The organism is Pseudomonas sp. KK4 (assembly GCF_001984065.1).
Lineage (GTDB): Bacteria > Pseudomonadota > Gammaproteobacteria > Pseudomonadales > Pseudomonadaceae > Aquipseudomonas.
This window is the reverse complement of record NZ_LYVP01000026.1, coordinates 1-57,671: the sequence shown is the minus strand read 5'-3', so window position 1 is coordinate 57,671 and position 57,671 is coordinate 1. Positions and strand designations below refer to the sequence as shown.

Annotated in this window: 44 protein-coding genes (1 of these 44 running past the window's edge); 20 read left to right on the top strand and 24 right to left on the bottom strand. The window is 63.2% G+C overall.

Going from position 1 to position 57,671, the window contains the following annotated elements; genetic code table 11:
* The 5 genes from B0W55_RS11950 to B0W55_RS11930 form a co-directional block, all read right to left on the bottom strand.
* Positions 1-1,351, bottom strand: part of the annotated coding region (locus tag B0W55_RS11950; RefSeq protein ID WP_139340900.1) for a non-ribosomal peptide synthetase (this coding region is incomplete at its 3' end). 7,090 nt of the annotated region lie to the left of the window's left edge; 1,351 of its 8,441 annotated nt are in view.
* A 46-nt stretch (positions 1,352-1,397) separates the two neighbouring features.
* Positions 1,398-4,454: an amino acid adenylation domain-containing protein gene (locus B0W55_RS11945; protein WP_077046199.1), complete on the bottom strand. Its 3,057-nt coding sequence runs from the start codon at positions 4,452-4,454 to the stop codon at positions 1,398-1,400.
* Positions 4,455-4,550: 96 nt separating this feature from the next.
* Positions 4,551-5,597: a TauD/TfdA family dioxygenase gene (locus tag B0W55_RS11940; protein ID WP_077046198.1), complete on the bottom strand. Its 1,047-nt coding sequence runs from the start codon at positions 5,595-5,597 to the stop codon at positions 4,551-4,553.
* Positions 5,598-5,614: 17 nt separating this feature from the next.
* Positions 5,615-9,049, bottom strand: a complete 3,435-nt coding sequence (locus B0W55_RS11935; RefSeq protein ID WP_077046197.1) for a condensation domain-containing protein — start codon at positions 9,047-9,049, stop codon at positions 5,615-5,617.
* Between the two features lie 7 nt (positions 9,050-9,056).
* The gene (locus B0W55_RS11930) at positions 9,057-10,034 is read right to left on the bottom strand and encodes a TauD/TfdA family dioxygenase (RefSeq protein WP_077046196.1); all 978 of its coding nucleotides are present in this window, start codon (positions 10,032-10,034) and stop codon (positions 9,057-9,059) included.
* 254 nt (positions 10,035-10,288) lie between these two features.
* On the opposite strand from B0W55_RS11930, the gene B0W55_RS11925 reads away from it, so the two are divergent.
* From B0W55_RS11925 to B0W55_RS29920, 5 genes are all read left to right on the top strand, one after another.
* Positions 10,289-12,349: a TonB-dependent receptor gene (locus B0W55_RS11925; RefSeq protein WP_077046195.1), complete on the top strand. Its 2,061-nt coding sequence runs from the start codon at positions 10,289-10,291 to the stop codon at positions 12,347-12,349.
* Between the two features lie 130 nt (positions 12,350-12,479).
* A complete protein-coding gene (locus tag B0W55_RS11920; RefSeq protein WP_083743178.1) occupies positions 12,480-13,901 on the top strand; it encodes a diaminobutyrate--2-oxoglutarate transaminase in 1,422 nt (473 codons plus the stop codon).
* Positions 13,902-14,127: 226 nt separating this feature from the next.
* Positions 14,128-15,261 (top strand): efflux RND transporter periplasmic adaptor subunit, encoded by a 1,134-nt coding sequence (locus B0W55_RS11915; RefSeq protein ID WP_139340899.1) that lies wholly within the window; start codon positions 14,128-14,130, stop codon positions 15,259-15,261.
* Positions 15,262-15,287: 26 nt separating this feature from the next.
* A complete protein-coding gene (locus B0W55_RS11910) occupies positions 15,288-18,449 on the top strand; it encodes a multidrug efflux RND transporter permease subunit (protein ID WP_077046193.1) in 3,162 nt (1,053 codons plus the stop codon).
* A gap of 91 nt (positions 18,450-18,540) precedes the next feature.
* Positions 18,541-18,771, top strand: a complete 231-nt coding sequence (locus B0W55_RS29920; protein ID WP_077046192.1) for a hypothetical protein — start codon at positions 18,541-18,543, stop codon at positions 18,769-18,771.
* A gap of 90 nt (positions 18,772-18,861) precedes the next feature.
* Here B0W55_RS29920 and B0W55_RS11895 read toward each other — a convergent pair whose 3' ends face one another.
* The 4 genes from B0W55_RS11895 to B0W55_RS11880 form a co-directional block, all read right to left on the bottom strand.
* Entirely contained in the window at positions 18,862-19,476 is a 615-nt protein-coding gene (locus B0W55_RS11895; protein ID WP_077046190.1) for a dihydrofolate reductase family protein, read from the bottom strand.
* A 100-nt stretch (positions 19,477-19,576) separates the two neighbouring features.
* The gene (locus B0W55_RS11890) at positions 19,577-20,281 is read right to left on the bottom strand and encodes a bifunctional 2-polyprenyl-6-hydroxyphenol methylase/3-demethylubiquinol 3-O-methyltransferase UbiG (RefSeq protein ID WP_077046189.1); all 705 of its coding nucleotides are present in this window, start codon (positions 20,279-20,281) and stop codon (positions 19,577-19,579) included.
* Positions 20,282-20,363: 82 nt separating this feature from the next.
* Positions 20,364-22,103, bottom strand: coding sequence for a dipeptidase (locus tag B0W55_RS11885; RefSeq protein WP_077046188.1), 1,740 nt, complete (start codon positions 22,101-22,103; stop codon positions 20,364-20,366).
* Positions 22,104-22,452: 349 nt separating this feature from the next.
* Positions 22,453-23,664, bottom strand: coding sequence for an MFS transporter (locus tag B0W55_RS11880; protein WP_077046187.1), 1,212 nt, complete (start codon positions 23,662-23,664; stop codon positions 22,453-22,455).
* A 127-nt stretch (positions 23,665-23,791) separates the two neighbouring features.
* On the opposite strand from B0W55_RS11880, the gene B0W55_RS11875 reads away from it, so the two are divergent.
* On the top strand, positions 23,792-24,553 hold the full coding sequence (locus B0W55_RS11875; RefSeq protein ID WP_371807266.1) for a helix-turn-helix domain-containing protein: 762 nt from the start codon (positions 23,792-23,794) through the stop codon (positions 24,551-24,553).
* A 143-nt stretch (positions 24,554-24,696) separates the two neighbouring features.
* On the opposite strand, the gene B0W55_RS11870 is transcribed toward B0W55_RS11875, so the two are convergent.
* Both B0W55_RS11870 and B0W55_RS11865 read right to left on the bottom strand, forming a co-directional pair.
* Positions 24,697-25,464, bottom strand: coding sequence for a metallophosphoesterase (locus B0W55_RS11870; protein WP_077046186.1), 768 nt, complete (start codon positions 25,462-25,464; stop codon positions 24,697-24,699).
* A 3-nt stretch (positions 25,465-25,467) separates the two neighbouring features.
* Positions 25,468-26,973, bottom strand: a complete 1,506-nt coding sequence (locus B0W55_RS11865) for a PLP-dependent aminotransferase family protein (protein WP_077046185.1) — start codon at positions 26,971-26,973, stop codon at positions 25,468-25,470.
* Positions 26,974-27,087: 114 nt separating this feature from the next.
* Here B0W55_RS11865 and B0W55_RS11860 point away from each other — a divergent pair, with 114 nt between their 5' ends.
* From B0W55_RS11860 to B0W55_RS11850, 3 genes are all read left to right on the top strand, one after another.
* The gene (locus B0W55_RS11860; protein WP_083743177.1) at positions 27,088-28,146 is read left to right on the top strand and encodes a hypothetical protein; all 1,059 of its coding nucleotides are present in this window, start codon (positions 27,088-27,090) and stop codon (positions 28,144-28,146) included.
* 232 nt (positions 28,147-28,378) lie between these two features.
* Entirely contained in the window at positions 28,379-28,873 is a 495-nt protein-coding gene (locus tag B0W55_RS11855) for a hydroxyquinol 1,2-dioxygenase (protein WP_077046184.1), read from the top strand.
* Between the two features lie 44 nt (positions 28,874-28,917).
* Positions 28,918-29,937: a hydroxyquinol 1,2-dioxygenase gene (locus B0W55_RS11850; RefSeq protein WP_077046183.1), complete on the top strand. Its 1,020-nt coding sequence runs from the start codon at positions 28,918-28,920 to the stop codon at positions 29,935-29,937.
* Positions 29,938-30,469: 532 nt separating this feature from the next.
* Here the strand turns inward: B0W55_RS11850 and wrbA are convergent.
* Positions 30,470-31,093 (bottom strand): NAD(P)H:quinone oxidoreductase, encoded by a 624-nt coding sequence (gene wrbA, locus B0W55_RS11845; protein ID WP_077046182.1) that lies wholly within the window; start codon positions 31,091-31,093, stop codon positions 30,470-30,472.
* 364 nt (positions 31,094-31,457) lie between these two features.
* On the opposite strand from wrbA, the gene B0W55_RS11840 reads away from it, so the two are divergent.
* From B0W55_RS11840 to B0W55_RS11815, 6 genes are all read left to right on the top strand, one after another.
* A complete protein-coding gene (locus tag B0W55_RS11840) occupies positions 31,458-32,669 on the top strand; it encodes an NAD(P)/FAD-dependent oxidoreductase (RefSeq protein ID WP_077046181.1) in 1,212 nt (403 codons plus the stop codon).
* 220 nt (positions 32,670-32,889) lie between these two features.
* Positions 32,890-34,527 (top strand): DUF1302 domain-containing protein, encoded by a 1,638-nt coding sequence (locus B0W55_RS11835; protein WP_077046180.1) that lies wholly within the window; start codon positions 32,890-32,892, stop codon positions 34,525-34,527.
* Positions 34,528-34,576: 49 nt separating this feature from the next.
* Entirely contained in the window at positions 34,577-35,923 is a 1,347-nt protein-coding gene (locus B0W55_RS11830) for a DUF1329 domain-containing protein (RefSeq protein WP_077046179.1), read from the top strand.
* 61 nt (positions 35,924-35,984) lie between these two features.
* The gene (locus B0W55_RS11825) at positions 35,985-37,100 is read left to right on the top strand and encodes a YCF48-related protein (RefSeq protein WP_077046201.1); all 1,116 of its coding nucleotides are present in this window, start codon (positions 35,985-35,987) and stop codon (positions 37,098-37,100) included.
* Complete coding sequence (locus B0W55_RS11820) at positions 37,097-39,487, top strand: RND family transporter (RefSeq protein ID WP_077046178.1); 2,391 nt, start codon at positions 37,097-37,099, stop codon at positions 39,485-39,487. The genes B0W55_RS11825 and B0W55_RS11820 overlap by 4 nt, the downstream gene beginning before the upstream one ends.
* 45 nt (positions 39,488-39,532) lie before the next feature.
* Entirely contained in the window at positions 39,533-40,858 is a 1,326-nt protein-coding gene (locus B0W55_RS11815) for an NAD(P)/FAD-dependent oxidoreductase (protein WP_077046177.1), read from the top strand.
* Positions 40,859-40,892: 34 nt separating this feature from the next.
* On the opposite strand, the gene B0W55_RS11810 is transcribed toward B0W55_RS11815, so the two are convergent.
* The 4 genes from B0W55_RS11810 to B0W55_RS11795 form a co-directional block, all read right to left on the bottom strand.
* Positions 40,893-41,825: a LysR family transcriptional regulator gene (locus tag B0W55_RS11810; protein WP_077046176.1), complete on the bottom strand. Its 933-nt coding sequence runs from the start codon at positions 41,823-41,825 to the stop codon at positions 40,893-40,895.
* A gap of 339 nt (positions 41,826-42,164) precedes the next feature.
* Positions 42,165-43,307: an FMN-dependent L-lactate dehydrogenase LldD gene (gene lldD / locus B0W55_RS11805; RefSeq protein WP_077046175.1), complete on the bottom strand. Its 1,143-nt coding sequence runs from the start codon at positions 43,305-43,307 to the stop codon at positions 42,165-42,167.
* 248 nt (positions 43,308-43,555) lie between these two features.
* Positions 43,556-43,990 (bottom strand): CBS domain-containing protein, encoded by a 435-nt coding sequence (locus B0W55_RS11800; RefSeq protein ID WP_077046174.1) that lies wholly within the window; start codon positions 43,988-43,990, stop codon positions 43,556-43,558.
* Between the two features lie 347 nt (positions 43,991-44,337).
* Positions 44,338-45,249, bottom strand: coding sequence for an AraC family transcriptional regulator (locus tag B0W55_RS11795; protein WP_077046173.1), 912 nt, complete (start codon positions 45,247-45,249; stop codon positions 44,338-44,340).
* A gap of 103 nt (positions 45,250-45,352) precedes the next feature.
* On the opposite strand from B0W55_RS11795, the gene B0W55_RS11790 reads away from it, so the two are divergent.
* The 5 genes from B0W55_RS11790 to B0W55_RS11770 are packed head-to-tail and all read left to right on the top strand — an operon-like array spanning position 45,353 to position 49,804.
* Entirely contained in the window at positions 45,353-45,910 is a 558-nt protein-coding gene (locus tag B0W55_RS11790) for a carboxymuconolactone decarboxylase family protein (RefSeq protein ID WP_077046172.1), read from the top strand.
* A gap of 55 nt (positions 45,911-45,965) precedes the next feature.
* Positions 45,966-47,036: an acyl-CoA dehydrogenase family protein gene (locus B0W55_RS11785; protein ID WP_077046171.1), complete on the top strand. Its 1,071-nt coding sequence runs from the start codon at positions 45,966-45,968 to the stop codon at positions 47,034-47,036.
* Positions 47,033-47,875 carry an ABC transporter ATP-binding protein gene (locus B0W55_RS11780; RefSeq protein WP_077046170.1) on the top strand — a complete coding sequence of 281 codons (843 nt, stop codon included), beginning with the start codon at positions 47,033-47,035 and terminating at the stop codon, positions 47,873-47,875. The genes B0W55_RS11785 and B0W55_RS11780 overlap by 4 nt, the downstream gene beginning before the upstream one ends.
* Positions 47,841-49,040, top strand: coding sequence for an ABC transporter substrate-binding protein (locus B0W55_RS11775; protein WP_077046169.1), 1,200 nt, complete (start codon positions 47,841-47,843; stop codon positions 49,038-49,040). The genes B0W55_RS11780 and B0W55_RS11775 overlap by 35 nt, the downstream gene beginning before the upstream one ends.
* 20 nt (positions 49,041-49,060) lie before the next feature.
* Positions 49,061-49,804, top strand: a complete 744-nt coding sequence (locus B0W55_RS11770) for an ABC transporter permease (protein WP_175645501.1) — start codon at positions 49,061-49,063, stop codon at positions 49,802-49,804.
* 221 nt (positions 49,805-50,025) lie between these two features.
* Here the strand turns inward: B0W55_RS11770 and B0W55_RS11765 are convergent, their stop codons facing one another.
* The 8 genes from B0W55_RS11765 to B0W55_RS11730 all read right to left on the bottom strand — a co-directional run bounded on the left by B0W55_RS11765 (position 50,026) and on the right by B0W55_RS11730 (position 57,310).
* Positions 50,026-51,612: an arylsulfatase gene (locus B0W55_RS11765; RefSeq protein ID WP_077046168.1), complete on the bottom strand. Its 1,587-nt coding sequence runs from the start codon at positions 51,610-51,612 to the stop codon at positions 50,026-50,028.
* A gap of 205 nt (positions 51,613-51,817) precedes the next feature.
* Positions 51,818-52,450, bottom strand: a complete 633-nt coding sequence (locus B0W55_RS11760; RefSeq protein WP_077046167.1) for an SDR family NAD(P)-dependent oxidoreductase — start codon at positions 52,448-52,450, stop codon at positions 51,818-51,820.
* Positions 52,447-53,091: a TetR/AcrR family transcriptional regulator gene (locus B0W55_RS11755; RefSeq protein ID WP_077046166.1), complete on the bottom strand. Its 645-nt coding sequence runs from the start codon at positions 53,089-53,091 to the stop codon at positions 52,447-52,449. The genes B0W55_RS11760 and B0W55_RS11755 overlap by 4 nt, the downstream gene beginning before the upstream one ends.
* A gap of 153 nt (positions 53,092-53,244) precedes the next feature.
* The gene (locus B0W55_RS11750) at positions 53,245-54,069 is read right to left on the bottom strand and encodes an SDR family NAD(P)-dependent oxidoreductase (protein ID WP_077046165.1); all 825 of its coding nucleotides are present in this window, start codon (positions 54,067-54,069) and stop codon (positions 53,245-53,247) included.
* A 30-nt stretch (positions 54,070-54,099) separates the two neighbouring features.
* A complete protein-coding gene (locus tag B0W55_RS11745; protein WP_077046164.1) occupies positions 54,100-54,516 on the bottom strand; it encodes a MaoC family dehydratase in 417 nt (138 codons plus the stop codon).
* A gap of 14 nt (positions 54,517-54,530) precedes the next feature.
* Positions 54,531-54,968: a MaoC family dehydratase N-terminal domain-containing protein gene (locus B0W55_RS11740; RefSeq protein ID WP_077046163.1), complete on the bottom strand. Its 438-nt coding sequence runs from the start codon at positions 54,966-54,968 to the stop codon at positions 54,531-54,533.
* 28 nt (positions 54,969-54,996) lie between these two features.
* The gene (locus B0W55_RS11735; protein WP_077046162.1) at positions 54,997-56,181 is read right to left on the bottom strand and encodes a lipid-transfer protein; all 1,185 of its coding nucleotides are present in this window, start codon (positions 56,179-56,181) and stop codon (positions 54,997-54,999) included.
* A 28-nt stretch (positions 56,182-56,209) separates the two neighbouring features.
* A complete protein-coding gene (locus tag B0W55_RS11730; RefSeq protein ID WP_256576275.1) occupies positions 56,210-57,310 on the bottom strand; it encodes an acyl-CoA dehydrogenase family protein in 1,101 nt (366 codons plus the stop codon).
* Positions 57,311-57,671 lie beyond the last annotated feature (361 nt).

Genomic DNA, 57,671 nt, shown 5'->3' with positions numbered 1-57,671 from the left:
CAGCCAGCAGTTCGAAGCTGCCCAGGGTGGCGTCCGGGGTGGCGAGCATGCCGCGCACCAGGCTGGCCAGATGACCGAGCAGGCGCTCGATGGTCGGTGCGTCGAATCGCTCGCGGTCGTAGGACACGCGAATGCCCAGTTGCTCGCCGGGCAGGATCACCACGGTCAGGCCGTAGTGGGTGTGCACGCTGTGGTCCATGCCATCGAGGCTGAACTGGAAACCGCCCTCGAGAATCTGCTCGTCGATCGGCGCGTTCTCGAACACCAGGATGCTGTCGAACAGGGTTTCGCCCCGGGGGAAATCGCTCCAGCCCTGGATGTCGGTGAGCGGCGTGTGCTCGTAGTCGCGCATGTCGACGTTCAGCCCTTGCAGCGCGCTCAGCCATTGGCCCAGTGACGCTTCGGGGTCCACCGACACCCGCAACGGCAGGGTGTTGATGAACAGGCCGATCATCTCGGCCACGCCGGTCAGCTCCGCCGGGCGGCCGGCCACGGTCACACCGAACAGCACATCGCGCTGGCCGCTGTAGCGCGACAGCAGCAAGGACCAGACGCCCTGGAAGAAGGTATTGGGGGTGATGCGCCGGGCCCGGCAGAACGCCGCCAGTGCCTGGGTTTGCGACTCGGTGAGGTGAATCAGACGGTCGTCCACCAGCACCGCGTCGGTGTAGCGATTGCGGGTCACGCCGTTGTCCACGGTCAGCGGCGTCGGCGCGTTGAGCCCTTGCAACTGACCGCGCCAGAACTGCTCGGCCTTGGTCGCGTCCTGGCGTTGCAGCCACTGGACGTAGTCGCGGAACGGCCGTGGACTCTTCAGCTCTGGGGTGCGGTCGTTGCACAGCGCTTCGTAGACCTTGAGGAAGTCCACCGTCACCAGGGAGATGCACCAGGCGTCCATCAGGATGTGGTGGAAGCTGCGGATGAACTCGTAGGACTCATCGCCCAGGCGCACCAGGCGGAAGCGAATCAGCGGCGGCTTGGACAGGTTGAACCCGACCTTTTGCTCGTCCGTCAGCAGGGTGCGGATTCGTGCTTCCTGCTCATGGGGCGCAAGGCCGCGCAGGTCGATCGTATCCAGCGGCACCTTGACCTCGCGGTGGATCACCTGCACCGGTTGCTTCTGGGTTTTCCACTGGAAACTGGCGCGCAGGGAAGGGTGCAGCGCCACCACCTGGCGCCAGGATTCGAGGAACGCCACTTCGTCGATGGCGCCACCGATGCGGTAGCGATCCTGCATCAGGTACACGCCGGAATCTTCGTGCAGCAGGGAGTGGAACAGCATCCCTTGTTGCAGCGGTGACAGCGGGTAGATGTCTTCGATCGGATTGCTGGTGTTGTTTTCGGTGGTCATTAAAACGTCCTGCAAAAAAGGGGTGATGGCACGCAAAAAAAGCCGATCAGAATTCGTTTTCGTCGAGCTCGGCCATCAAGGCCTGCATCTCGTCGGCGGACAGGCCCGAGGCGCTGAATTCGCAGCTTTTGGGCTCTGCACCGTCAGCCGCCAGGGGCTGGGCGACTTCGGCCATGGCGGCGATGGTCTGGCGTTCGAACACCTGCTTGGCCGATAGGGCGATGCCTTGCTCATGGGCCTGGGCCACCACTTGCAGGCTGAGGATCGAGTCGCCGCCGACGGCGAAGAAATTCTCGGTGACGCTCACACTCGGCAGCTTCAGGACCTTGGCGACGATGGCGTGCAGGGTGGTTTCCATGGCATTGCGCGGGGCGACGAAGGCGCTTTCGTCGAGCTGGTCCGGGTCGGGCAACTGGCGCAGATTGAGCTTGCCATTGGGGGTGCGTGGGAAGGTCGCCAGGGTCAGCACTCGGGCCGGCACCATGTACGACGGCAGACGTTCGCCGAGGAAGCGCTTGATCGCTTCGGAGTCCGGCGCATAGCCGTGGGCCGCCAGCACGTAGGCCAGCAGGCGTTTGCCGGCGGCGTGTTCCTGGACGATCACCGCGGCTTCGCGCACGTCGCTGTGGCTGCACAGTTGCCGCTCGATTTCACCCAGCTCGATGCGGTAGCCGCGCAGCTTGACCTGATGGTCCTTGCGCCCGAGGAACGCCAGGCGCCCGTCCGCCAGCCAGCAGGCCAGGTCGCCGGTGCGGTAGGCGCGGGTGCCGTCGGCCAGAGTGACGAAGGCCTTGGCGGTTTCTTCGGGTTTGTTGCGGTAACCCCGGGCCAGGGTCGGGCCGGCGAGGACGATTTCCCCCGGTTCGCCGACACCGCAGGCGACGTCGTGGTCGTTGAGCACCCGCAGGTCCATGCCGGCAATCGGTCGACCGATGCTCAGCTCGCGGCTCGGGTCCAGCACTTCATAGGTGGCCCAGACTGTGGCCTCGGTGGGACCGTATTCATTGACCAATTGCGCGTTCGGCAGGGCCTGGCTGTGCTGGGTGATCAGCGAAGGCGGGCAGGCCTCGCCGGCGACGATCCAGCACGCAAGGCTCTGGCTGTCGGCATTGCGCTGCAACTGGTCGAGCAAGGCCTGATACAGCGACGGCAGCGACAGGCCATGGCTGACCTGGTGCCGGGCGATCAGTTGCGCAAGGCGTGGCATGTCCAGTTCTTCGCCGGTGGCCGGCAATACCAGGCGTGCGCCTTGGGCCAGGGTCCAGAAGATCCCGGCCACCGAGCTGTCGAAGGCGAACGACGACAGCAGCAGGTAAGCCCGCACCGGTGTGCCGTAGGCGGCCATGCGCACCTGGGTCGAAACGCTCAGGGCGCCATGGGTGATTTCCACGGCTTTCGGTGCGCCGGTGGAGCCGGAGGTGTAGATCAGGTAGGCCAGGTCGTTCGCATCGGGCAGGGGCAGCGGCGGCAGGGTGCTGATGTCGGGCACGCTCAGGTCGTCGAGGACGAAGCGTTGCAGGCTGTCGGGCACGCTGTCGGCCAGCTCACTGCTGACCACAATGTGGGCGATGGCGCTGTCGGCGAGCATGTAGGCGCGGCGATCCGCCGGGTAGGTCGGGTCGACCGGCACGTAGACACCGCCGGCCTTCAACACCGCGAGCATGGCGACAATCGCCGCGTTGCCACGGCCGAACAGAATGCCCACCGGCATGCCCGGGCCGATACCGGCGTCGCGCAGTCGATGGGCCAGCCCCGTGGCGCAGGCGTCGAGGGCGGCGTAGCTGAGGTCGCCGTCCTTGTCGCTCAGGGCGATGGCATTGGGCTGTTGCCGGACCTGACGGGCAATCAGCTCTACCAGGGTCACCGGTTCAATGGCGGGTGAAGTCGGTGCGGCGTCGATGGTCTGGATTTGCAGCGGGCCGCTCAGGGGCCGTTGTGCCCAGGCCTGTTGCGGTTCGGCCAGGGCGCCTTGCAGCAGTTGCAGCCATTGCTCGCCAAGGCAGGCGGCGGCGTTGGCGCTCAGCAGGTGGGCGTCGTAGAGCACGTGGGCCTGAACCCTGTCCGGGGTCTGCTGCACGTTGAGACAGGCTTTGACCGGGTTGAGCACGGCGCTGGCGTGGCGTTCGTGCTCATGGCCCTGGCGCCAGGCGAAGGCATAACCGCCGTTGAGATTGTGGGTGTAGTAGTCCTGCCAGCCCGCGCTGAGCTCGATGCTGGCGGCAATGGCTTTGCTTTGCTCCAGCAGCGTCGATTGTGGGTCCAGGTCAAGTCGCAGGGGCAGGCACTGCTCGAACAGGCCCAGGGCGTTTTCCAGTTCCGGGCCACGACTTTCGTGGATCCAGGTCAGGGCAATCTGCTGTTGACCGGCGAGGCGGCTGAGCACCGCGGCCCAGGCGCTGAGCATCAGGTTGGAGGTCAGGGACGGGTGCCGGGCGAGGGCCTGCGGGATGACCAGGTCCACTCGCTGCGGGACAAAGCCCTTGCCCGTGATGGATTCCAGCGACAGCTGCAACGCCGGTTGTTCGCTGTCGGCCAGGGGCTTCCAGAAATTCACCCCCGGATGGTCCGGCTCGTCTTCGGTCAGGCTCCAGCGCCACTCGGCGTAGTCGGCGTATTGCAGCGCCTCGGTCAGGGCCGGGCTGGCGTCTTGCAGTAGGGCTGCCGCCAGCAGTTTCAGGCTGGCCAGGTCGAAATGGCTGCTGGCGCCGGCCAGGTCGAGCACCGATTGTTGGTCCGACAGGCGTACCCAGGTCACCGCCAGCGGCAGCGTCCAGTCGCGGGGCTGGGTCGTGAGGCGGTCCAGCGCCGCGTCCTGCTCGTCACGGCTCAGTGAACGCCAGTCCTGCAACGACACGGACAGCTCAACGCGGTCGTGGATCACCTGCACCGGAAAGCGCAGCCCCGGCACGGGTGTCAGCCGAGTGCGCAGGATTTCACTGTCGGCGATCAGGGCGCGCAGGCGCTGGTTCAGGACGTCGAGGCCAAGGGGCAAGGACGACGACCACTGCAAACGGCAGCTCAAGGGATGTTCGGCGACGCCGTTGATGTGCTGATAAACCGACGCCTGTTGCGGCGAAATACGAAAACCTTGGAGTCCGCTCATGTTCAACTCGACTGCAAATAGGGGTTAAACCTGGGGTGGCAGAGGCCCGCGAAGCCGCTGGCGGCCGCGTTCATCTGCGTGCACCCGTGGAAAGGATCAGACGGCGACGTCGCTCGACAGCAGGGCTTGCGCCATGCCGGTGAGGATCGCGCGCTTGCCGGTGAAGGGGTCGCGACCGTGTACTGCGAGCATGTTGTCGATAAACAGCACATCGCCCTGTTGCCAACTGAAGCGCACCAGCGAATCGAGATAAGCGGCGCGCAGCGATTCCAGCACCTGGGGCTCGATCGGCTCGCCGTCGCCATAGAAGGTGTTGGTCGGCAGGTCGAACTCGCTGAAGTTGCTTTGCAGCGAGTCGCGGATGGCCGGCGGCAGGGTGCTGATGTGGAAGAAGGTCGCGTGGTTGAACCACACCTCTTCGCCGGTGCTCGGGTGGCGCACCACGGCCGGGCCGCGCTGGCGGGTGCGCAGGCGGTCGTTGTCTTTCCATTGCACTTCGATACCGACGCTGGCGCAGTAGGCCTCGACTTCGCTGCGATCCTCGGACTGGAACACGCTCTGCCAGGGCAGGCCGAAACCGTCGCCGTAATTGCGCACGTACAGCACGCCCTTTTCGCGAAAGCGCGCTTCGATCTGCGGGCTGATGGCGGCCTTCACGCTGCGGGTCGAGCCGATCGGGGTTTCGCCGCCGGTTTGCGACGGCAGATGGCAGTAGAAGAACAGGCGCAACGGGAAGCGCGGCGAGTAGGAATGTTCGTTGTGCGGGAAAATCATCTGGTCGGCCGGGTAGTCGGTCGAGGTGTAGATGTTGCCGCCGACCCGGGTGCGCGGCGAGGCGCGGAACATGTACTCCAGCGCGCCGGGGGAGAGGGCGGCGATGACCTGATCGAACTGTTCCACCGACTGCACGGCAAAGCCGCGAAACAGCAGGGCGCCGTAGTGCAGCAGTTTGCGCTCGAGGCTCTCCCGCTCGCTGGCGGCCCAGGCCGCCAGGTCGACACCGCTGACCGCAGGCTCGATCACCAGCGGCAGGGCGTGGTCAGGGTGCAGCAGGCGCTCGCTGACCAGTTGCTGTTCCGTGACGTTCATGGCTTTGCGACGCACGCCGCCAAGGGCGCGGGACGGTGGGGGCTCGATAGGCATAGAGGCATCCAACTCGGTTAAAGGGGCAGTGAGCGACGTTTGGTTTGCAGCATCTGGCTGCGACCGGCGAGGGCCTGGCTGTGCTGGCGTTCGCGCTGGAACGCCTGGTCCCAGGCGTCGATGCGTTCGGCCAGGGCCGGCAGCGATTGCCCAAGCAGCTCGCGGCTCTCGTCCAGCAGGCGCGTCCACAGGTGTTGCAGGCGCAGGGCGCGGGCCTGATCGAAGTGTTCGCCACGGAATTTCAGGGTGGCCTCGATGCCCTGGCTGCCATGCACCAGGTCCAGCACCAGATGGAAATCGCCGGGGTCTTGTGCCACGTCCAGCGAGGTCATTTGCGCGCCGGCGATTGCGGTCGGGTTGACCCGCGACGGCTGATAGTTGAGCTTGACCTGGAACAGCGGCGAGTGCCCGGCACGGCGCTGCGGCGCCAGCGCCGAGACCACCAGATCGAATGGCAGGCCCTGGTGGGCGTAGGCCAGTCGCGCCTGATCGCGGACCTGCCCGAGGAAGTCGGCCAGGGTCGGTTCGCCCCGCAGATCGCAGCGCAGGGTCAGTTGGTTGACGAAGAAGCCGATCACCTCGTTGTGCTCGGCCAGTGGCCGGCCGCTGACGTCGGTGCCCAGCAGGAACTGCTGCTGCCCGCCCAGTTGCCGGAGCACCAGTTGATAGCTGGCCAGCAAAAGCATGAAGAGGGTCATGCCCTGTTCGCGGGCAAGCACAGTCAAGGTGTCACAGCTGGCCTGGGGCAGGGTGAACTTGAGGCTGTGCTGGCCCGGGAGTTGACCGCTGCCGCCCAAGTCCAGGGTTTGCGGCACGCTGCCCAGGTGCTCACGCCAGAACTGTTGTTCGGCGGCGACCCGCTCGAGGTTCCAATGCTCGGCTTCCCAGCGGGCGAAATCCAGGTACTGCAACGGCTGCCTGTCTGCAGCCGCCCCGGCCAGTTCGGCCAGCAACAGCTGGGTGGATCGTCCGTCGAAGGCGATGTGGTGCAGGGTCAGCAACAGGTCGTGCTGCTCATCGTCGCGGCTGAACAGGTGCGCGCGCAACAGTGGGCCGTTTTGCAGATCGACCGGGGTCGCATGCTCACGGGCCAGGCAGTCGCTGACGGCTTGCTGTTGCAGGGCAAGCGGTTGATAGCGCCAGTCGTGCCAGGTCAGCGGCACCGTCGCCGATGGCAGGATCCGTTGTTGCGGGCCGTCGACGTCATCGTGGTACACCGTGCGCAAAACGCTGTGGCGCAGGGCCAGGGCATTGAGGCGCAGGGCCAGGGCTTCGCTGTCCAGTGCGCCTTGCAGGCGCAGGTGCAGCACCAGGTTGTGCCGGGTGTCGTTGGGGTCGAGCTGGCGCAGGAACCACAGGCGGCTCTGGGCAAAGGATTGTCGGCCATGGGGCTGGCCGAGGCTGGCGCGCTCGGCCTCGGACGCGGCTTCGGGCGCCGGTTCGCTGAGGAAGTCCAGCAGCGCCTGGGCCCATTCGCCCAGGGTCTGCTCGCCGAACAGCGGATGGGTCTGGAGGTTCCAGCCCAGGTGCTGGTGCAGGCGCGCGGCGAAGTCGGCGATGCGGATGGAGTCCAGGCCGAGACCGATCAGGCTTTTGTCGAAGTCCACGCTCAGGTACGGGTTAACCTCATACAGGGTCTGCTCCAGCCACTGGCGGCATGCGTCCAGGGCGTCTTCCGAGGCGTTGGCCGTGCGCTCGTGCAGTTGCGCCAGGTCGATGCTGTCCTTGAGAACCGCGACTTGTCCGCCGTATTGGACGATCACGCTCAGGGTGCCCGCGGCCAATTGCTTGCGCGCGCCCTGGCGGGCGATCTTGCCGCTGGTGGTCATCGGGATGGTGCCGGCCTCCACCAGCACGATCTGGTCGATGCCGCAGTCGGCGGCTTCGCGCACGGCGTCCTGCATCGAGGCGAACAGCGCCGGGTGATGGCCCGGATAGACGTATTTGCGATGGGGCTCGGCGACGATCACCAGTTTCTCGCGACCCAGCACCGGGTCCATTTCCGAGAAGGCGGCGACGCGCCCGGTGCGAATGCCCGGCTCGGCATCGGTGATGGCGAATTCGATGTCGTGGGGGTACAGGTTGCGTCCGTTGAGGATCAGCAAATCCTTGACCCGACCGCAGATCACCACTTGGCCTTCGTGCATGAAGCCCAGGTCGCCGGAACGCAAATAGTGGCCGGTTTCGCCGACGATCTGCGCCTGGAAGGCCTCGCGGCTGGCTTCGGGATTCTTCCAGTAGGCCTCGGCGTTGCTCGGGCCTTGCAGCCAGACTTCGCCGATGTGGTCGACGGCGCAGCGTTCATGGGTGTGCGGGTTGACAATGGCGATGCTGTGCAGCGCTTGCGGATAACCGCAGGCCACGAACTCCACTGCCGGGGCCTCGGCGGCTGCCAGGGCGACGCGGCCGGTTTCCAGCACGGCCTTGTCCAGGCGCAGCACCACCGGCAATGCATCGGCCGGCGTGGCGCTCACGCACAGCGTGGCTTCGGCCTGGCCGTAGCCGGGGCTGATCGCCAGCGGGTTCAGGCCGCAGGCGGAAAAACGCTGGACGAAGGTGTCGAGGGTGCCGGGATGGATCGGTTCGGCGCCATTGATCGCGTGCTGCCAGGCGCTGAGGTCGAGCTGGGCGATCAGGTGGTCGCTGGCCACGCGGTTGCACAGGGCGTAGGCGAAGTTCGGGGCGAAGCTGGCGGTGGCGCGGTAACGGCTCAACGCCTGCAGCCAGGTGGACGGTGCGTTGACGAAGGTCTGCGAGGCGATCAGGTAGCAGGGCATGCCGCTGTATAAAGGAGCCAGCATGCCGCCGATCAGGCCCATGTCGTGGTACAGCGGCAGCCAGTTGACCATGGCGCCGTGCTCATCGAAGCCGTAGGCCTGGCGCATCAGCTCGACGTTGGCGATCAGGTTGCGCTGGCGCACTTCGACGCCTTTGGGGTTGCCGGTGGAGCCGGAGGTGTATTGCAGGAAGGCCACGGTGGCGCCGTCGACTTGCGGACGGGTCCATTGACTGGCGGGCGGCGTGCCGAGGTCTTCGACCGTGGACACCTCGACCCGGCCCTTGACCAGTTCTCGCAGGCTCGGGCAATAGTCGGCAGGGGCGAGAATCAGCGCAGGTTCGGCATCCACCACCACGTTGCGCACCCGATCCAGATGACGGGGCTTGCGCGACGGTGGGGGAAACAGCGGCACGGCGATCAGCCCGGCATACAGGCAGGCGCAGAAGGCACGGGCGTAGTCGAGGCTGCTGGGCAGCATCAACAGCACCCGGTCACCCGCTGCGTAACGCGCTTGCAGCGCCGCCGCCAGGGACTGGCTCTGTTCGTGCAGTTGAGCAAAGGTCAGGGTTTCGCCGATCTCGACGCCGTCCGGCAAAAAGTGCAGGGCCGCGCGCTGTGGAAAGTGCCGGGCGTGGGTGTCCAGCACGTCGATCCAGTGTTTGAAAGAGAACATGTGCAATTCACGCCATGGCAACGATGACCTTGCGGTCACCGGTGTAAGGGTTGCGGCCGTGTGCGACCAGTCGGTTGTCGAGCATCAGAATGTCGCCGGGCTGCCAGGGGAAGCTGACGGCAGTCTGGCGATAGACCTCGCGTACGGTGTCGAGCACCTGATCGGCGATGGCCGAGCCGTCGCCGAAATACACGTGGCGCGGCAGGTTCTCTTCACCCACGGCGGCCAGCAGGCTGGCGCGCACAGTCGGTTCGATGGCCGAGACATGGAACAGGTGAGCCTGGTTGAACCACACCCATTCACCGGTCTCGGGGTGTTGCAACACGGCGGCGCAGCGCTGCCGGGTGCGCAGTTCGCCGTCGGCTTTCCACTGCCACTCGATGCCGTTGTCCTGGCAGTAGCGTTCGACCTGGGCGCGGTCTTGGGTGTTGAACACCTTCTGCCATGGCAGGTCGAGGGCGCCGCTGTAGTTGCGCACATAGAGCAGCTCGCGGCTGGCGAACAGCTCGCGAATCTCGGCGGGCATGCGCTGATGGATCAGGCGGCTGTCGGCGATCGGCGTTTCGCCGCCGGTCTCGCTGGCCTTGATGCAGTGGAACCAGATGCGCGAAGGCCAGGGCCGGGTGTAGGCCTGTTCGTTGTGCAAGGGGATGAATTGATGGGCCGGGTATTCGGTGGAGCTGTAGACCCCGGCGAACACTTTGCTGCGTGGCGTGGAGCCGAATTCGTAGCTGGCCAGCGGTGCGCCGAAACTGGCGGCGAAGCGCTTGAAATCGATGGGCGTGGGCACGCTGAAGCCGCGAAACAGGACGCCCCCGACCGTGCTCAGCGCCTGGTCGAGCGTGGCGCGAACCGACGCGTCCAGATCATGGATCGACTGTCCCGGCTCCCCCTTTACCAGCACTGGCAATGTCGACGCAGGGTCGATCGATGGGGCATGGGAAAAAGGTTCTGAACGTCCGCTCAGGTGTTCGATTGAAGTCATCCTTGCGCATCCTTTTTTCTTTTTCAGTCAGGCGGATCAAGCGTTGACTGCCTGGAAATCAAGGCAAAGGCAGCTACGCTCTGGTCCGCTGAAATGTATTGTCACCGATACATGGCGGCATATTTATTACAAATGAGATCCATTATCAATCTTATTCCCTTAATTTTTTTTTTGGATTAGACTCCTGCCGGCTGGGGACAATCAGCGTTCTGGACTTAGAAGAAAGACCAATATCTGTCGCAGGGGAGCGGGGCGTGAATTACAAAAAAACTACAATTGCATTGGCTGTGGGGTCGGCGATCTGCCTGACCCACAATGCATGGGCAGCAGAGCAATCGACCTCGATGGAGATCGCTCCGATCACGGTAACGGGTGAAAAAATCAACCGTTCCCTGGAAGAAACGCAGTCGAGTGTAGCCGTCGTTACGGACAAGCAACTGCGCGAGAAGGAAGACCACAGTCTGGTCGACGTATTCGCCCGCACCCCGGGTGTGTACAACACCTCCGGCAACGAAAACTGGGGTATCCGCGGCGTGCCGGTCTCCGGTTTCGATGACCAGGGCCCCGCCGCGCTCAATGGTGCGGTGTCGGTATTCGTCGACGGCGCCGTACAGCCCAACCGTTCGCTGACCCTGAGCCCCATGCCGCTGTGGGATGTCGAGCAGGTCGAAGTGTTCCTCGGCCCGCAATCCACCACCCAGGGCCGCAACTCGCTGGCCGGTGCAGTGGTTATTCAGACCAGGAACCCGACCTTCGTACCGAGCTTTTCGGCGCAGGCCAATGGCGGCACCTACGGTGAGCGTGGTGGTGCGGTGGCCGGTGGCGGCTCGATCGTCGACGACAAGATCGCCGGCCGCATCGCCGTCGATTACCAGGAAGGCGACGGCTACATCGAGAACCTGTTCAACGGCGATGATGCCAACCCGACCCGCACCGCCAACGCCCGGGGCAAGCTGCTGATCCTGCCGAACGACGATACCGACGTGCTGTTGACCTATGCCCACGGTGAAAGCCGCAAGGGCGATAACTCGTCGATTCGCCAGGGCGACACGATCCGTTATTACAAGATCGACTCCAACACCGAAGCCTACGACAAGCTCAAGCAGGACACCGTCAGCGCCAAGATCGACTACCGGCTCAATGATGACTGGTCCCTCACCAGCCTCACGGCCAACACCGACTCCGACTATGACGCGCGCCTGGACTTCGACCAGTCGTCCGCCGGCAACCAGTTCGTGCTGCGCAAGCAATACGGCGACCTGTTCAGCCAGGAACTGCGCCTGAACTACACCTCTGACACCATCAAGAGCTTCGCCGGCGTCTACTACGGCCACAACACCAACAACTTCCACGACCGCTTGTTTAACAACACGCAACTGCGCGGCACGGTCAAGGGCGACACCACGATCAAGAACGGCGCCGTCTTCGGTGAGGTCAACTGGACCTTCGCCCCGCGCTGGACCCTGATCACCGGCCTGCGCTACGACCACGAGACCAACGACACCAACGTCAAGGCCGATGACTTCTCTGAGCCGGGCAAGGACAAGCAGACCTCCGATGCCGTGTTGCCGAAGCTGGGCATCGACTACGAGCTGGCCGATAACCAATACGTTGGCTTCATGGTGCAGCGCGGCTATCGCGGCGGCGGCGTCAACGTTCGCGCCGGCAGCGGTCATACCGCCTACGATCCGGAATACACCACCAACTACGAGTTGTCGTACCGTGGTGCGTTCATGGACAAGACCCTGCGTACCCGTGCCAACCTCTACTACACCGACTGGAAGGATCAGCAGGTCAGCGTCGTGAACCCGCAAACCGAGTTCTTCGACGTGTACAACGCGGGTCGCAGTGACATCAAGGGTCTGGAACTTTCCGTCGAGAAAGACTTCGGCCAACAGTTGACCTTGAACGCCGGCGCCTCGGTGACCGATGGCAAGTACAAGGACTTCGTCACCAGCGACGGCCGCGACATGAGCGGCGAAGACTTCCTGTTCTCGCCGAAATACAAGATGACCATGGGCGCGACCTATCGCTGGAACGACCGCGTGACCCTCAACACCGACGTGGTCTATCAGAGCACCGCCCCGTCGGAGTACGAGTTCGATGACGCAGGTCAAGTCACCGGCGAGCGCCGTGCCGACAACTACTGGCTGGCCAACTTCAACGCCGAGTACAAGATCACCAAGAATGTCGCGCTATCCGGCTATTTGAAAAACGCCTTCGACCAGGGCTACGTCACCAACAACCGCAGTGGCGACAACATCGATGTCGGTGCCCCGCGCACTGCCGGTCTGGTCCTGCGCTACGACATGTAATGCGACCCCTGTAAAACCATGGAAGCGGGGGAAGGATTCTCCGCATCCGGTTTCACGGCTTTCGTGACCTGAAGCGTTCGTTTTCAGGCTGCCCTGTACCCTTCCAAAACCAGCCTCCCTGGAGGAAATCATGAGTGCTTTTTCGAATGTCACATCGGGTGGCGCGCAACAGCTACGCCTGTTGCACCGCGGGTTGTCGACCCCGTACTGCCTTGATCCGACGCCGATGCTGGAGCGCCAGCAACAGCAGGAATCCAACGCCCGCAGTTACCCTCGGCGCATTCCGCTGGTGCTGGAACGGGCCCATGGCATCTACGTGCAGGACAGTCGTGGACAGGTGTTCGTCGATTGCCTGGCCGGTGCCGGCACCCTGGCGCTGGGGCATAACCATCCGGTGATCGTCGAAGCCATCACCCAGGTCATGGCCGCTGGCGTGCCGATGCACACCCTGGACCTGATGACCCCGGTGAAGGACGCATTCGTACAGGAAATCTTCGGCTGCCTGCCAGCCGACTTTGCGCGAAACGCGCGCATCCAGTTTTGTGGCCCCAGTGGCGCCGATGCGGTGGAAGCGGCACTGAAGCTGACCCGCACCGCCACGGGCCGGCATTCGGTACTGGCCTTTGAAGGGGCCTACCACGGCATGACCTTGGGCACGCTGGCGATCAGCGGCAACCTGTCGCCGAAAAACGCCCTGGGCGGCCTGATGGCCGGCGTCCAGCGCCTGCCGTTCCCCCACGATTACCGTTGCCCGTTCGGCGTGGCCGGCGAGCAGGGCGTGACCCTGAACGTGCGCTACCTGGAGCATCTGCTCAATGACCCGGAAAGCGGCGTCACCGCACCGGCGGCGATGATCCTCGAACCGATCCAGGGTGAGGGCGGGGTGATCACCGCGCCGGATCGCTGGATGCAGGAACTGCGTCGCCTGACCCAGGCCCACGGCATTCCGTTGATCGTCGATGAAATTCAATGCGGCATCGCCCGCAGCGGGCGCATGTTCGGCTTCGAGCACTCGGGCATTGTCCCGGACGTGATTACCCTGTCCAAAGCCATCGGTGGCGGCCTGCCGCTCTCGGTGATGGTCTACAACGATTCGCTGGACGTCTGGCAACCGGGTGCCCACGCCGGCACCTTCCGTGGCAATCAATTGGCCATGGCCGCCGGTACCGCGACCTTGCGTTTCATCCGCGACGAAGGCCTGGTGGCCCACGCCGGGACCGCCGGTGCGCATTTGCGCAAACAACTGCTGTCATTGCAGAGCGAGTTCGACTGGATCGGCGACGTGCGCGGCCGCGGCCTGATGCTCGGCATGGAAATCGTCGACCCCCAGGGCGCCCCAGACGCCCAGGGCCACCCACCGGTAGACACCGCCCGCGCCAAGGCTTTGCAACAGGCGTGCCTGCAACACGGTTTGATTGTCGAGCTGGGCGGCCGCCACGGTGCTACTGTTCGCTTCCTGCCACCGCTGATCATCACCGAGCAGGAGATCGATTTCGTGGCGCAGATACTGTTCCGCGCGGCGAGTGCGATCAGCGAGCGTGCGCGGGGCTGAGGTTCGCAATTGTCCCTGTAGGAGCGAGCATGCTCGCGATGAACGCCCAGGCGACGCGGGGTTTCAGCTGCCCCGCGTTATCGTTGACGTCCATCGCGAGCGAGCTCGCTCCTACAGGGATCGTGGCGCACCAAGGGCGGAACCGATGGCAGCCGTTACCGCTGGTTATGCACACAATAAAAACAGCACCAAACAGGGAGTACCAATGCACAAGGATTTCACCTCGATGAAACCCGTCTGGCTGCTGATCACGCTGCTCGGGCTGACCGCCTGCGGCGATCAGAAGCCGCCCGCCGAAACCAGTACCCCCCTACCGCAAGTCAAGACACTCACCGTCCAGCCCCGCGCCTTCGCCATGACCACCGACCTGCCAGGTCGCATCGAGCCGGTGCGCGTCGCCGAAGTACGCGCACGGGTGGCCGGCGTGGTACTGACCCGCCACTTCCAGGAAGGCAGTGACGTCAAGGCTGGCCAGTTGCTCTTCAGCATCGACCCGGCGCCGCTCAAGGCCGCCTTGATGCGTGCAGAGGGCGCACTGGCCAAGGCCGAAGCCGATGTCTATCGCGCCAACGCCCAGGTCCAGCGCTTCAAACAACTGGTGCAAATCAACGCCGTCAGCCCGCAAGCCTTCGACGACGCCATGTCCGATCTCAAGAGCGCCCAGGCCAATCGCCTTGCCGCCCAGGCCGACCTGACCAGCGCCAGGCTCAACCTCGATTACTGTCAGGTGCGCGCCCCGATCAGCGGCCGCATCGGCCGTGCGCTGGTCAGCGAAGGCGCGCTGGTGGGCCAGGACGAAGCCACGCAAATGGCGCGCATTCAGCAACTGGACCCGATCTACGCCGATTTCACCCAGTCCGCCGATCAGGTCGTGGCCCTTCAGCAGGCCCTGACCAGCGGACGCCTGACCCTCAATGGCAGCGGCTCGGCCGAGGTCACGCTGCAAGTGGGCAACCCCGCCCAGACACGCCATGGCAAGTTGCTGTTCTCCGATATCTCCGTGGACCGCAGCACCGGCCAGGTGACCCTGCGCGGCGAGTTCGCCAACCCCGACAACCTGCTGCTGCCTGGCATGTACGTGCGCGTGGTGGCGCCTGCCGGGGTCGACCCGCAGGCGTTGTTCGTGCCCCAGCAAGCGGTGCAGCGCGGCGCCGACGGCCAGGCGCGGCTGATGCTGGTGGACGCCACTGGCGTAGTGCGCGAACGGGTGGTCAGCACCGGTACGATGCTCGGCTCCGACTGGCAGATCACCCAGGGCCTGTCGGCCGGCGAGCAGGTGTTGGTCGAACGCGTCGACAAGCTCAGCGCCGGCACCACGGTCCACGTCATCACCCTGGCCGAGCAGCAGGCTCGCAACTGACGGCCTGAGGCCCTGGGAAGCTATCGATGCCCGATTTTTTCATCAATCGCCCGAATTTCGCCTTTGTCATTGCGCTGTTCATTTCACTGGTCGGCCTGCTGACCCTGGGTACCTTGCCGGTCAATCAATACCCGGACGTGGCGCCGACGCAAATCACCGTCAGCGCCAACTACCCGGGCGCCTCGGCGCAGATCGTCAGCCAGAATGTCACCAGCCTGCTCGAAGAAGAGCTCAACGGCCTCAAGGGCCTGATCTATCACGAATCCAACAGCGCCAACGGCGGCGCCGATATCACCATCACCTTCAAGCCCGGCACCGATGCCGATATGGCCCAGGTCGATGTGCAGAACCGTTTGCAACGGGTGATCGGTCGTATGCCCCAGGCCGTGATCGAGCAGGGCCTGAAAGTGGAGCAGGCACGCTCCAACTTCCTGTTGGTGTATGCCCTGTCCTACACCGACGACGAGCAGGACTCCATCGGCCTGGCGGACTACGCCGCCCGGGCCGTGAACAATGAAATTCGCCGGGTGCCCGGGGTCGGGCGGGTGCAGATGTACACCGCCGAGCGGGCCATGCGCATCTGGGTCGATCCAACACGACTGGTGGGCTACAACCTGTCGATGGCCGATGTCAGCAAAGCCATCGCCGGGCAGAACGCCCAAGTGCCCGCCGGCGCCATGGGCGAACGTCCCGGACCGGCCGAACAGCACATCACTGCCACGGTGATGGTGCAGGGGCAGCTCGAATCGGTAGAAGCTTTCGGCAACATCGTGCTGCGAGCCAACGATGACGGCTCCAGCGTGCGCATCCATGATGTGGCGCGGGTCGAGCTGGGGCGCCAGGACTACCGGTTCGACGCGCGCCTGAACGGCAAGCCGACGGCGGCCATGTCGGTGCAACTGGCGCCGGGGGCCAACGCCCTGCAAACGGCGCAGGCGATCAAGACGCGACTCGATCAACTGTCGAGCACGTTGCCGACGAACATGGCCCTGAGCGTGCCCTACGACACCTCGTACTTTGTCGACGTGGCGATCCGGCAAGTGATCTACACCCTGATCGAAGCCATGGTCCTGGTGTTCCTGGTGATGCTGCTGTTTTTGCAGAACCTGCGCTACACGCTGATTCCGGCGGTGGTGGTGCCGGTCTGCCTGTTGGGGACCGTTGCGGTCATGGCGCCGCTGGGGTTCTCGATCAACATGATGACCCTGTTCGGCATGGTGCTGGCCATCGGCATTCTGGTGGACGACGCCATCGTGGTGGTGGAAAACGTCGAACGCCTGATCACCCAGGAACAGCTGTCGCCCAAGGCCGCGACCCGCAAGGCCATGGGGCAGATCAGCGGGGCGATCGTCGGCATCACCCTGGTGCTGTCGGCGGTGTTCCTGCCGCTGGCGTTCATGGGCGGCTCGGTGGGTGTGATCTATCAGCAGTTTGCCATGGCGCTGTCGGTGTCCATCCTGTTCTCCGGGTTTCTTGCGCTGACCCTGACCCCGGCGCTGTGCGCCACTGTGCTCAAGCCTTTCGACCCGACGCATCACGCCCGGCGCAATCGCTGGACCGACGCTTTCAACCGGCGCTTCGACAACCTGGCCCGGCGCTATGAGCGGCTGGGGGCAAGCTGGGTCAAGCGCAGTGCCCGCAGCCTGGGCCTGTACCTGATGTTGCTGCTGGTGCTCGGTTTTGCCTACGCGCGGCTGCCGACTTCGTTCCTGCCCGCCGAAGACCAGGGTTACATCGTCACCGACATCCAGTTGCCGCCCGCCGCCTCGGCCTCGCGCACCGACGTCACGGTCCGCGCCTGGGAGCGATACGCCCTGGCGCAGCCGGCCACCGATCAGGTGCTGGCGATCATGGGCTTCAGTTTTTCCGGGGAGGGCGCCAACGCCGCGATGTCTTACGTCACGCTCAAGGACTGGTCGCTGCGCGACAGCGGGCAGACCAGCAAGGCGGTGGCGCGGCATGCCAACCAGGCGTTTGAGGACGTCCCCGACGGCACGCTGTACAGCGTGGTGCCGCCGCCGGTGGATGGTCTGGGCACCTCCAGTGGCTTTGATCTGCGCTTGCAGGACCTGGCCGGGCGCGGGCACGAAGCGCTGTTGCTGGCTCGCAGCCAGTTGCTCGAAGCGGCCAAGACCTCAAAGGTGATCGGTCACCTGATGGAAGATGGCCTGGCCGACGCGCCGCAGATCAATGTCAGCATCGACCGGGAGAAGGCCGAGGCACTGGGCGTGAGTTTCGATGTGATCAGTGCGGCGCTGTCCTCGGCCCTGGGGTCGGAACAGATCAACGAGTTCGCCAACCAGGGGCGCATGCAACGGGTGATCGTCCAGGCCGACGGCAGCAGCCGGCAGACCCCGGAAGCGTTGTTGCGCCTGCAGGTGCCGAACCGGCAGAACCGTCTGGTGCCGCTGGAAGCCTTCAGTCGTTTCGAGTGGCAGGTGGGGCCTTTGCAAATCGGCCGTTACAACGGCTCGGCGTCGCTGCGATTTTCCGGCGATGCCGCGCCCGGCTACAGCACCGGCGAGGCCATGGTGGAGTTGCAGAAAATCGCCCGTCAACTGCCGGCCGGTTTCAGCCTGGAATGGTCCGGTTTGTCATTGCAGGAACAGCAGGCCAGCGCTCAGGTGCCACTGTTGGTCGGGCTGTCGCTGACCATGGTGTTGCTGGTGCTGGTGGCGCTGTATGAAAGCTGGGCGATTCCGTTTGCCGTATTGCTGATCGTGCCGATCGGCATGCTCGGTTCGGTGACGGCGGTGACGGTGATGGGCATGCCCAATGACGTGTATTTCAAGGTCGGGCTGATCACCATCATCGGCCTTTCGGCGAAGAACGCTATCCTCATCGTCGAATTCGCCAAGGCGCTGCACGCCCAGGGTGCCAGTCTTGCGCAAGCGGCGGCCCAGGCGGCGCGCCTGCGTTTTCGGCCAATCGTCATGACCTCGCTGGCGTTCATTCTCGGCGTCGTTCCACTGGCCCTCGCCACAGGTGCCGGCGCGGCCAGCCAACGGGCGATCGGTACCGGGGTGATCGGCGGCATGCTGGCGGCGACGGTGCTGGGGGTGTTGTTCGTGCCGGTGTTCTTTGTCTCGGTGCTGGGCGTGGCGCGACGGTTGCGCGGCACCTGCAGCGCAGAGCAGTCGGACGCTACAACGCCAGGCAAACCGCTGGACCCGCAAACGATGCATTGACGCAGTGAAGGGTAAAAAGGACGGCTCAGTTAAATGGAACCCCTGACGGCTGCAGGCATCCATCTCTTATAGACATCGGGGGGGTGGGGTGATGAAAGAAGCGCAGAGAAGGCTGGCCATCACAGCCTGGCGACGGCTGTATGCAATGCCGGAGAACCATATCGATGCCGAAGACCGATACAACAGACTCTTGCGGGCCGCAGACGACATGGAACGCGAATGCCTGATCACCGGCGCCGAATGGCGCAAGCTGGCCCAGCAGGCCGGGACCTGGTTCGCCAGCACCGCAGAATGCATGTCCACCGCACGTCGCCCCCTGTAGGAGCGAGCTCGCTCGCGAGGGTCGTCAACGATAACGCTGGCAACCTGGCGCCCCGCGGTGTTCTGGTGTTCTTCGCGAGCAAGCTCGCTCCTACAGGAATGTGCCGGTTTTTACCTCGCCGCTGCGGGTGTAGCGGGCGACCAGGACTCCGCTCGGGGTGCGGGTGGAGTGTTCCAGGGTGAAGGCCGAGGCTTGCGCGTCATCGCCGAACAGGCGCTTGCCGCGTCCGAGCAGAACCGGGTGGATCATCAGCCGCAGTTCGTCCACCAGGCCGGCGGCCAGCAGTTGGCGAACCAGATCGCCACTGCCCTGGGTCAGCAGTTGCGAGCCATCCTGTTGTTTGAGGGCACCGATGGCGTCGACCAGGTTTGCATCCAGTGCATGACTGTTGTGCCAGGCCAGCGAATCCGGCCGATGGGTGGCTACATGCTTGGGCACGGCATTGAAGAGGTCGGCGATGGGGTTATTCGCGTCGAACTCAATCTGCGGCCAATACCCGGCGAAGATGTCATAGGTGCGACGCCCCAGCAGCAATTCGAACGGTTGAGAGAACAAGTCCATGACTGCCTCGCCGGTGACTTCGTCGGCGTAGGGCACGATCCAGCCGCCGAAGCCAAAGCCATCGCTGCGGTCTTCTTCAGGTCCGCCGGGTGCCTGCATGACGCCATCGAGGCTGACAAACGCGGCAACGGTGAGTTTGCGCATGGTGTTCTCCTGATTCGTGCGTGAGATCAATCCTGTAGGAGCGAGCTCGCTCGCGATGGCGTCAAAGGCACCGTGTGCATGCAGACAGCCCGCGTCTTCGTTAACGACCATCGCGAGCGAGCTCGCTCCTACAGGGGGGTGTAGGCTCGGCCACCATCAGTAAGGACTGCGGCAGCGGACTCTGCGGGTGCTGCGGCTCTTGCAGTTCGACCAACCGAAAGCCGGCCATGTCCAGCGCCCGAAGCCAACTGGACAGGGTACGGAAATACCACGGCATGCTGTGCCATTGTCCCTTGAACCCGTCGAAGGTCTCTTCGCGCCAGCCGTCCTGATAGTCGCCTGCGGCGGCGGTCCATGGATGCAGCGTCTGGATCAACAGTGCGCCGCCCGGGGCGAGCAGGGCATTGATGGCGGCGAGCAGGGGGATGATGTCCTGGTGCAGCAGGGCGAAGTTGGCGCAGATCAGGTCGTAGTCTTTGCCGATGTTCACCCTGGACTCTGCAAGGGCTTCGTAGCTCGCCACATGCAGGCGTGAAGAACCTGCCGCGCGTGCCGCGTCGACCAGCGTCGCGTCGCCATCCACCCCCACCGCCTCGATGCCCCGATCCGCCAGGGCCCGGAGCAACCAACCCTCGCCGCAGCCCAGGTCGAGCACGCGTTCGGGCTGGCGACCCTGGATGGCCAGCAGGATCGCCTGGTCGGTGACCTGGCGACGACTTTCGATGGCGCCACTGCGCACCGCTTCGATCCAGGATCGGGCGTTGTGGTGCCAGCTTTGCAGCAGGCTGGATTGAGGATCAGACATGGCAGTGGCCGATGCAGTGGGGTGGTTAAAGAATAGGCCAGGCTGGAAAAAAGGACCCGCCAGAGCGGCGGGTCCGGAGGGGTCAGAGTTTCGGCAGTTGCCCGATGCGGCCCATCATCTCGGTGACGATCTGCAGGTCCAGCAGAAATTGCTCGGTGGTCTTGAACTCGTTGTCGTTGTGACCGGTGTATTTGACGTCCGGCATGGCCAGGCCGAACTGCACGCCGTTGGGCAGTTCGTGGACCGAGGTGGCGCCCGCGGAAGTGCCGAACTCATGTTTCATGCCGAGGTTTTCAGTGGCCACGGCGAGCAACGCCTTGACCCATTCGCCTTCGGGGTTGCGGTACATCGGCTCGGCGATCGAGTAGTCGAAGGTCGGCGCGATTTTGCTCTTTTTGCTCCAGGCGTCCAGCTTGCCAGCGATCTCCGACTTGAGCGTTTCCGGCGATTTGCCCTTCGGCACCCGCAGGTTGACCGCGAGTTTGAAAGCCTTGTCGTCCAGGCCGACATAGGTCAGGGAAGCGGTCAGCGGGCCCATGAAGTCATCGGCAAAGCCGACGCCCAACTGGCTGCCCAGGTAGTCCAGGCCCCAGTTGTCGGCGGCGTAGCGGGCAGCGTCGGTGATGGCGTTGTGCTTGAGCGCGACCTTGCCGTCCAGGCCGTTGATGAAGTCGAGCATCCTGGCCACCGGGTTGACCCCGGACTCGGGCTCGGAGGAGTGGGCCGAAACCCCGGTGACTGTCAGCTTGACGTCCTTGCCGACCACCTTGGCGGCGATGTCGAAGTTGCCGCCGTTGTGCTTGACGTAGTCGGCGCCGGCCTTTTGCAGACTGGCGGCCAGTTGCGCGGGCTTGTCCGTCACCAGGGTGGCGACCGATGTCGACGGGATCTGGTTGGTGGCCATGCCGCCGGTCATCGAGGTGATTTCTGCGCCTTTGCCTTGGGCCTTGCGCTTGGCAAAACTGGCCATGACCGTGCCGTAGCCTTTCTCGGCGATCACCACCGGATAGCCGCCGTCCAGCGCCAGGTTGTAGTTGGGCGTGGGGTTACGCTCGAAGTAATAGGGGATGGCGTCGCCCGTGGTTTCTTCGGTGGTGTCCACCAGCAGCTTGAAATTGCGCGCCAATGGCAGCTTCTCTTCCTTGATGACCTTCATGGCGTAGAGCGCCACCACGATGCCGTTCTTGTCATCCTCGGTGCCCCGGCCGTACAGGCGGTCACCGATCAGGGTGACCTTGAACGGGTCGAGGCGGGTGCCGTCCTTCAACACCCAATTCTCCGGGGTCACCGGCACCACATCGGCATGGGCGTGAATGCCCACCACTTCCTCGCCCGAACCTTCGAGGGAGATCTCGTAGACGCGGTTGTCGATGTTGCGGAAGTTGAGGTTGAAGGACTGGGCGAGACCTTTGATTTTTTCAGCGATCTTGATGAATTCGGGGTTGTCGTGCTGGGCCACGCCCTCCACGCGTACGGTGGGGATGGCTACCAGTTCACGCAGGGTTTCGGTGGCCGCGCTGCCGTATTTCACCCGGGCGTAGAGGCCCAGCAGGCGATGGATTTCGTTTTGCTGCTCGGGATCAAGTGGCTTGTTGTCGAGGAAGGCACTGATGGCCGGGCCCAGCTCGTCGGTTTTGGCGACGTCGCTCTTGGCCAGCGCTGCGAGGAACTGGCGGAAATCGGTGACCGATGCGTCGCTGAAGGTCTTGAGGATGATCGCACTGTGTTGCGGGGTGATATTGGCTTGGGCAACGGTGGTGAAGGACGACAGGCTGGCGAGCATCAGGGTGGTCGCGGCCAGGTGCTTGAGTGAAAAGTCCATTGCTGGGGGCATTCCTTTGCAGGCGGGTTGTGAGAAATATCTGATTGATTAGTCAGAAACATTTTCAAACTTACACTGCCAGGGCGCGATGCGGGAGCCCTGAAATGGGAACTGTCGCACAGGCATGCAAAAGCGGCGCAGAAACGAAAAACCTTGTGGGGCAGGTATAGAGAGGTTGGATGTGACGACGCTTTCGCGAGCAGGCCCGCTCCCACAGGGCTTGTGTCGTACACCAATACTGCGTACGACCCAACACCCTGTGGGAGCGGGCTTGCTCGCGAAGAGGCCATTAGCCTCACATCTACACAAACTGACCCGCCGCCTTCGCGAGCAGATCGAATGCAGAGGTTCAGACGCCTTTGGTCGACGGCAACAGAATCGTCAGGATGCCCAACAGCGGCAGGTAAGAGCACAGCGAATACACGTACTCGATGCCATGGCTGTCCGCCAGATGCCCCAGCAGTGCCGCGCCAATACCGCCAAAACCAAACATCAGGCCGAAGAACACGCCGGCGATCATTCCGACGTTGCCCGGCACCAGTTCCTGGGCGAACACCACGATGGCCGAGAACGCCGAGGCGAGGATAAAGCCGATGATCACGCTCAGCACGCTGGTCCAGAACAGGTCGACGTAGGGCAGGGCGAGGGTGAAGGGGGCGGCGCCGAGGATGGAGAACCAGATCACTTTCTTGCGGCCGATTTTGTCGCCGATCGGGCCACCGAAGAAGGTGCCCGCTGCCACCGAGCCGAGGAACAGGAACAGGTACAGCTGCGAACTGGCCACCGACAGGTCGAACTTCTCGATCAGGTAGAAGGTGAAGTAGCTGGTGAAGCTGCTCATGTAGAAGTACTTGGAGAACACCAGCATGGCCAGCACCACCAGGGCAAAGGTCACCCGTGCTTTCGACAGACCGTGGGTCGCCTGGCCACCTTGCTTGAGCTTGAACAGGTTCAGGTGCGTGCGGTACCAGCGGCTCAGGGCATACAGCACGCCGATGGCGAACACCGCGAACAGGCCGAACCAGGCCACGTGACCCTGGCCATAGGGAATGATGATCGCCGCCGCCAGCAAGGGGCCAAGGGCGGTACCGGCGTTGCCGCCGACCTGGAACGTCGACTGCGCCAGGCCGTAGCGACCGCCCGAAGCCAGACGCGCCACCCGTGAAGTTTCCGGGTGGAAGGTCGAGGAACCGATCCCCACCAGGCCCGAGGCCACGAGAATCGCCGGGAAACTGCCGACGAAGGCCAGCAACAGGATGCCGATCAGCGTGCAGACCATGCCGGCCGGCAGCAGCCATGGTTTGGGGTGACGGTCGGTGTGGTAACCGACCCATGGCTGCAGCAGCGATGCGGTCAACTGGAAGGTCAAGGTAATCAGACCCACCTGGGTGAAGCTCAGGCCGTAGTTGGCCTTGAGCATCGGATAGATCGACGGCAGCACCGCCTGAATCAGGTCGTTGATCAGGTGCGCCAGGGCGCAGGCGCCGATCACCCGCATGACCAGTGGACTGGTCTGGCTGGCTACCGGGGCGGCGGTCATAGGGGGTGTCATTGAGGACATCGCACATCATCCAGGCTGGAGGAAAGGAGCATTGCACAGGGCAGGCGCTATGCTAGATTTCGCCCTGTTGCCTGTCTCGCGCGATTCGGGCGCCTACTTTTGTAAAAAGGGCATCATGGACAAATCGATGGAAGAATTTCTGCTGGCGATGGACGAAGCGCCGTGGCCGGTCTGCACCAGTGCGACCGATTACCCGGAGTGCTGGTTCATCGAGCCCCACAGCCACGCCAAGCACCAGTTGATCTACGCCATCGAGGGCGTGATGGTGGTGCATTCCGGGCTCAACCAATGGACGGTGCCGCCCAGCCGTGGCATCTGGATGCCCTGCGGTCACGTGCACTCGATTCGTTGCGTGGGGGCGTTGAAGATGCGCAGCGTGTTCGTGCGCCCGGAGCATTTTCCCGAGCTGCCGGGAGAGACCCGGGCAGTGAGCATTTCGCCGTTGCTCAGTGAACTGATCAAGACCTCGGTGAGCATCGCCGCACCGGTCGACCCGGATTCCCGGGAAGCCAGGATCATGCGCTTGATCGTCGACGAACTGACCCTGCTGCCGACCTTGCCGCTGCACCTGCCGCAACCGGGGGATCAGCGTATCCAGGCGATCTGCTCGGCGTTGCGCCAGGACCCGGGCGACGGCTCTACCCTGTCCGACTGGAGCGAACGCCTGAGCCTGGACACCAAGACCATCCAGCGCCTGTTCCACAAGGAAACCGGTATGACCTTCGGCCAGTGGCGCCAGCAGGCGCGTTTGCTGTCGGCTCTGGAACGCATTGCCCTCGGGGAGAAAATCATCGACGTGGCCGGCGCCCTGGGCTACGACAGCCCGAGCGCGTTCAGCACCATGTTCAAAAAACAGTTCGGCACCACGCCCAGTCATTTTTTCAAGTAACCCGTGGCGAGGGAGCTTGCTCCCGCTGGGCTGCGCAGCAGCCCCAAACCCTGCCACCCCATGCCTTCAGGTCCGCCTCATGCTCAGGCTTTGCGACTGCTACGCGGCCGGACGCAGGCTTCGCCAGCGGCCACAGGTGGGGGTCAGTGGTCGAGGTGGATCACCAGCGCGCTGTCGAACCCGGGGTTCTCGTTGACCCCGTTTTTGGCATAACCCCTGGGGTTGCAGATGACGCGGGTGCTGCCCACTCGATAGTCGAAACTGCCATGGGTATGCCCGTGCAACCACAGTGCCGGTTGCCACTGCTCGATCCGTTCTTCGAGGTCCGACACGAAGCTGGCATTGATCGGCGAGTCGGCAAAATTGGCGCTGATGCTCAACCGGGTCGGGGCAAAATGGGAGATCACCACCGTCGGCGTGGTGCTGTCGCGACGGAAGCATTCGTCGAGCCAGGCGACGGTCTGCAGATGGATCAGTTGGGAAAGCGCCGGTGTGAACAGGTCGGGAAAATCCGGCGAGACCCTGATGTGGCTGAAGTCGCGAATCAACCGGGTTGCCAGTTCAATGCCCTGATCCCGCTGGAGACCTTTGTCGAACAGTCGATAGTCCGACCACAGCGTACACCCCAGAAATCGCACGCCCTGGTGAACGTATTCCGAGCGTTCCAGCACCTTGATCTGCGTGCCCTGCGTCAGGCGGCGCAACTGCTCGTAGGTGGAGACCAGGTCACTGCCATAAAACTCGTGATTGCCCGCCACGTACAGGGTCGGGGCTGGGCAGTCTCTGGCCCACTCGATCGCCCTGGCCGGCCGGGCAATGTCGCCGGCGAGCACGACGATATCGGCCGCCACCTCGGGGAAGGGGATCGGGTTGACGGACAGGTGAATGTCGGACAGCAAGGCGATGCGCATGAATCAATTCCTCCGGATCAGGGCCTGTGAAACCGCGATCATCCGTTGCTCTATCTGTTGTTCGGTGTGGGCGGCGAAGCCCATGACCAGGCCCGGTGGCTTTGGGCAACTGCGGGTGTACCGGCTCAGGGGAAAGGCACCGACACCACAATCTCGCATCAAGGCCAGTGCGTTGGGCTCGGTGAAACCCTTGAGCTGGCCGGCGACATCGAGCCCGGCCTGGATGGGCGGGAACTCGATGAAATCGGCCCACAGTTGCCTGGACAAGGTCTGGAACGTCTTGGCTCTGCCCGCATAGAGCTTGCGCATCTTGCGGATATGCCGGTCAAAATGCCCCTCGATCATGAAGTCGGTCAGCACCGCCTGCGCCAAACCATTGGCGTGGCGAGCCGTCATCGACAGGGCCTTGGTGAAGGGCTCGACCAGCTGCTCAGGAAGGGCCAGATAGGCCAGGCCAACGGCGGGAAACATCAGTTTGCTGAAGGTGCCGGCCAGGATCACATGGCTGTCGGCCTGGGGCAGGCTCCTGATCGCCGGAATGGGTTTGGCGATGAACCGGTACTCGCTGTCATAGTCGTCCTCGAAAATATAGGCGCCATGCTCCCTGGCCCATCTGAGCAGTGCCAGGCGCCGGTCCGGGGCGAGGGCGACGCCCATGGGGGACTGCCGGCACGGCGTTACGTAGGCAAGGCGTGCCATGGGCGCTTTTTTGATGCCTTCGTCCACGACCATGCCTGACTCGTCTACGGGAACATCCACGATGTCTGCTTGCGCGCTCTGCATGATATGCCGGGCGCCCGGGTAGCCCGGGTCCTCCATCCAGACCGGATCGCCGGGCTCGACGATCAGCCGAAGGCAGATATCCAGCGCCTGCTGGACACTGCTCACCAGAACGATGTTCTGCGCGCTGACCGCTACACCCCTGGCGATACCAAGGTGCTCGGCAATCGCCTGGCGCAACGCCGGTGCGCCCTGGGCGGAGCGTTTGGACAGTACCGACGGCTCAATGGCGCCCAGGTGCCTTGCATGCAGACGGCGCCAGATATCGATCGGGAAGCGTGCGACGTCGCAACTGTGAGGCACGAAAAACTGGGAGGAAAAGCGCGATTCCAGAGGGAACGCAGCGGGGTGTTCGGTCAGCGCCCGAGCCCAGCGAGTGGTCAGTACCGGCGGCAACGCATCCGGTTGCACGGTTGCCGCGCGCAGGTTGCTCGCCCGCGCCAGATGATCGTCCGGCAGGGTGCGACTGACCCGCGTCCCGCTGCCTTGTGAAGCGTGCAGATAGCCTTCGGACAACAACTGGTTGTACGCCGCCTGTACCGTGCCCCTGGCCACGCCATATTGAGCGGCCAGGTAGCGCGTGCTGGGCAGTAGGTGATTGCGCGGCAGGCGACCGCCCAGAATGTCTTGGCGCAGCGCACGGTAAAGCCAGGTTTGAAGGGTTTCACCGTCGCGCCGGGCATCGAGTGCGAGGGACCAGGTGACCTGCCCTGAGGGTGTGTCGTTCATGGGGGTGGCTCTGAATTGGGCCAATCAGATACTTGAAAAGTGGATCAATACTTTAGTCCAGTTTCGGTGAAAAATAAGCCTCTTTGTGGTTTTAACGTCACTGGATGTCCGTCTATGCAGACCAATGAAATGCACACCTATGCCCAGGCTTGTGAAGCCAAACCGCAGCCTGAATGGTTCATAGGGCCAATCATCGCACTGATCTATCCGTTCACCCTGTCCTGCTTCAACTTCTACAGCGTGGCAATCACCCAGGGCGCGGGCGTCGGCAGTTGGCTGATGGCAGGCCTGATGCTGACGATCGCCATTTTCATGCCCCTGATCGGCCTGTTGGCGGCGATTCGGCTGGGGCGCGACACGCTGCACAGTCCGGCCGAAGTGTTGGCACGCCGAGTGGCGATGGTGTCGGCCGCCGTCGCGCCGATCTTCGTGTTCACCGGGGTCATTTTTCTGCTGTTGGGCAAGCCGACCTGGGATATCGGTTTCCTGACAGCGGTGTGGGTGACGCTGATCGGTTGGATAGCCTGCTCCGACAGGACCCCGGCCAAACCAAAACGCCTGGCGGTCAATCATCAGACACTGAGGTTCTGGCATGGCGTCGCTGCGGCGGCGGTGGTGGTGTACCTGGGGTTTCACTTCAGTAACCACCTCTTTGGTCTGATCGGACCCGAGGCGCACATGGCGGTGATGAAAGTGTTCCGCGTGGTTTACCGCTCCGCAGTGATCGAACCGCTGCTGACCCTGACGTTCGTGTTCCTGATTGGCAGCGGCGCCTGGATGGCCTGGCGCCTGACCGATCGCCAGGCGGACGCCATCCGCACCTTTCAGATCGCCGGCGGTGTGTTTCTGATCTTCGCCATCACCAGCCACATCAACGCCGTGCTCTATCTGGCGCGGGTGCATTTCCAGATCGACACCGATTGGGGATTCGCCGTCGGCGCGCCGAACGGCATGTTGAAAGATGCCTGGAGCATCCGTCTGCTGCCGTATTACTTCCTGGCCGTGTTCTACGTGATTTCCCACGCGTTCTGCGGCTTGCGTGGCGTCATGCTCGCGCACCGCGTCAGTGACCGCACGGCCACACGGGTGTTGGTGGCCGGGATGGTGTTTGCCGCGCTGGTGGCGAGCGTCATCATTCTTGCCATGTCGGGGATGCGCCTGCATTTCGATTGATTTGGGTTGAACCACTGCAGGAGCGAGCTCGCTCGCGATGAACCTGAGATCCGCGCGGTGTCAGGTTTGCCGCGTCATCGTTGACCACCATCGCGAGCAGGCTCGCTCCCACAGGTTTCAAGCTGTGTTTGTCTTTTGCAAACACGGGTGTTGTCTGATCGCCAATTGTCCGTGCCGGGCGATGGCCGTACCGTAGGTTCACCCTAAGACAACAACAAAGTCGGTGAAATCGATGAGTACTGCGGCAGTCAAAACAGTGTTTGGTTCGCTGGATAATTACACCAAGGGGTCGGTTGAATTAATCAGCGGCAAAGCCAGTCATTACGCCTTTTCGAACATCTTCGAAGTGGCCGGCAATTCGCTTCCCTACGAAAAAGTGGTGGTGGGCCTGAACCTGGGCTACGTCATCGAAACCCTGCGTGCCGAAGGCCAATCTCCTTGGTACACCGCGTCCCATGATGAGTTCGCGATCGTGATGGACGGTGAAGTGCGGGTGGATTTCCTCAAGCTCGACGCACCTGCGAAATACGGCGAAGGCACCCATCTGGCCGGTGAGCTGCCGGTCGGCAAACCCATGGGCTACGTGCTGCTAAAGCGCGGTCATCAATGCCTGCTGCCGGCGGGCACCGCCTACCGCTTTGAAGCCAGCCGCCCGGGTGTGCTGTTGCAGCAGACCATCAAGGGCCCGCTCTCGATCGAGAAGTGGGCAGACATCTGCTTCAAGTGATCCGCCGTCCTTCACTCATTCCAGGTACAAGAGGAACATTGCTCATGGCCATGCTCGAAACCGTTTCTGACACCCCTTCGTTGGCGAGTGATGACGTCAACGCCAGCGCGCCGCATCCGGTCACCGGTTATCGCTCGTTCAAACTCGGCGCGTTCGAACTGTCGCGCGACGAATACTTTGCGCGCATCACCTGGCCCGCCAAGGGCGAAACCCGCTCGCACCTGATCCCTGCGGATCTGTTTCTTCGCGCGATGATGCGGGATGTGGCGTGGGGCTTTTTCTATGGCTGGGTGAACTTCGACCATGTGGTCGGCACCCATAACCACTACGGCACCGTCGATCTGTATGCCGGCACCTTCAACGGCGTGCTCAAGGCCGCCGAGGTCCACTACACCGAGAACTTCGAAACGCCGCTGATCATGGCCACCTTCAAAGCCATCCTGCGCGACTGGACCAACGCCACCTTCGACCCGTTTGCTGCCCCGCAGGAAACCGGCAGCGCCTACGGTCGCAAGAACGGCGAAAACATCGAAGCCATCGAGCGCTTCCGCGTCGCCACCAAGCGCATGCCGGGCCTGAAGGACGACTCGCCGCTGCGCGACGATCTGCCGGTCAACCGGCACTTCGCCGACGTCAGCCAGGTCGAGCCCGAAGTCCATGCCGCAGAAGGCTTTGAGGGTGAGTTGCACGCGTTCAGTCTGTTCAAATACCTGTCGCGCTCTGACGTGACCTGGAACCCGTCGGTGAGCTCGGTGTGCAAGGCCAGCCTGTTCTGCCCGACCACCGAGGAGTTCATCCTGCCGGTGTTCCACGGCAATGACCGGGTCGAGTGGTTCCTGCAAATGTCCGACGTGATCGTCTGGGATATCGGCGACAAGGACGACGGCAACCCACGCGCCCGCATCACCATGCGCCCAGGGGACATCTGCGCGATGCCGGCGGACATTCGGCACCAGGGTTACTCGACCAAGCGTTCGATGCTGATGGTCTGGGAAAACGCCACGCCGAACCTGCCGCAGCGTTATGAAAGCGGTGAGTTGACGCCGTACCCGATCGAATTCTGATTACCTGCCTGGCCCGGTGCTCCCGGGCTTTTCCACCTGTGCTGTCCTGCAGGTCTTGTTGCCGGTCTTGCCCGCTCCACAGCGGTGGGCGGGACTGGCAATTTTTTTTGCCTGGCCGATCACCCCTGTGGGAGCGGGCAGGCCAGCTCCCACAGGTTTTTGTGGTGTGCACAGATGGTGTGAACACCGCCCACCCCTGTAGGAGCCGAGCTTGCTCGCGATGGCGGTGCATCAGTCAGTGAATGTGTTGGCTGATCCACCGCCTTCGCGAGCAAGCCCGCTCCCACAGATATTGTGAACGACACCCACCCCTGTAGGAGCGAGCTCGCTCGCGATGGTCGTTAGCGATGACGCTGGCTATCTGAATGCCCGCATTACAGGCTCGCACTGCTGCTGCAACAGCCCAGTACCGGGATCTTTGGATGTCGGGGGGAGAGGGGAAGGCAGGGTGGGCGCCGCGGCATGGATGCCGCGGGCCCGGGTAGCAGGTGATTCGAAGGGGACTTGCAGGCCTGCTATCGCCGTTGCGGCTTTATTTGTTGTTCGCCAGGCGCTTGGCGATCGAGGCGACGTGCGAGCCTTGGAAGCGTGCGATCTGCAGCTCGTTTTCGCTCGGTTGACGTGAACCGTCCGGGCCGGCCAGGGTCGAGGCGCCGTAAGGGGTGCCGCCGGAGATTTCGTTCATGTTGGTCAGGCCAGGTTCCGAGTAAGGCACACCGACGATCACCATCCCATGGTGCAGCAGGGTGGTGTGGAAACTGGTGATGGTGGTTTCCTGGCCGCCGTGTTGCGAAGCGGTGCTGGTGAACACGCTGCCGACTTTGCCGATCAGGCCACCGGTGGCCCACAGACCGCCGGTCTGGTCGAGGAAGTTGCGCATCTGCGAGCACATGTTGCCGAAGCGGGTCGGCGTGCCGAAGATGATGGCGTCGGCTTCCTTGAGGATTTCCGGCGTTGCGAAAGGAATGCTGCCGAACGCGGCGCGGTAGCCCTTGATGCCGCTTTTGACCTGAACGTCTTCAGGCATCAGTTCCGGAACCTGCAGCAGCGTGACTTCTACATCCCCGGCGTCGCGGGCACCGGCCGCGATCGCTTCAGCCATCTTGTAGATGTGCCCGTAGGAGCTGTAGAAAACGATCTGTATTTTTGTTGGCATGTCAGTTTCCTAATAGGGTTTTCATGTATTGCCCAAGTCCATATATCGATATGTCACTCAGACTTGCTCAAACGCTCCGTGTGCAAACTCCTAACTATCAAGTCCAGAAATTTATCCATCGAAGGCATTTGCTGGTTGCAGCATGGGCAGGGTCGAAAAACAAAACAACCGACTTGAGGTACGCCAAATGCAAACCTGCCCATTGCCATTCACAAACGTTTTAAAACGCAATCGCGAAGTTCGTCTTTGGCAAACGGCTGAGTTATTGCCGCGTCATATTGGCCTGAGTACGCTGAAATCAGTCGCCTGATCACACAACCAAGTGGCAGGTGTTCCCCAAGCGGATCTCAATAGGAAAAACAATATGGAAACGCTAGATGGAGTCGTTGTAGTCGGCGGTGGCCCCGTTGGACTTCTCACCGCGCTGAAGCTGGGTAAAGCCGGCATTCGCGTGGTTGTACTTGAAGCGGAATCGAGTGTTTCGCCGTCACCGCGCGCCGTCGCCTATATGCCACCGACCGCCGCCGCGCTGGATCGTTTCGGTCTGCTGGACGACATTCGCAAACGTGCGGTGTGGTGCCCCGACTTCGCCTACCGGCACGGCAACGGCGAGCTGATCGCCAAGATGGACTGGAGCGTCCTGGCCCAGGACACCGAGTATCCGTACATGTTGCTGCTGGGCCAGAACCACGTGTCCAACGTCATCGCCGAACACTTGCGCGCCTTGCCGAACGTCGAGATTCGCTGGAACCACCGGGTCGAAGAAGTCGATCAGGACGACAACTACGTGACCATCCAGACCTCTTCGCCTGGCGGCACCTCGAAGATCCGCGCCAAGTGGGTCGCGGCCACCGACGGCGCCCGTAGCACCGTACGCCAGAAGGTCGGCCTGACCTTTGACGGCATCACTTGGGGCGAGCGACTGGTCGCCACCAACGTGTTCTATGACTTCTCGCTGCACGGTTATTCGCGCGCCAACTTCGTCCACGATCCGGTCGACTGGGCGGTGGTGGTCCAGCTGGACAAGACCGGCCTGTGGCGCGTGTGCTACGGCGAAGACGCTTCGCTGTCGGACGCCGAGGTTCGCGCACGCCTGCCTGAGCGCTTCAAGCGCCTGCTGCCGGGTGCCCCGACCCCCGACCAATACCGCGTCGATCACCTCAACCCCTATCGGGTCCACCAGCGTTGCGCCGCCGAGTTCCGCAAGGGACGGGTAGTGCTCGCCGGCGATGCGGCCCATGCCACCAACCCGATGGGCGGCCTTGGTCTGTCCGGCGGCGTGCTGGATGCCGAACACCTGGCCGAAGCCCTGATCCGCGTGATCAAGGATGGCGATTCGACCAAGGTGCTGGACGAATACAGCGTGGATCGTCGCAAGGTGTTCCTGGAGTTCACCTCGCCAACCGCTACCGCCAACTTCACCTGGATGAAAGAAAGCGATCCGGCGCAGCGGGCCAAAGACGTGGCGATGTTCGAAAAGGCCGGTACCGATCTGAAGATCATGCGCGACTTCCTTCTGGACTTTGAAAAATTGAACGGTCGACGCGTGATAGAAAAAAAGTTACTCGCGGCATGAATTAAATAGCTTTGGAAAAACATGCTCTTTGTAGCAACAGGCTTTCGCCAGTTGCTACAAGTTGCTTGGCTTCAGAATTGTTCGAATGATTGTTTGATCAATGGATGTTTTTACGGAACACGATGTTCGTGAAAAACAACGTCGCCCTGCGCACGACTTTTAATTAATAAAAGCGGGCAGGGCGTCCCGAAATAATAAAAACAAGAATTGGGTACATCACATGAAATCAGCAAGGCATTTCAAGCGTGTGCCGTCACGCCCGTCGGTGCGTCACTTGCAACTGGCCATGACGGCTGCGTTGCTCGGTGCGCAAGGCTTTCCCGAGGTGGAGGCATTCCAGATCGATACCGGCAACCCCGACTACAACATCGCTTTCGACAACACCGTCAAATACAGCGCCGCCTGGCGTGTCGAGAAACAGAGCAATGCGGTCAGGCCCGCCTACAACCCCAACCTGGATGACGGCGACAACAACTTCAACCGTGGCCTGATTTCCGATCGCTTGGATCTGTTGTCGGAACTCGACATGAACTACAAGCGTCGCTACGGCGTACGGGTCAGTGGCGCGGCCTGGTATGACGATGTCTACAACAAGGGCAACGACAACCACAGCAACACGGTCAACAGCACCTCGGTGCGCAACGACCAGTTCACCTCCGATACCCGGAGCCTGCAAGGTCGCGATGGCGAGCTGATGGATGCGTTCGGTTACGGCAACTTCGACCTGGGGGACATGTCGCTGTCCCTGCGCGGCGGCCGCTATAGCCAACTCTATGGGGAAAGCCTGTTCTTCGGCGGCAACGGCATCGCCGTGGCCCAGGCCCCGGTCGACCTGATCAAGCTGCTCTCGGTGCCCAGTTCCACCTTCAAGGAAATCATCCGCCCGGTGGGGCAGATCGGCGGCAGTCTGCTGGTCAATCAGAACCTGACCCTTGGCGCGTACTACCAGTACCGCTGGGAACCTGCTCGCTTGCCGGCCGCTGGCAGCTACTTCAGTTTTGCCGACTTTGTCGGTGAGGGCGGTGAGTCTTTCATCATCGGCCCGGGACAGGCGTTGACCCGGGGCAAGGACATCGATGCGCGCAACTCGGGGCAGTATGGCTTCCAGGTCAAGCTCAAGGTCGATGATTTCGAATACGGCCTGTACGCCGCGCGTTTCCACGATCGCTTCCCGCAGTTCTACCTGCGGCCCGGGGAGGGCAACTACGGCATGGTGTACGGCGAGGGCATCCGCACGTTCGGCGCCAGTGTCAGCACCCTGATCGGCGAAACCAACGTCGCCGCCGAAGCCTCGGTGCGGCGCAATACCCCGTTGGCCGCCAGGGGCAATGTGGTGGTCGACCTGACCGGCACCGGTGACAACGACCATAACCCGCTGTACCCGGTGGGCAATACCTTCCATGCGCAAATCTCCGCCATTTCGGTACTGCCCGGCAGCACCTTGTGGGACGGCGCGACGCTGCTCGGTGAGGTGGCCTACAACCGCATCACCAGTGTCGACAAGAACGAGGATCAACTCGACCCCAACGTCACCCGCAACGCCAGTTCGCTGCGGATGCTGTTCACCCCGGAATACTTCCAGGTGTTCCCGGGTGTGGACATGACGATGCCCCTGGGCATCGGTTATGGCCTCAATGGCATCACGGCTGTTTCGGGCACCGGCTTCTCGCCTGAAGGCGGCGGTGACGCCACCGTCGGCCTGCAGTTCGACTACCGCAAAACCTGGCGCGGCGGCATCAACTTCACCCACTACTTCGGCAGTGCCGGCGGCATTGTCGACTCCTCCAACGCCCTCTCCGGCGATCAGGTCTACGCCGACCGAGATTTCGTTTCCATTTCCTTGCAGCGCACTTTCTAAGCCCCAGACATTCAGCCCCAGAAACTCAAGCCACGAAAGGAACATAAAAATGAACAAGACAATCCTCGGCTTTACCTTCATCACCGGCCTGGTCGGCGCGCTGCACGCGTCCGCAGCGGTCAGTCCGCAGGAGGCGGCAACCCTCGGCAATACCCTCACGCCACTGGGCGGGGAGAAGGCCGGCAACGCCAACGGCAGCATTCCAGCCTGGGACGGCGGCACCAAACAGGCTGCGGCCGCGGCGGGCAATCAGATCCCCGGTGACCTGTTCGCCGGCGACAAGCCTGTTCTGAAAATCACTGCCGCGAACATGGCGACCTACGCCGACAAACTCTCTGAAGGCACCCGCGCACTGCTGCAGAAATACCCGGACAGTTTCCACCTGGACGTCTATCCGACCCGCCGTACTGCCTCGGCACCGGACTACGTGTACAAGAACACCGCGCTCAACGCGGTCAATTGCAAGCTCACGCAAAACGGCCAATCGGTCGATGGCTGCTTTGGCGGCATTCCGTTCCCGGTGCCCAAGACCGGCCAGGAAGTCATCTGGAACTTCCTGTTGCGGGTCGAGCCCGAGGCCGTGGAGTACGGCTTCAAGAACGTGGTCCTGACCAGTGACGGCGGACAGACCCTGGCCACCCGCAACGACAACGCCTGGCAATACCCGTACTACTACCAGAAGGGCTCGGCCCAGGCCTGGTCCAAGGAATACTTCCTGCAGCGTTTCAGCACCACCGCACCGCCGTTCAAGGCCGGCGAGACCCTGGTGATCCGTGACAGCGCCGACCCGGCACAATCGCGCCAGGCCTGGCAGTATCTGGTCGGCCAGCGCCGCGTGCGCCGCGCCCCGACCGTGGCCTACGACACCCCGGATTTCGTCGCCTCCGGCGCCAACTATTTCGATGAGGTCCAGGGTTTCTTCGGCATGCCGGATCACTACGACTGGAAAATCGTCGGCAAGAAGGAAACCTACATTCCCTACAACACCAACGGCCAGGTGACCGCGCCGCTGGACAAGGCCTTCGTCGCGCACAACCTGAACCCCGACACCCTGCGCTGGGAACTGCACCGCACTTGGGTCGTGGAAGCGACCCTGGCACCGGGCAAACGCCACGCCGTGCCCAAGCGAACCTTCTATTTCGATGAAGACACCTGGTTGCTGACCCTGCTCGACGGCTACGACGCCGAAGGCAAACTGTGGCGCACCTCTCAAGTGTTGCCGTTCGTCGTGCCGTCGGTGCCGGCTGTGCTGATCAAGCCGGTAGCAGTATTCAACCTGCAGGCCGGCACGGTCAGTAACGTTCAGGCCCTCAACGGTGAAGGCTTCAAGGTGGTGCCGTTGAAACCTGAATCTTATTTCACCGGTGATGCAGTGGCGGCCGAAGGCGTGCGCTGACCTACACGAAAGTCGGCCCGGCGTACGGGCCGACCATCAACTGATCGGTGGGATTCTTGTGATGAGTTATCTGAATTTTCAGGGGCTGCGTCCGGCGCTGCGCGTCGTATTGCTGGGCGCCTTGCTGGCGGCGGCCGTACCCACAGTGGCCTGGAGTGCCTCGGCGGATTTGCTGGACACCCCGGCCGCTCTGGATCAACGGGCCACCCGGGCGGTGTTGCTGGCAGTCGCCCACGCCGGCCATCGGCTGGTGGCGGTGGGCGAGCGGGGAATCGTGCTGCTCTCCGATGACAATGGCATGAACTGGCATCAGTCCGTCGCGGTACCCAGCAGCGTCGCCCTCACGGCCGTGACCTTCGCCGATGCCGATAACGGTTGGGCGGTGGGACACGGTGGCGTCATCCTGCACAGCAGCGATGGCGGTCTCAACTGGAGTAGACAGCTCGATGGCAACCTCGCCGCACAGCTGGAACTGCAGGCCGCGCAGGCGCAGTCGGCGAGCGATCCCGAGGGCGCTTCGCGGCGTTTGAGCGCCGCCCGGCAACTGGTGGCGGACGGTGCGGACAAGCCTTTCCTGGCGGTGTATTTCGCCGATGCGCAGACCGGTCTTGTGGTGGGCGCCTATGGCCTGGCGATGTTGACCGAAGACGCAGGCCAGCACTGGCGCTCGGTGGGCAGTGAGCTGGACAACCCGGGCGGCATGCATTTGTACGCGATCCGTGGTGACGCCCAGGGCGTGATGATCGCCGGTGAGCAGGGCACCCTGTTGCGGGGTGCGGCGCTGGGGCAACGCTTCTCGCGGGTGCAGAGCCCTTACCAGGGCACCTGGTTCGGCGTGGTGCCGACCACGGGCCAGGCCCTGGTTTTCGGGCTCAAGGGCAACGCCTATGCCTTGGACGACAGCAACCGCTGGCAGGCGGTCGAGACCGGCGAGCGTAGCAGCCTCACCGCCGGCACCACCCTGGCCAATGGCAGCCTGGTGCTGGCCTGCGAAGGCGGGCGTTTGCTGCTCAGCCGCGACCACGGGCGAACGGTGCAGGCGATGACGGTGTCCGGCCTCGATGGCTCGACCATCACCGATGTCACGCAGGCCCTCGACGGCGCCCTGGTGTTGACCGGACCCCGTGGCGTCAAACGCGTGAATACCCCCACCGCTGAACAAGAGAACGCGCAATGAACGCTCATCATGGATTTAGCAAGGATGACGCCGATCTGCTGACCCAGCGCGGTTCCTGGGTGGAACGCCTGCTGTTCGGCCAACGCCTGTGGTTCGTGCTGCTGTGCGTGCTGGCGACCGGCTGGTTCGGCTACAAATCGGCGGGCCTGGAACTCAATGCCGCCTTCGAAAAAATGCTCCCCAGTGGGCACCCCTACATTGTCAATTACCTGCAGAATCGCTCGCAGTTGGCCGGCGCGGGCAATACGCTGCGCATCGCAGTGGAGGCCCGGGAGGGGAATATTCTCGACGCCCGATACCTGGAAGCGGTGAAGAAACTCACCGACGAACTGTTCCTGTTGCCGGCCGTGGATCGGCCTTACATGAAATCGCTCTGGACGCCAGCGGTGCGCTGGACCGCGGTCACCGAAGACGGGCTGGACGGCGGCCCGGTCATGCCGGACGACTATGACGGGTCGACGCGCAGCCTCGCGCAGGTACGTCAGAACATCGAGCGCTCCGGTGAAATCGGGCAGTTGGTTGCCGATGACTTCAAGTCCAGCATCATCCTGGTGCCGTTGCAGGAGCAACAGGCCAGCGATGCTTCGCCGATTGACTATCAGGCGCTGTCGCAACGCCTGGAGGCGCTGCGGGCCAAGTACAGCTCCGCCCGCATCGACATCCACATCACCGGCTTCGCCAAACTGGTCGGCGACCTGATCCAGGGCATGCATCAGGTGATGCTGTTTTTCCTGGTGGCGGCGGGGATCTGCCTGGCGATCCTGATCTGGTACACCCGCTGCCTGCGCAGTGCCGTGGTGGTGCTGACCTGCTCGCTGGTGGCGGTGGTGTGGTTGCTCGGCGCCCTGGCAAGCCTGGGTTTTGTGCTTGATCCGTATCTGGTGCTGGTGCCGTTTCTGGTGTTCGCCGTGGGCTTGAGCCACGGCGCGCAGAAGATGAACGGCATCACCCAGGACATCGGTCGCGGCATCGACCGCTTGATGGCCGCTCGCCTGACGTTTCGCCGGTTGTTCCTGGTCGGGCTGTCGGCATTGGTGTGCGACGTGGTGGGCTTTGCGGTGTTGATGGTGATCGACATCCCGGTGATCCAGGACCTGGCCATCTGCGCCAGCATCGGCGTGTCCATCCTGATCATCACCAACCTGATGCTGCTGCCGGTGCTGCTGTCCTACATCGGCGTCAGCGAGCGGGCGGCCCGCCGGGCTGTGATGGTCACTGAGGTCGAGGCACTGGATGCCAACCACGTCAAGCATCCGGCCTGGCGTTTCCTCGACCACTTCACCCAGCGCCGCTGGGCGAGCATCACATTGCTGGCGAGCCTGGTGCTGGCGCTGGTCGGCGTGGCCTACAGCACGCAACTGAAAATCGGCGACACCAACCCCGGCGCGCCGGAACTGCGCGCCGACTCGCGTTATAACCTGGATAACGCCTACATCGTCGGGCACTACGCGGCCAGCAGCGACGTGTACGTGGTGATGGTCAAAACCCCGCAGTTCGCTTGCGCCCTGTATGACACGGTGCGCACGGTCGACCGGCTGGAGTTCGAACTGTCCCAGGTGCCGGGCGTGGAGGGCACCAAGTCGCTGGCGGGGCTGGCCAAGAACGCCGCCACGGGCATGAGCGAAGGCAGCCTCAAGTGGTACGAGATCCCGCGCAATCAGGACATGCTCAACGCGATCATCACCCGCGCGCCACGGGAAATCTTCAACCAGAACTGCGACCTGCTGAGCGTCTATGTGTACCTGCGCGACCACAAGGCGGACACGCTGACCGGTGTGGTCAATGCCGTGGAAGACTTCGCCCGGCGCAACAACAGTGCCGACTATCGGTTCCTCAACGCGGCCGGCAACGCCGGGATCGAAGCGGCCACCAACATCGTGGTCAAGGAAGCCAACCGCAAGATGCTGCTGCTGGTGTACGCCGCCGTGATCATCATCAGCCTGGTGACCTTCCGCTCATGGCGGGCGGTGCTCTGCGCGGTGCTGCCATTGATGCTGACCTCGGTGCTGTGTGAGGCGCTGATGGTCTGGCTGAACATCGGGGTCAAGGTCGCGACATTGCCGGTGATCGCCCTGGGGGTCGGCATCGGCGTGGACTACGCGTTGTACATCATGACCGTGATGCTGCGTTACCTGCGCGAAGGCGTGAGCCTGTCCGAGGCCTATTACCGGGCGCTGCTGTTCACCGGCAAGATCGTGGTCCTGACCGGGGCGACCCTGGGCATCGCGGTGGCCACCTGGTACTTCTCACCGATCAAATTCCAGGCCGACATGGGCGTGCTGCTGGCCTTCATGTTCGTGTGGAACATGCTGGGGGCGCTGATCCTGCTGCCGGCGCTGGCGTACTTCCTGTTCAAGCCTGGCAAGACGGCCACGGCCGTTGTGTGATCGATAACTACAGAAGAACAAGTGAATCATGAAAGAAGGGCGGTTATGGAAACGGTAGAGGGCGTGGTGGTCGTCGGCGGGGGAAGCGTTGGGTTGCTGACGGCATTCAAACTGGGCAAGGCGGGTATCCGGGTATTGGTGCTCGAGGCCGGGTCGGGGGTGGCACCGGCGCAACATGCGGTCGCCTTCACGCCGCCGGCGCTGGCGGCGCTGGATCGGTTCGGTCTGCTCGATGATGTGCGCAAGCGTGCGGTGCTGTGCCCGGACCTCGCTTATCGTCACGCTGACGGCCGGGAAATCGCCAGGTTGCAATGGGACGCGTTGGCCCGGGACACTCATTACCCGTACCTGCTGTTGCTCGGGCAGAGGAACCTGTCCGCGCTGATCCGGGAGCGTCTGCGGGGCATGCCCAATGTCGAGATCCGTTGGAACCAGCGTGTCGAGGACATCGAGCAGAACGCGGACTACGTCACCCTGCATACCGCCAGCCCGGGCGGCAAAACCCGGTTGCGCTCGCCCTGGGTGGTCGGCGCGGATGGCGCCCGCAGTACCGTGCGGGAAAAGCTCGGCGTGAAGTTCAGCGGGCGCCAGTGGCCTGAGCGCATGGTGGCCCTGGATGTGTTTTATGACTTTGCCTTGCACGGCTTTTCCCGGGCCAATTTCATTCACGATCCGGCTGACTGGGCCTATGTCGTGCAGCTCGACAAGTCCGGCCTGTGGCGTGTCTGCTTCGAGGAAGATCCCTCGCTGACGGACGAGCAGGTTCGCCAACGCTTGCCCGAGCGGCTGAAAAGGTTGCTGCCGGGGGCGCCGACCCCTGATCAGTATCGCGTCGACGACATCGAGGCTTACCGGGTGCAGCAACGCTGCGTCAGCGAGTTCCGCCGTGGTCGGGTGGTGCTGGCCGGCGATGCCGCGCACACCAGTAATCCCATGGGCGGGCTTGGCCTGTCGGGGGCGGTACTGGAAGCGGAGCAACTGGCGGACGCCCTGATTGCTGTGGTCGACGATGACACCGCCGTGAGTGCCCTGGACCAGTTCGCGGCGCGTCGGCGCAATACCTTCCTCGAATTCACCTCTGCGAACGCCAGCGCCTACTTCACCGCGATGAAAGAAAGCGGTCCGATCCAACGGTCGCGGGATCTGGCGATGCTGGAAAAGGCCGGCAACGACCGTTCGCTGATGCGCAGGATTCTGCTGGATTTCGACAAGCTCAATGGCCAGCGCTCGCGTTCGATCACGGCGTGGGGCAGACGCGTGACGGGTAGTTCGAAGTGGCTTGCGCAGCGTACGGTGCGGGCGACTTCAAGGTCGGCGCTGGCGTTGGTGAGTGTCGTCAGGCAACGGCTAGCGGGGGCTCGTGCTGTGTAGCGGAAGGCTAGGCCAGCGGCTACACAGCCGCAGCTCATTCGGGATCGTCTTTTACCAGGCCCAGCCGGCGGTCCCATTCCGGTTCCATGGTGAACATGGAGGAGAGCAGTTCCAGGAACAACTTGACCTTGGCCGTCGTGCGGTGGGAGGTCGGGTATACGGCGGAAAAGCACGGCACTTCGGTTTCGTAGTCGGACAGTACGCGAACCAGGCGACCGTCGAGCAGGTCATCGCAGACCACCATGGTCGGCAGGTAGGCGATGCCCATGCCCCTGCGGGCGAACTCCTGGATCAACTGCACGCTGTTGGAGCGCAGGGCGGGCACCAGTGTCACTTCATCAGTTTTGGTGCCGTTGCTCAATGACCAGCGGTTGCGCCAGGGGTAATGCCGGTAGCAGGCGAAATCGTGCAGGCAGAGGTTGTCGGGGGTCAGGACAGGGTCGCGGGTACCCAGGTATTCGGGGGTGGCGACGAACACGCCGCGCATCAGGAACAGGCGCCGCTCGATCAAGGCTTCCGAGGCGGGCGGGAAGATCTGCAGCACGATGTCGTAGCCTTCCTGCACCGGGTCTACGACTTGATCGTTGGAAAAGATATCGAAATCGACCTTCGGGTGACGCTTCCTGAACTCGTCGATGATGGTCGGCATATGCTTGAGCGCAAAGCCGTTCAGGGCTGCCACCCGCAGCGTGCCGGTGACCGCCGCCGAGGTTTCCCGTGAGCGCTGCGCCAAAGATTGCATGTGATCGATCAGGTCGTGGCATTCGGAGTAATACGAAGCACCGGCCTCGGATAACTTCACCGCTTTGCTGGAACGATGAAACAGTGAAACACCCAGGTGTTCTTCAAGCTGCTGGACGCGGGTGGTAATGACCGATCGGGCAACGCCGATGTGCTTGGCCGCATTCGAAAAATTGCCAGCCTCCGCGGCCCTTACGAATGCTTCGATACTCAGGTAAATGTCCATTCAGTGCCTCTGCTGCTTTTATTGTGATCAGCTTTACTGCGGGCGTCTTGGTCCCTGGCCGTGTCGAGTGGACAACAGCGTCAGGGACCGATATCGATACTGAAACACTATGCAGGCAAATTCAATCCGGCCGGTTTTGCGTGCCGTCGCTGTAGGTTCGGCGATTGCGAACAAGGTGTTTTGGATAGCGCGCGGGTACTCCCCCGTTTTCGAGTTGGCTGACAGACCGCTTTCGCGAGCAAGCCCGCTCCCACATGGGCCCTGCATAGACAGGTCCAATTGTGGGAGCGGGCTTGCTCGCGAAGCGGCCGGCCCATCCACCCTTCATGCCGATGCCACTCAGCGAACCGAGCGCACCAGAATCGACTCATCGATCTGGTCAATGGACGTCACCCCTGTCAGGGTCATGGCCACGCGCATCTCTTTAGCGAAAATATCCAGCATGTTTTCCACCCCACGCTGGCCGTCGGCCGCAAGGGCATAGGCCATCGAGCGGCCGAGCAGCACGCCTTTGGCACCCATCGCCAGCATGCGCACCACGTCCAGCCCCGAACGAATGCCGGAGTCCACCAGCACGCTCAGGTCATTGCCGATCGCCTGCATGATCGGTGGCAGGGCATTGGCGGTGGAGAGTACGCCGTCGAGCTGCCGGCCGCCGTGGTTGGACACCACGATGCCATCGGCACCGAAGCTCACCGCGTCGCGGGCGTCCTGGGGGTCGAGGATGCCCTTGATGATCATCGGGCCCTTCCAGAAATCGCGGATCCACTCCAGGTCGCTCCAACTGATCGACGGATCGAAGTTGTTGGCCAGCCAGCCCATGTAGTCCTCCAGCGTCACGGCCTTGCCCAGGTATCGGGAGATATTGCCCAGGTCGTGCGGGCGCCCCATCAGGCCGACGTTGAAGGCCCAGTACGGCCGGGTCATGGCCTGGAGCATGCGCCGCGAGGAGGCGAACGGGCCGGACATGCCCGAATGCGCATCGCGGTAGCGGGCGCCGGGGGTGGGCATGTCGACGGTGAACACCAGGTTCTGCACACCGGCGGCTTTGGCCCGTTCCAGGGCGTTGCGCATGAAGCCCCGGTCTTTGAGCACGTACAGCTGAAACCAGATCGGCTGCTGCGCATGCTGGGTGACTTCCTCGATCGAACACACCGACACGGTCGACAGGCACAACGGGATGCCCTTGTTCTGCGCCGCCTTGACCGCCTGCACTTCACCGCGGCGAGCGAACATGCCGGTCAGGCCCACCGGCGCCAGCACGATGGGCATCGCCTGGCGCTGATTGAACAGGGTGGTTTCCAGGCTCAGGGCCTCGACATTTTTCAAGATGCGCTGGCGCAGGCTGACGTGGCTCAGATCCGCGCTGTTGGCCCTGAGCGTGTGCTCGGCATAAGCGCCGCCATCGATGTAATCGAACAAGAAACGAGGGAGTTTGCGCCGTGCCGCTTCGCGGTAGTCCGATGCAGACGAGATGATCATAGTGGTGCAGGCCTTGTGCTGATGAGTGAGGGCAGCGCCCGACGAATTCACAGCAGGTTAGCGCATGGGGCCTGCATTGCGCTGCATTCAAATCACATTCGCCATCCCTTGCAGGTGCTCATCCAAAACCGGCACCAAAAGAACTTCCGGGTGAACTTGATCACCCCGGATTTCCCGTATCAAGCCACCCGGGGCACAGGCTGGCGTTCGAGGCTGACGATGCTCGCGTTGGCGCGCCTGACGCTTGTTCAATGGCCGCGAATGTACTGCTCCAGTTGCTCGATCAGTTGGTCCTGCTCGGCAATCATGGCCTTGACGATATCGCCGATGGACAGCATGCCGATCAACTGACCGCCGTCGACCACCGGCAAGTGACGCAGAAAACGACTGGTGAACAGCGCCATGCATTCACGGATGGTTTGCTTGGGGTCCACGGTGAGCACGGGCGAACTCATGATGTCGGCGACCTGCAGATCGTTGGCCGAATGGCCGTGGCGATTGACCTTGCGCACGTAATCGCGCTCGCTGACGATGCCAGTCAGGCGACCGTCCTCCACCACGGGCAGGGCACCGATGTTACGCAAGGCCATCAGGCTCAGGGCATCGTCGACCGTACTGTGCGGCGCGATCGTGTAGAGATTCTGCTTCTGCTTGGAAGTGAGTAGCTGGGCCACCGTTTTCATCGAAAAACCCCTCGTGCGTAATTGTTATGTTGATCACCACAAAATCTGCGATACCGCCGATCGACTGTGGGAGCGGGCTTGCTCGCGAAGGCGTTGGGTCAACGAACGAATAAGTTGACTGACACTGCGCTTTCGCGAGCAAGCCCGCTCCCACAATGACCGTGCCGGACAGAAAATTTGCGTCAGACTGCAATCCTGTGGGCGCGGGCTTGCTCGCGAAGGCGTCCTTAAAGGCACACCCCATCGCCTGTTCCTGCACTCGCAGTGCGGCAAAAAGATTAAGCGTCAGAAAATCCCAAGACAATCCGATAATCGATTAAATGTTCGTTTATCGAACGAAAGCAGGGTCAGCGCGCCTCATGCTGCTTGCGATACGCCCCCGGCTGCACACCCACCGCTTTGGCGAACGCCCGGGTGAAGGCGGCGATGGATTGGTAGCCGACGGCGGCGCAGGCCTGTTCGACGGTGTGGTTGCTTCTGAGCAGTTGGCAGGCGTGGCGGATGCGCAGGGCCAGCAGGACCTGGCCGGGGGATTGGCCGGCCAGTTCGTTGAAGCGCTTGAAGAAGGCCGAGCGGGAAAGGCCGGTGCAGGCGGCCATGCTTTCCAGGCTCCAGGGGTTTTGCGGGTGTGCGATCAACTGGTCCAGCAGGGGTGCGAATTGCGCATGGCGCGCCAGTGCCACCAGGCCGCCGAGGGTCGGGTTGTCTGCCACCTGCTGGCGCAGCACGTAGAGAAACAGCAGATGGCTGAGCCGTTCGAGCATGGCAGAAGAGGGGGCCGGCTCACGCTGGCATTCTTCCAGGATCATCTCGAACAGTGCCCGCGCTGCCTTCGAGGACGGATCCCCCGCACGCAGGATGATCCAGTCCGGCAGGCTTTCGATGATCAGCGACGACAACCCCGATTTGAAATGGAAGAAGCCGCAGACCAGACCCACGCCGTCCCGCGCCTGGGGTTCCAGTTCGGTCATGGCCATGCGCGGCAGCTCCCGCGCGGCGGTGCTCGACTGCGCACTGGAGAGGCGGTAGCGCAGGTCGCGCAACAGGAACACCGCGTCCCCGGCATTCAGGGCATGGGCCTGCTCATCACCGTCGATGTGCAGCCAGCACTGCCCCTGCACCACCAGATGAAAACTGGAGCGCGCCAGGCCGTGGGTGCTGGCGTGCCAGCCGCCGCAATATCGGCCGACATGGAACAGGCTGGCCTCAAGCTCCAGGCTTTCTAATAACCAATCAACCAGTGGGCTCGACGAATTCATCTAATGGAAACACTCAAGAGCAAGTAATCGCTACTTTAGAATATGGATCGGAATTCTTATAACCAACAGACTTGCCGGACACCCCATTCAAGGAGTCCACTCCATGTCACGCGTCACTCTACATACCCTGCAAAGCGCACCGGAAGCGGCCAAACCCTTCCTGGAAAATGCCCAGAAGGCCAGCGGCTTCATCCCTAACCTGTTGGCCGTGCTGGCCAACGCCCCGGCCGCGCTGGAAACCTACGTTACGGTATCGGGGCTCAATGGCAAGTCCGAACTGAGCCTGGCCGAGCGCGAGGTGGTGCAACTGGTGGCGGCCACCACCCACGGTTGCGATTTCTGCGTCGCCGGCCACACCGCCGTGGCACTGAACAAAGCCAAATTGCCGGACGAAGTGGTCAGCGCCCTGCGCGAACAGGCAACCCTGCCGCAAGAGAAACTTGAAGTGCTGGCCGCCTTCGCCCGCGAAGTGATCGCCACCCGTGGCAAGGTCAGTGACAGCACTTTCAACACCTTCAAGGCCGCCGGCTACACCGAGGGCAATGCCCTGGAAGTGATCCTCGGCGTGAGCCTGGCAACCCTGTGCAACTTCGCCAACGTCTTCGCCGACACCCCGCTCAACCCCGAACTGGCCCGCTACGGCGTGAAATTGGGGCAGTGATTCAAACCGCATCGGTCATGGCCGATGCCGGACTAACCGAACAGGAGGCCGCGACATGTTGAATCCGGCATTGAGTCAATGGCTGGACAGCCACGCCCAGGCACTGGACCAGGGCGATTGCGACCCGGAGCAGGTGCTGGCGCAACTGGCCAGCGCCGAGGTGCTGCGCGTTGGCATCAGTGAGACGTCGGGCGGCAGCGGCGGCGATCTGGGCGACGCGATCGAAACCCTGGCGCAGGTGGCCAGCCATTCCCTGGCGGCGGCGTTCGTGTTCTGGGGGCAGCGCGCCTTCATCGAATACCTGCTGCAAAGCCCTAACATCGGTTTGCGGGATCGCTTGCTGCCGTCGCTGCTCAGTGGCGAACTGGCTGGGGCGACAGGGCTGTCGAACGCCATGAAATTCCTGTCCGGTATCGAGGCGCTGCAAGTGCGCGCCCGTGCCGAGGCCGACGGCTGGACCCTCAACGGTCGACTGCACTGGGTGACCAACCTGCGCAAGAGCGGCTTCGTGGTGGCGGCGGCCATCGAACACGAGGAGGGCGGTTCGCCGTTCATTCTGGCGATCCCGGACGATGCAAGCGGTGTGCAGCGTTCCAAGGACTTGCAACTGATGGGCCTGCAATCGAGCAACACCGCGGCCATTGAATTGGCCCAGGTGAACCTCAGTCGCGAATGGCTGCTGCATGAAGACGCGCGCACATTCCTGCCGGCCGTGCGCCCGGCGTTCCTCGGGTTGCAATGCGGCTTGGCCATCGGCCTGGCGCGCCGTGCCTTAAGCGAAGTGCAGACGCATTTGCACGACAGCCGTTCGATCCTGTCGCAGCCGTTGCTGGAGCAACGTCAGTATCTGGAACGCACGGTCAGCGAGTTGAAAAGCGGTGTGCTCGACGGGCGTTTCCTGGCCGCACCGGCGGCGCTGTTCAAGCTGCGCATCGCCCTGGCAGAATCCGCCGCCGAAGCCGTACAGCTTGAGCTTCAGAGCAGCGGTGGCAAGGCCTACCTGAGCGAGCATGGCAGCGGATTCGCCCGGCGTTGGCGCGAGTCGGCGTTCGTGCCGATCGTCACCCCGAGCCTGGTGCAACTGCGCGCCGAGTTGCAGCGCCAGGAACGGGAAGCGGCGGCATGACCGGGCCGTTACTGCACGCGCAAGGCATTGCGCTGGGCTACCCGAAAGAGCAAGGCTGGCACACGGTCCTGGAACAGTTCGACCTGCAATTGCAACCCGGGGAAGTGGTGTCGATCCTTGGCCCCAGCGGTGTCGGCAAATCCAGCCTGTTGCGGGTGCTGGCCGGTTTGCAGGCGCCCCATCGCGGCAGCGTGAGCCTGCTCGGCGAACCCCTGGACGGTCCGCACCCACGGGTGGCCGTGGCGTTTCAGGACCCGAGCCTGTTGCCTTGGCTGACCCTGGAAGACAATGTTGCCTTCGGTCTGGACTTCACCCGTCAGCCACACCTCAACCGCGAAGAACGCAAGGCGCGGATCGACCACGCGATCGCTGCCGTCGGCCTGCAACACGCCAGGCTGCGACATCCGGCGCAGTTGTCCGGGGGCATGGCCCAGCGTACCGCGCTGGCCCGTTGTCTGGCCCGCCAGCCGCAAGTGCTGCTGCTGGACGAACCCTTCGGCGCGCTGGACGAAGTGACCCGCGCCGACATGCAACAACTGCTGCTGCAAGTCATTGCCCGGCACAACACCGCCGCGGTGTTGATCACCCACGACATTGACGAAGCCCTGCTGCTCTCCGAGCGGATTCTGCTACTGGGTAACAGCCCGGCGCGGACCCTCGGCGAGTGGCGCATCGACCTGCCTCAGCCCCGTGCCGAGCTGGTGGAGGAACTGGGCGCACTGCGTATCGATATTCTCAAAACCCTTCGGCGGGCGAGCCGCAATCCCTCAATCCAACCCTTGCCCGAACCGTCGGAGATTGACCATGTGCCTGGACGACTTCACTCACACCCGTCGTGACTTCCTCAAACTCAGCGCCTTGCTGACCGCCGCCGGCGCCTTGCCGCTGCTCAACAGCCTGCAGGCCCGCGCCGCGTCGGAGCCGGATTCCCCGGTGCGCATCGGCTATCTGCCGATCACCGACGCCACGCCGCTGCTGGTGGCGCACAACAACGGCTTGTTCGAGGCTGAAGGCATCAAGGCCGAACGCCCGGTGCTGTTGCGCAGTTGGGCGCAGGTGATCGAGGCGTTCATCTCAGGCCAGGTCAACGTGATTCACCTGCTGTCGCCGATGACCGTGTGGGCGCGTTATGGCAGCAAGGTGCCGGCCAAAGTCGTGGCCTGGAACCATGTCGGCGGCTCGGGCCTGACCGTTGCGCCGAACATCACCGAGGTCAAGCAACTGGGCGGGCAATCGGTGGCGATTCCGTTCTGGTACTCGGTGCACAACGTGGTGGTGCAGCAGCTGTTGCGCGACAACGGCCTGGTGCCGGTGAGCAAACCCGCCGGCAGCGCGCTGGCGGCCAACGAAGTCAATCTGCTGGTGCTGGCACCGTCGGACATGCCCCCGGCACTGGCCAGCAAACGCATCGCCGGCTACATCGTCGCCGAGCCGTTCAACGCACTGGCCGAAGAGCTGAAGGTTGGCCGCGTGCAGCGCTTCACCGGTGATGTGTGGCGCAACCACGCCTGCTGCGTGGTGTTCATGCATGAGCAGGACCTGAACGATCGCCCCGAGTGGTCGCAGAAGGTGGTCAACGCCATCGTCAAGGCCCAACTGTGGACCCGGGACAATCGCGCCGAGGCGGCGAAGTTGCTGTCCAAGGACGGCGCCAATCGCTACACGCCCCATGCGCCGCAAGTGTTGGACCGCGTGCTGGTGGCCAACTCCGCCGCGCGGGAACAGTACCTGGCCGACGGCGCCATCCAGCACAGTCACTGGGATGAACAGCGCATCGACTTCCAGCCGTATCCGTTCCCCAGCTACACCGAAGAGCTGATCAAGCGCCTCAAGGACACCCTGATCGAGGGCGACAAAGGCTTTCTGGCCAGCCTCGATCCGCAGTTTGCCGCCCGTGACCTGGTGGACGACCGCTTCGTGCGCAAGGTCATCGAGGAGGTCGGCGGGCTCAAGGCGTTTGGCTTGCCGGACGGTTTCGAACGCCGTGAGGAGTTCAGCCTGTGATCAGCCCGCCTACCCGACCGCTGTTCAATGCCGTGCTGGGCGTGGCGGGGCTGGCCTGCCTGCTGCTGTGCTGGTGGCTGGGTGTGCGCTGGTTTGCCGGCGCCGATGGCATCGGCGCACGGTTTTCCCCGCAGGCGACCCTGGTCAGCCTGGTGGAGTTGCTGGGCAATCCCGTGGTGTATGAACACGTGCTGGTCAGCCTCAAGCGCATCCTGATCGGGCTGCTGTTGGCGCTGCTGATCGGCGTGCCGCTGGGGTTGATGATCGGCAGCTACCGCAACCTCGAGGCCGCGACCACGCCGGCGTTCCAGTTCCTGCGGATGATCTCGCCGCTGTCCTGGATGCCGGTGGTGGTGATGCTGATGGGGGTGGGCGACCAGCCGATCTACTTCCTGCTGACCTTCGCCGCGATCTGGCCGATCCTGCTCAACACCGTCGCCGGCGTGCGCCAGCTCGACCCACGCTGGCTGCAGCTCAGTCGCAGCCTCAGCGCCACCCGTTGGGAAACCCTGCGCAAAGTGATCCTGCCCGGTGTGCTCGGCCATGTGCTGACCGGCGTGCGCCTGTCCATCGGCATTCTGTGGATCGTGCTGGTGCCCTGCGAAATGCTGGGTGTCAGCGCCGGGTTGGGGTACTTCATCCTCGATACCCGGGATCGGCTGGCGTATTCGGAACTGATGGCGATGGTGCTGCTGATCGGTGCCTTGGGTTATGCGCTGGATGCCGGGGCGAGGGCGTTGCATCGGCGGGTGACACAGGGCTGATCACGCCGCAAATGCAACATTCGCGAGCGACCCAAGACCCTGTAGGCGCACAGCTTGCTGGCGATGGCGGTAGGTCAGTCGGCATCCATGCTGGATGTGCCGGCCTCTTCGCGAGCAAGCCCGCTCCCACAGGGTTGTGTGTCGCTGGCGATGGCGGTGTGTCAGTCGACATCAAGGCTGGATGTGCCGGCCTTTTCGCGAGCAAGCCCGCTCCCACAGGCTCAGGGTTTTGGCTGGGCTTTGTTTTTTTCTTCGATCTTCGCGTCCACCGCGGCGCGGATCTGGTCGATGCTGAAGCTCGCCGGTTTCTGGCTGGGTGGGTATTCGATGAAGGTTTGCAGGAACCTGGCGGCCTTGGCTACCCCGGCGGCCAGCAGGTAGGAGTTCTTCACGGTCCAGTCGTAATACTGGTCGGAGACTGTGTCTGCCCGTTCATACGGGTCCATGCGCAGGTTGAACAGTTTCGGCACGCGCAACGGTACGAACGGGCTGCTCCAGACCGCGAAACCGCCTGGCTCGCGCTGTTCGGCGAACACCACTTTCCAGTTGTCGTACCGCATCGACACCAGCACGCCGTCGTCGTTGAAGTAGTAGAACTCGCGACGCTCGCCTTTGGGCTTTTGCCCGGTCAGGTAGGGCAATTGGTTGTAGCCGTCCAGGTGCACCTTGAAGTTGGTGCCGCCTGAGGTCGGCGCCCAGCCCTTGAGCAGTTTGTCCTTGACCTCGGTGTCGCCGGCGGCGGCCAGCAGCGTCGGGAACCAGTCCATGCCCGAGAACATCTCGTTGGAGACTTCACCGGCCTTGATCTTGCCCGGCCAGCGAATGATCGCCGGTACGCGATAGGCGCCTTCCCAGTTGGAGTTCTTCTCGTTGCGAAACGGCGTGGTCGCCGCGTCCGGCCAGGAGAACTGGTTCGGGCCGTTGTCGGTGGTGTAGACGACGATGGTGTTGTCGGTGATTTTCAGGTCGTCGAGGGTCTTCAGCAGTTTGCCGACATCGCCGTCGTGCTCGAGCATGCCGTCGGCATAGTCATTGCCGGGCATGCCGCTCTGGCCCTTCATCGAATCGCGCACATGGGTGAACAGGTGCATGCGCGTGGTGTTCATCCAGACGAAGAACGGCTTGTCCGCTTTGGCCTGCTTCTCGATGAAGGATTGGGCGGCGGCGGTGGTCTCGTCGTCGATGGTTTCCATGCGCTTGGCAGTCAGCGCGCCGGTGTCTTCGATCTTGCCGTCGGCGTAGCTGTGGATCACGCCACGGGGCGTGCGGGACTTGACGAAGTCCGGGTCATCCTTGGGCCAGTAAGGGCGCTCGGGTTCCTCCTCGGCGTTGAGGTGGTAGAGGTTGCCGAAGAACTCGTCGAACCCGTGGTTGGTCGGCAGGAATTCGTCCTTGTCGCCCAAGTGGTTCTTGCCGAACTGTCCGGTGGCGTAGCCTTGGGATTTGAGGGCCTGGGCGATGGTGATGTCGCGTTTCTGGATACCGATCGGCGCCCCGGGAACCCCGACCTTGGTCAGGCCGGTGCGCAGTGGCGACTGACCGGTGATGAACGACGAGCGCCCGGCGGTGCAGCTGTTCTCCGCGTAATAGTCGGTGAACAGCATGCCTTCATGGGCGATGCGATCGATGTTGGGCGTCTTGTAGCCGACCACGCCCATGGAATAGGCGCTGATGTTGGTCTGGCCGATGTCGTCGCCGAAGATCACCAGGATGTTGGGTTTTTCGGCAGCCCCGGCCGTTGTCGAAATTGCCATGACCGTCGTCGCCAGCAGGGCGAGTTTCGGCAGCCACTTGATTATGCGAGTCATCTGACTGGCTCCTTGTTGTCGGGCGTCGCGGTCCGCGACCACCGGCCATGTTCAAGGCTGGTCGGTTGGCTGGCACCACCCGTGTCGGGTAGTGAGGTGGTGCGGATCGATGCCGATCACATGTGGGAGCGGGCTTGCTCGCGAAAGCGATGGGTCAGTCAATGATGTGTTGACTGACCCTCAGCTATCGCGAGCGAGCTCGCTCCTACAGGGGGCCGCGATCGATGTGCAACACGGCGCCGGTCACGCTGGCGCCGGCGGCGCTGGCCAGGAGCAGCAGGGGGCCGTTGAGCTCCTGCAGTTCGGCGTCCCTGGCCCGGCCGGGGGCGATGACGTTGACGCGGATGCGGTGGGGTGTCAGCGACTGGGCCATGGCGCGACTCATGCGGATCAGGCTGCTGTTGGGGCGCAGGCACGGGTTGGGCTCGGCGATAGGGCGCGGTGGCGGATCGATGTTGACGATGCTGCCGCCGCGCTCGGCCTTGATCATGTGCAGGCTGGTGCAGTGCACCAGATGATTGTTCAAGGCAATGTGTTCGTGTTCGGCGCTGTTGTTGATCAACACGTCGACGCTGCCGAAACGCGCCTGCACAGCGTCAAGGGCCGCCTCGATGCTCGGGCGACGGGCGCTGTCGAGGGCGACGACCAACACTTCGCCGCCTTCCCAGCGCAGGTCCGCCGCCAGATGTTCGAGGTGCGCAGGCTGTTGCCCGCCCAGCGCCACGCGAGCGCCTGCACGGCTGATCAGACGGGCAAAATGCGCGCCCAGGCGGGTGCCGGCATCGGCCACCAGCACGGTCTTGCCGGCCATGCAAAACGGTTGCATGAGGTCGGTCACGGGCGCACCTCCGTCATCGCGCAACGACGGGTAATCAGCGGGCGCGCGGTCGATACCCGGGGCGACGGGACGGGCGTGGCGCCGAGCATTTTCATGACCAGTTCCGAGTAGTGACCGATCACGTCATCGATGCTGCGCCGGCCGTCCGCCCGGTACCAGACGCAAGCGTGGGTGAGCATGTTGAACAGGGTGCGAGCCATCAGCTTCGGTTCGGCGCAACTGAGCGAACCTTCCTTGACCCCTTGTTCCAGCAGCTCTTGCAGTGCATTGAGGTACAGGCGCCGGGTGTGGCGGACCTGCGCCATGTCCTCTTCGTCGAGGCTTCGAAATTCAAGATTGCCCAGCATGGCTTCATCCTGGTGTTCCAGGTGATAACGCATGTGGCAGTTGATGAAGGCGCGCAGCCTGACATCGGCGCTGGCGCTTCTGGGGCGGCGGCGTTTCCATTCCCGGGACAGCCCCTGGAAATATTCCAGGATCAGTTCCAGCAACAGTTCGTTCTTGCCCTTGTAGTAGAGGTAAAGCGTCGAGGCGTTGATGCCGGCTTCGCTGGCGAGTTGGCGCAGGCTCATGGACCCGTAGCCGTTTCGCGAGATCAGTTTGATGGCGGCCAGGCGGATGTTGCTTTCAGTCATGTTCATGGTGGGGTCCTGCGTTCCTGCTTTACTGCGGTCCTGTAGGAGCGAGCATGCTCGCGAAAATATCCGCGACACCGCAGAGTGCCAGGCTTCCCGCGTTTTCGTTGACGTCCATCGCGAGCGTGCTCGCTCCTACAGGGACAGTTGCAGTGACGGTTATTGCAGATCGCCGGCCACAGCGATGGTTTGCGCGGTGATGTAGTTCGACTCCGGCGAGCAGAACAGGTACACGGCGTCGGCTGCCTCTTTCACGGTGCCAGGGCGACCCAATGGGTTGCGTTGGCTGAACGACCTGGCCGCCTCCGGGCTGATGCCGACACGAATGTCACGGCCTTCGATGCTCACAGTCGCACCGGCGTGGGCGTCGGCGCTGGTCATGCGGGTTTCGATGAAACCGAACGCCACGGCGTTGACGTTGACTTTGAAACGGCCCCATTCACGCGCCAGTGCCCGGGTCATGCCGAGCACGCCGGCCTTGGCCGAGGAGTAGTTCATCTGCCCGGCGTTGCCTCTGAGCGCCGACACCGACGAGATGTTCACCACTTTGCGGAACACTTCGCGCTCGGCCGCCGCATCGGCCTGGGCCTGGGCCTTGATGATCGGGTAGGCGGCACGCAGGATGCGGAACGGCGCGGTCATGTGGCAGTCGAGGATCGCGTACCACTGTTCGTCCGTCATCTTCTGGATCACGTCGTCCCAGGTATAGCCGGCGTTATTGACGATGATGTCGATGGCGCCGAAGTTGTCCATTGCAGTCTTGACGTAGCGGTCACCGAAGTCCGGGGCGCTGACGTTGCCGTGGCAGACAGCGGCTTCGCCACCCAGCTTGCGGATCATTTCAGCGGTCTCGTGGGCCGGATCGGCGTCCAGGTCGTTGATCACGATACGCGCGCCTTCGCTCGCCAGTTTCAGGGCGATCTGCTGGCCGATGCCACGACCGGAACCGGTGACCAGTGCGACTTTGCCTTCGAGTTTTGCCATGGGATGTTGCTCCTCAATTGTCGGTTTTATTCAGAGAGCGATCACGGCGTCACCAACGATCTTGGTTTCGCCATATTGATTGGTGGTGCGCACTTCGACCTTGATCCGTTGTTCGCCCTCAACCTCAAAGCGATCGACGACCGTGCTGGTGCAGGTGATCTGGTGGCCCAGGTGGGTGATGCCGAGAAAGCGCACGCCGAATTCGCGCAACTGACGCTGATCGACCCATTGGGTCAGCAGGCGACCGAGGTAGGCCATTGACAGCATGCCGTGGGCGAACACGTCGGGCATGCCGGCGCGGCGGGCGTAATCGGTGTCGATGTGGATGGCGTTGTGATCCCCCGACGCACCGGCGAACAGCGCCAGGGTGGTGCGGTTGATCGGCGCCAGGGCCAGGGGCGGCAGGCTGTCGCCGACGTTGATTTTTTCCAGGCTAATCGCGTTCATCTGTGTTCTGCGCCTCAGTTGCGTTGCACGAGCACGCTGCGCAAGTCCGCGACGTGCTCACCGTGCTGATTGGTCACTCGGGTTTCGCGTACCACGAACTCCAGGGCGCCGCCTTTCTTGTCGTAGATGTCGGCGATTTTCACGTCGAAGCGCAGGGTGTCGCCGGCATACGCCATGCGGTGATAACGGAACGACTCTTCACCGTGGAGGATGCGCGCGGTGACGATTCCCAGTTCGTCGCGCCAGGCGTTGGACGGGATCTGGAATTCCAGCGAGAACAGGAAGGTCGGCGGCAGCGGCAGATTGGGATAGCCGGCGTCGCGGGCGGCCTGTTCGTCGAAATAGATCGGGTTGGTTTCCCCGGTGGCCTTGGCGAAGAAGCGCAGTTGCCCGGCTTCGGCGGTGGCGAGGAACGTCGGCAATTGTCGGCCGATGTGTTTCTTGTCGATCATCAAATGGCTCCTGTGCTGAACGGGCGCGTCAGTTTTTCTGGTACACGGTCACCACGCAGGCGCCGCCCAGGCCGAGGTTGTGCTGCACGGCGATGCGTGCGTTCTGTACCTGGCGCTGCTCGGCGGTGCCGCGCAGCTGGTGGGTCAGCTCAAAGCACTGGGCCAGGCCGGTGGCGCCCAGCGGATGGCCCTTGGAGAGCAGGCCGCCGGACGGATTGGTTACCCACTTGCCGCCGTAGGTGTTGTCGCCGTCGTTGACCAGTTGCTCGCCAGCCCCTTCGGCGCACAGGCCCAGGCCTTCGTAGGTCAGCAGCTCGTTCTGCGCAAAGCAGTCATGCAACTCGATCACGTCGACGTCTTGCGGGCCGATGCCGGCCTGGTTGTAGGCGATGTCGGCGGCCATGCGGGTCATGTCGAAACCGACCACGCGGATCATGTCCATGGCGTCGTAGGTGCTCGGCAGGTCGGTGGTCAGGGCCTGGCCGGCCATCAGCACGTCGGTGCGCAGGCCGTGTTTTTTGGCGAAGGCTTCAGAGACCACGATTGCCGCGGCAGCGCCACAGGTCGGCGGGCAGGCCATCAGGCGGGTCATCACGCCTTCCCAGAGCATCGGCGCGGCCATGACTTCCTCGGTGCTGACCACGTTGCGGAACACCGCCAGTGGGTTGTTGGCAGCGTGGCGGCTGGCCTTGGCGCGGATCTTGGCGAAGGTGTCCAGTCGGGTGCCGTACTTCTGCATGTGGGCGTGACCGGCACCGCCGAACTGGCGGATCGCGTTGGGCAGTTCCGGCATGCCGATCAGTTCGTTGGCCAGCAACAGGGCGCGCTCGGTGGCCGGTGCGCGGTCGGTCCAGGCGGATTTCAGGGCGCCGGGGTTCATGTGCTCGAAACCGAACGCCAGGGCGCATTCCACGGCGCCGCTGGCCACGGCCTGACGGGCCAGGAACAGGGCACTGGAACCGGTCGCGCAGTTGTTGTTGACGTTGATCAGCGGGATGCCGGTCATGCCCACGCGGTACAGGGCCTTCTGGCCGCAGGTGGAATCGCCGTAGACGTAGCCGGCGTAGGCCTGCTGGATGTCGTTGAAGTCCAGGCCCGAATCGGCCAGGGCCTGGCGGATCGCCTGTTCGCCCATGACGTCGTAGGGCTCGTTGGTCCCCGGTTTCTTGAACTGGATCATGCCGACGCCAGCCACGAACACTTTTGCGCTCATCGTGATTTTCCTTGTTGTTTTTGAGGGTTCAGAGCTTGCGCGCGATCAGTTCGCGCATGACTTCACTGGTGCCGCCGTAGATGCGGTTGACGCGGCAATCGACGAAGGCGCGGGCGATCGGGTACTCCATCATGTAGCCGTAGCCGCCGTGCAACTGGACCATGTCGTCGATGCATTTCCACAGGGTTTCGGTGGTGTAGAGCTTGGCGATCGCCGCTTCTTCAAGGGTCAGGCGCCGACGCATGTGTTCGCCCAGGTAGTGGTCGACCATCACCCGCATGGCGGTGGCCTGGGCCTTGATGTCGGCGAGCTTGAATTTGCTGTTCTGGAAGTCCCACACGGTCTGGTTGAAGGCCTTGCGGTCCTTGACGTATTCGGTGGTCTGCTCCAGCAGGCGCTCGAGCTTGGCGGCGGCGGAAATGGCGATGGAGAAGCGTTCCTGGGGCAGTTCGCCCATCAGGTAGGTGAAGCCCAGGCCTTCTTCGCCGAGGCGGTTGGCCACCGGCACGCGGACGTTGTCGAAGAACAGCTCGGCGGTGTCGGCGGCGGCCTGGCCGACTTTCTCCAGTTTGTTGCCACGCTTGAAACCGGCGCGGCTGGCTTCGACGGCGATCAGGCTGATGCCCTTGGCGCCGGCGGCGGGATCGGTCTTGCACACGACGATCACCAGGTCGGCGGTCAGGCCGTTGCTGATGAAAGTCTTGCTGCCGTTGATCACGTACTCGTTGCCATCGCGTATGGCGGTGGTGCGCACGGCCTTGAGGTCGCTGCCGGTGCCGGGTTCGGTCATGGCGATGGCGAGGATGGTTTCGCCGGAGCAGATGCCGGGCAGCCAGCGCTGTTTCTGTTCTTCGTTGCCGCAGCGGTTGATGTAGGGGGCGATGACGTCCGAGTGCATGCTGAAGTAGGCGCCGCTCACGCCGGCCCTGGCGAACTCTTCGTTGAACACGGCGCTGTGGCCGAAATCACCGCCGCCGCCACCGTATTCGGTGGGCAGGGTGATACCGAGCAACCCTTCGCGACCGGCCTTGAGCCAGGTTTCCCGGTCGACTTGGCCGGCCTTGTCCCACTCGGCCTGGCGCGGCAGGCATTCACGCTCGAAAAAACGCCGCACGGTGGTGCGGAACATCTCATGGTCGTCGCGAAAAACGGTTCGGGCGATATGCACGCAAGACTCCTCAATGATCACGGCCCGGCTGGCGCCGGACGCTGATGCAAGGCGCAAGGTGCGCCTGATGACTGAGGGTTACGATAGGGCGGGGCGCCAGGCCGAACGCCACCCGAGGCGGGTGGCGGGGGGAAATCCCGTAGGAGCGAAGCTTGCTCGCGATGGCGGTGTGTCTGGCGACATTGATGTTGAATGTGCCGGCCTCTTCGCTGGCAAGCCAGCTCCCACAGTTGATCCGGATAGCCACCCATATTTGTGGCCGACACATCACCCCTGTGGGAGCGGGCTTGCTCGCGAAGGCGGAGTGTCAGGCGCCAGTGAT

Bases quoted from the DNA above. Each gene is read 5' to 3' on its own strand.
- B0W55_RS11945 (WP_077046199.1), bottom strand. From the start codon at position 4,454: ATGAGCGGACTCCAAGGTTTTCGTATTTCGCCGCAACAGGCGTCGGTT.
- B0W55_RS11940 (WP_077046198.1), bottom strand. From the start codon at position 5,597: ATGCCTATCGAGCCCCCACCGTCCCGCGCCCTTGGCGGCGTGCGTCGC.
- B0W55_RS11935 (WP_077046197.1), bottom strand. From the start codon at position 9,049: ATGTTCTCTTTCAAACACTGGATCGACGTGCTGGACACCCACGCCCGG.
- B0W55_RS11930 (WP_077046196.1), bottom strand. From the start codon at position 10,034: ATGACTTCAATCGAACACCTGAGCGGACGTTCAGAACCTTTTTCCCAT.
- B0W55_RS11920 (WP_083743178.1), top strand. From the start codon at position 12,480: ATGAGTGCTTTTTCGAATGTCACATCGGGTGGCGCGCAACAGCTACGC.
- B0W55_RS11915 (WP_139340899.1), top strand. From the start codon at position 14,128: ATGAAACCCGTCTGGCTGCTGATCACGCTGCTCGGGCTGACCGCCTGC.
- B0W55_RS11910 (WP_077046193.1), top strand. From the start codon at position 15,288: ATGCCCGATTTTTTCATCAATCGCCCGAATTTCGCCTTTGTCATTGCG.
- B0W55_RS29920 (WP_077046192.1), top strand. From the start codon at position 18,541: ATGAAAGAAGCGCAGAGAAGGCTGGCCATCACAGCCTGGCGACGGCTG.
- B0W55_RS11895 (WP_077046190.1), bottom strand. From the start codon at position 19,476: ATGCGCAAACTCACCGTTGCCGCGTTTGTCAGCCTCGATGGCGTCATG.
- B0W55_RS11890 (WP_077046189.1), bottom strand. From the start codon at position 20,281: ATGTCTGATCCTCAATCCAGCCTGCTGCAAAGCTGGCACCACAACGCC.
- B0W55_RS11885 (WP_077046188.1), bottom strand. From the start codon at position 22,103: ATGGACTTTTCACTCAAGCACCTGGCCGCGACCACCCTGATGCTCGCC.
- B0W55_RS11880 (WP_077046187.1), bottom strand. From the start codon at position 23,664: ATGTCCTCAATGACACCCCCTATGACCGCCGCCCCGGTAGCCAGCCAG.
- B0W55_RS11875 (WP_371807266.1), top strand. From the start codon at position 23,792: ATGGAAGAATTTCTGCTGGCGATGGACGAAGCGCCGTGGCCGGTCTGC.
- B0W55_RS11870 (WP_077046186.1), bottom strand. From the start codon at position 25,464: ATGCGCATCGCCTTGCTGTCCGACATTCACCTGTCCGTCAACCCGATC.
- B0W55_RS11865 (WP_077046185.1), bottom strand. From the start codon at position 26,973: ATGAACGACACACCCTCAGGGCAGGTCACCTGGTCCCTCGCACTCGAT.
- B0W55_RS11860 (WP_083743177.1), top strand. From the start codon at position 27,088: ATGCAGACCAATGAAATGCACACCTATGCCCAGGCTTGTGAAGCCAAA.
- B0W55_RS11855 (WP_077046184.1), top strand. From the start codon at position 28,379: ATGAGTACTGCGGCAGTCAAAACAGTGTTTGGTTCGCTGGATAATTAC.
- B0W55_RS11850 (WP_077046183.1), top strand. From the start codon at position 28,918: ATGGCCATGCTCGAAACCGTTTCTGACACCCCTTCGTTGGCGAGTGAT.
- wrbA (WP_077046182.1), bottom strand. From the start codon at position 31,093: ATGCCAACAAAAATACAGATCGTTTTCTACAGCTCCTACGGGCACATC.
- B0W55_RS11840 (WP_077046181.1), top strand. From the start codon at position 31,458: ATGGAAACGCTAGATGGAGTCGTTGTAGTCGGCGGTGGCCCCGTTGGA.
- B0W55_RS11835 (WP_077046180.1), top strand. From the start codon at position 32,890: ATGAAATCAGCAAGGCATTTCAAGCGTGTGCCGTCACGCCCGTCGGTG.
- B0W55_RS11830 (WP_077046179.1), top strand. From the start codon at position 34,577: ATGAACAAGACAATCCTCGGCTTTACCTTCATCACCGGCCTGGTCGGC.
- B0W55_RS11825 (WP_077046201.1), top strand. From the start codon at position 35,985: ATGAGTTATCTGAATTTTCAGGGGCTGCGTCCGGCGCTGCGCGTCGTA.
- B0W55_RS11820 (WP_077046178.1), top strand. From the start codon at position 37,097: ATGAACGCTCATCATGGATTTAGCAAGGATGACGCCGATCTGCTGACC.
- B0W55_RS11815 (WP_077046177.1), top strand. From the start codon at position 39,533: ATGGAAACGGTAGAGGGCGTGGTGGTCGTCGGCGGGGGAAGCGTTGGG.
- B0W55_RS11810 (WP_077046176.1), bottom strand. From the start codon at position 41,825: ATGGACATTTACCTGAGTATCGAAGCATTCGTAAGGGCCGCGGAGGCT.
- lldD (WP_077046175.1), bottom strand. From the start codon at position 43,307: ATGATCATCTCGTCTGCATCGGACTACCGCGAAGCGGCACGGCGCAAA.
- B0W55_RS11800 (WP_077046174.1), bottom strand. From the start codon at position 43,990: ATGAAAACGGTGGCCCAGCTACTCACTTCCAAGCAGAAGCAGAATCTC.
- B0W55_RS11795 (WP_077046173.1), bottom strand. From the start codon at position 45,249: ATGAATTCGTCGAGCCCACTGGTTGATTGGTTATTAGAAAGCCTGGAG.
- B0W55_RS11790 (WP_077046172.1), top strand. From the start codon at position 45,353: ATGTCACGCGTCACTCTACATACCCTGCAAAGCGCACCGGAAGCGGCC.
- B0W55_RS11785 (WP_077046171.1), top strand. From the start codon at position 45,966: ATGTTGAATCCGGCATTGAGTCAATGGCTGGACAGCCACGCCCAGGCA.
- B0W55_RS11780 (WP_077046170.1), top strand. From the start codon at position 47,033: ATGACCGGGCCGTTACTGCACGCGCAAGGCATTGCGCTGGGCTACCCG.
- B0W55_RS11775 (WP_077046169.1), top strand. From the start codon at position 47,841: ATGTGCCTGGACGACTTCACTCACACCCGTCGTGACTTCCTCAAACTC.
- B0W55_RS11765 (WP_077046168.1), bottom strand. From the start codon at position 51,612: ATGACTCGCATAATCAAGTGGCTGCCGAAACTCGCCCTGCTGGCGACG.
- B0W55_RS11755 (WP_077046166.1), bottom strand. From the start codon at position 53,091: ATGAACATGACTGAAAGCAACATCCGCCTGGCCGCCATCAAACTGATC.
- B0W55_RS11750 (WP_077046165.1), bottom strand. From the start codon at position 54,069: ATGGCAAAACTCGAAGGCAAAGTCGCACTGGTCACCGGTTCCGGTCGT.
- B0W55_RS11745 (WP_077046164.1), bottom strand. From the start codon at position 54,516: ATGAACGCGATTAGCCTGGAAAAAATCAACGTCGGCGACAGCCTGCCG.
- B0W55_RS11740 (WP_077046163.1), bottom strand. From the start codon at position 54,968: ATGATCGACAAGAAACACATCGGCCGACAATTGCCGACGTTCCTCGCC.
- B0W55_RS11735 (WP_077046162.1), bottom strand. From the start codon at position 56,181: ATGAGCGCAAAAGTGTTCGTGGCTGGCGTCGGCATGATCCAGTTCAAG.
- B0W55_RS11730 (WP_256576275.1), bottom strand. From the start codon at position 57,310: ATGTTCCGCACCACCGTGCGGCGTTTTTTCGAGCGTGAATGCCTGCCG.